41 protein-coding genes and 1 pseudogene (1 of these 42 running past the window's edge) are annotated in these 57,671 nt (G+C 49.1%); 31 read left to right on the top strand and 11 right to left on the bottom strand.

Features of this window, described 5'->3' with window-relative positions; all coding sequences use genetic code 11:
• The 9 genes from HMPREF0860_RS13315 to HMPREF0860_RS08255 all read left to right on the top strand — a co-directional run.
• On the top strand, positions 1-1,019 hold the 3' portion of the coding sequence (locus HMPREF0860_RS13315) for an Ig-like domain-containing protein (protein ID WP_021331517.1). The gene continues 403 nt to the left of window position 1, outside the view; only the last 1,019 of its 1,422 coding nucleotides appear in the window; the start codon falls outside the window, past its left edge; it ends in the stop codon at positions 1,017-1,019.
• On the top strand, positions 995-2,500 hold the full coding sequence (locus HMPREF0860_RS08290; protein ID WP_021331556.1) for an Ig-like domain-containing domain: 1,506 nt from the start codon (positions 995-997) through the stop codon (positions 2,498-2,500). Before HMPREF0860_RS13315 ends, HMPREF0860_RS08290 begins: the two co-directional genes overlap by 25 nt.
• A 13-nt stretch (positions 2,501-2,513) precedes the next feature.
• Entirely contained in the window at positions 2,514-3,893 is a 1,380-nt protein-coding gene (locus HMPREF0860_RS08285) for a TolC family protein (RefSeq protein WP_021331562.1), read from the top strand.
• Complete coding sequence (locus HMPREF0860_RS08280) at positions 3,884-5,242, top strand: efflux RND transporter periplasmic adaptor subunit (RefSeq protein WP_021331554.1); 1,359 nt, start codon at positions 3,884-3,886, stop codon at positions 5,240-5,242. The genes HMPREF0860_RS08285 and HMPREF0860_RS08280 overlap by 10 nt, the downstream gene beginning before the upstream one ends.
• The gene (locus tag HMPREF0860_RS08275) at positions 5,239-8,256 is read left to right on the top strand and encodes an efflux RND transporter permease subunit (protein ID WP_021331594.1); all 3,018 of its coding nucleotides are present in this window, start codon (positions 5,239-5,241) and stop codon (positions 8,254-8,256) included. Before HMPREF0860_RS08280 ends, HMPREF0860_RS08275 begins: the two co-directional genes overlap by 4 nt.
• On the top strand, positions 8,253-11,174 hold the full coding sequence (locus HMPREF0860_RS08270) for an efflux RND transporter permease subunit (RefSeq protein ID WP_021331560.1): 2,922 nt from the start codon (positions 8,253-8,255) through the stop codon (positions 11,172-11,174). Before HMPREF0860_RS08275 ends, HMPREF0860_RS08270 begins: the two co-directional genes overlap by 4 nt.
• Positions 11,171-20,089, top strand: coding sequence for an S-layer family protein (locus tag HMPREF0860_RS08265; protein ID WP_021331574.1), 8,919 nt, complete (start codon positions 11,171-11,173; stop codon positions 20,087-20,089). The genes HMPREF0860_RS08270 and HMPREF0860_RS08265 overlap by 4 nt, the downstream gene beginning before the upstream one ends.
• Before the next feature lie 191 nt (positions 20,090-20,280).
• The gene (locus HMPREF0860_RS13310) at positions 20,281-21,126 is read left to right on the top strand and encodes an NADase-type glycan-binding domain-containing protein (RefSeq protein ID WP_156002225.1); all 846 of its coding nucleotides are present in this window, start codon (positions 20,281-20,283) and stop codon (positions 21,124-21,126) included.
• 184 nt (positions 21,127-21,310) lie between these two features.
• Positions 21,311-22,276: an NADase-type glycan-binding domain-containing protein gene (locus tag HMPREF0860_RS08255; RefSeq protein WP_021495673.1), complete on the top strand. Its 966-nt coding sequence runs from the start codon at positions 21,311-21,313 to the stop codon at positions 22,274-22,276.
• A 96-nt stretch (positions 22,277-22,372) separates the two neighbouring features.
• Here HMPREF0860_RS08255 and HMPREF0860_RS08250 read toward each other — a convergent pair whose 3' ends face one another.
• Genes HMPREF0860_RS08250 through HMPREF0860_RS08240 form a run of 3 tightly spaced genes read right to left on the bottom strand, consistent with a single transcriptional unit; the run spans position 22,373 to position 23,859 of the window.
• Entirely contained in the window at positions 22,373-23,197 is an 825-nt protein-coding gene (locus HMPREF0860_RS08250) for a 4Fe-4S binding protein (RefSeq protein ID WP_021331521.1), read from the bottom strand.
• Positions 23,190-23,372 carry a CD1871A family CXXC motif-containing protein gene (locus HMPREF0860_RS08245; RefSeq protein WP_021331527.1) on the bottom strand — a complete coding sequence of 61 codons (183 nt, stop codon included), beginning with the start codon at positions 23,370-23,372 and terminating at the stop codon, positions 23,190-23,192. Before HMPREF0860_RS08245 ends, HMPREF0860_RS08250 begins: the two co-directional genes overlap by 8 nt.
• Complete coding sequence (locus HMPREF0860_RS08240; protein WP_156002222.1) at positions 23,362-23,859, bottom strand: TlpA family protein disulfide reductase; 498 nt, start codon at positions 23,857-23,859, stop codon at positions 23,362-23,364. The genes HMPREF0860_RS08245 and HMPREF0860_RS08240 overlap by 11 nt, the downstream gene beginning before the upstream one ends.
• A 237-nt stretch (positions 23,860-24,096) precedes the next feature.
• Here HMPREF0860_RS08240 and HMPREF0860_RS08235 point away from each other — a divergent pair, with 237 nt between their 5' ends.
• The 9 genes from HMPREF0860_RS08235 to HMPREF0860_RS08195 all read left to right on the top strand — a co-directional run bounded on the left by HMPREF0860_RS08235 (position 24,097) and on the right by HMPREF0860_RS08195 (position 33,228).
• Entirely contained in the window at positions 24,097-25,020 is a 924-nt protein-coding gene (locus HMPREF0860_RS08235; RefSeq protein WP_162147005.1) for a TIGR02757 family protein, read from the top strand.
• A gap of 188 nt (positions 25,021-25,208) precedes the next feature.
• Positions 25,209-25,994 carry a DeoR/GlpR family DNA-binding transcription regulator gene (locus HMPREF0860_RS08230; RefSeq protein ID WP_021331588.1) on the top strand — a complete coding sequence of 262 codons (786 nt, stop codon included), beginning with the start codon at positions 25,209-25,211 and terminating at the stop codon, positions 25,992-25,994.
• Positions 25,987-26,997 (top strand): dihydroxyacetone kinase subunit DhaK, encoded by a 1,011-nt coding sequence (locus HMPREF0860_RS14010; RefSeq protein WP_021331534.1) that lies wholly within the window; start codon positions 25,987-25,989, stop codon positions 26,995-26,997. The genes HMPREF0860_RS08230 and HMPREF0860_RS14010 overlap by 8 nt, the downstream gene beginning before the upstream one ends.
• A gap of 1 nt (position 26,998) precedes the next feature.
• Positions 26,999-27,646, top strand: a complete 648-nt coding sequence (gene dhaL, locus HMPREF0860_RS14005; RefSeq protein ID WP_021495672.1) for a dihydroxyacetone kinase subunit DhaL — start codon at positions 26,999-27,001, stop codon at positions 27,644-27,646.
• Positions 27,636-28,577 carry a 1-phosphofructokinase gene (gene pfkB, locus HMPREF0860_RS08215; RefSeq protein WP_021331564.1) on the top strand — a complete coding sequence of 314 codons (942 nt, stop codon included), beginning with the start codon at positions 27,636-27,638 and terminating at the stop codon, positions 28,575-28,577. Before dhaL ends, pfkB begins: the two co-directional genes overlap by 11 nt.
• A gap of 84 nt (positions 28,578-28,661) precedes the next feature.
• Positions 28,662-29,591 (top strand): substrate-binding domain-containing protein, encoded by a 930-nt coding sequence (locus HMPREF0860_RS08210; protein WP_021331559.1) that lies wholly within the window; start codon positions 28,662-28,664, stop codon positions 29,589-29,591.
• 103 nt (positions 29,592-29,694) lie between these two features.
• Positions 29,695-31,203, top strand: a complete 1,509-nt coding sequence (locus HMPREF0860_RS08205; RefSeq protein ID WP_021331545.1) for a sugar ABC transporter ATP-binding protein — start codon at positions 29,695-29,697, stop codon at positions 31,201-31,203.
• A gap of 68 nt (positions 31,204-31,271) precedes the next feature.
• Positions 31,272-32,258 (top strand): ABC transporter permease, encoded by a 987-nt coding sequence (locus HMPREF0860_RS08200; protein ID WP_038081902.1) that lies wholly within the window; start codon positions 31,272-31,274, stop codon positions 32,256-32,258.
• A gap of 4 nt (positions 32,259-32,262) precedes the next feature.
• Positions 32,263-33,228, top strand: coding sequence for an ROK family protein (locus HMPREF0860_RS08195; RefSeq protein WP_021331516.1), 966 nt, complete (start codon positions 32,263-32,265; stop codon positions 33,226-33,228).
• A gap of 162 nt (positions 33,229-33,390) precedes the next feature.
• Here the strand turns inward: HMPREF0860_RS08195 and HMPREF0860_RS08190 are convergent, their stop codons facing one another.
• A complete protein-coding gene (locus HMPREF0860_RS08190) occupies positions 33,391-34,269 on the bottom strand; it encodes an Rpn family recombination-promoting nuclease/putative transposase (RefSeq protein WP_021331549.1) in 879 nt (292 codons plus the stop codon).
• 262 nt (positions 34,270-34,531) lie between these two features.
• Here HMPREF0860_RS08190 and HMPREF0860_RS08185 point away from each other — a divergent pair, with 262 nt between their 5' ends.
• The 7 genes from HMPREF0860_RS08185 (at position 34,532) to HMPREF0860_RS13305 (ending at position 41,034) form a co-directional block, all read left to right on the top strand.
• Positions 34,532-35,179: a peroxiredoxin gene (locus tag HMPREF0860_RS08185; protein ID WP_021331552.1), complete on the top strand. Its 648-nt coding sequence runs from the start codon at positions 34,532-34,534 to the stop codon at positions 35,177-35,179.
• 480 nt (positions 35,180-35,659) lie between these two features.
• Positions 35,660-36,391, top strand: a complete 732-nt coding sequence (locus tag HMPREF0860_RS08175) for an aspartate/glutamate racemase family protein (RefSeq protein ID WP_021331656.1) — start codon at positions 35,660-35,662, stop codon at positions 36,389-36,391.
• Between the two features lie 175 nt (positions 36,392-36,566).
• Positions 36,567-37,871 (top strand): bifunctional glutamate N-acetyltransferase/amino-acid acetyltransferase ArgJ, encoded by a 1,305-nt coding sequence (gene argJ, locus HMPREF0860_RS08170; protein WP_021331644.1) that lies wholly within the window; start codon positions 36,567-36,569, stop codon positions 37,869-37,871.
• A 75-nt stretch (positions 37,872-37,946) separates the two neighbouring features.
• Positions 37,947-38,873 carry an acetylglutamate kinase gene (argB, locus tag HMPREF0860_RS08165; protein ID WP_021495669.1) on the top strand — a complete coding sequence of 309 codons (927 nt, stop codon included), beginning with the start codon at positions 37,947-37,949 and terminating at the stop codon, positions 38,871-38,873.
• Between the two features lie 24 nt (positions 38,874-38,897).
• Positions 38,898-40,067: an aspartate aminotransferase family protein gene (locus HMPREF0860_RS08160; RefSeq protein ID WP_021331649.1), complete on the top strand. Its 1,170-nt coding sequence runs from the start codon at positions 38,898-38,900 to the stop codon at positions 40,065-40,067.
• Positions 40,068-40,115: 48 nt separating this feature from the next.
• Positions 40,116-40,415 (top strand): hypothetical protein, encoded by a 300-nt coding sequence (locus tag HMPREF0860_RS08155; RefSeq protein WP_038081983.1) that lies wholly within the window; start codon positions 40,116-40,118, stop codon positions 40,413-40,415.
• A gap of 19 nt (positions 40,416-40,434) precedes the next feature.
• Positions 40,435-41,034 carry a CAP domain-containing protein gene (locus HMPREF0860_RS13305; RefSeq protein ID WP_021331661.1) on the top strand — a complete coding sequence of 200 codons (600 nt, stop codon included), beginning with the start codon at positions 40,435-40,437 and terminating at the stop codon, positions 41,032-41,034.
• A gap of 100 nt (positions 41,035-41,134) precedes the next feature.
• On the opposite strand, the gene HMPREF0860_RS08145 is transcribed toward HMPREF0860_RS13305, so the two are convergent.
• Positions 41,135-42,385, bottom strand: a complete 1,251-nt coding sequence (locus tag HMPREF0860_RS08145; RefSeq protein WP_021331652.1) for an MFS transporter — start codon at positions 42,383-42,385, stop codon at positions 41,135-41,137.
• 105 nt (positions 42,386-42,490) lie between these two features.
• The gene (locus tag HMPREF0860_RS08140; protein WP_081670827.1) at positions 42,491-43,351 is read right to left on the bottom strand and encodes an AraC family transcriptional regulator; all 861 of its coding nucleotides are present in this window, start codon (positions 43,349-43,351) and stop codon (positions 42,491-42,493) included.
• A gap of 134 nt (positions 43,352-43,485) precedes the next feature.
• On the opposite strand from HMPREF0860_RS08140, the gene HMPREF0860_RS13820 reads away from it, so the two are divergent.
• Positions 43,486-43,761: a hypothetical protein gene (locus HMPREF0860_RS13820; protein WP_156002247.1), complete on the top strand. Its 276-nt coding sequence runs from the start codon at positions 43,486-43,488 to the stop codon at positions 43,759-43,761.
• On the opposite strand, the gene HMPREF0860_RS08130 is transcribed toward HMPREF0860_RS13820, so the two are convergent.
• The 5 genes from HMPREF0860_RS08130 to ppdK all read right to left on the bottom strand — a co-directional run bounded on the left by HMPREF0860_RS08130 (position 43,745) and on the right by ppdK (position 51,763).
• Entirely contained in the window at positions 43,745-44,284 is a 540-nt protein-coding gene (locus HMPREF0860_RS08130) for an NUDIX hydrolase (RefSeq protein ID WP_021495667.1), read from the bottom strand. The two genes, HMPREF0860_RS13820 and HMPREF0860_RS08130, sit on opposite strands and share 17 nt — an antisense overlap.
• 69 nt (positions 44,285-44,353) lie before the next feature.
• Entirely contained in the window at positions 44,354-45,526 is a 1,173-nt protein-coding gene (locus tag HMPREF0860_RS08125) for an ABC transporter substrate-binding protein (protein ID WP_021331660.1), read from the bottom strand.
• Positions 45,527-45,568: 42 nt separating this feature from the next.
• Complete coding sequence (locus tag HMPREF0860_RS08120; RefSeq protein ID WP_021331658.1) at positions 45,569-46,693, bottom strand: ABC transporter ATP-binding protein; 1,125 nt, start codon at positions 46,691-46,693, stop codon at positions 45,569-45,571.
• Positions 46,694-46,708: 15 nt separating this feature from the next.
• Positions 46,709-48,562, bottom strand: a complete 1,854-nt coding sequence (locus HMPREF0860_RS08115) for an ABC transporter permease (RefSeq protein ID WP_038081990.1) — start codon at positions 48,560-48,562, stop codon at positions 46,709-46,711.
• A gap of 300 nt (positions 48,563-48,862) precedes the next feature.
• Complete coding sequence (gene ppdK / locus HMPREF0860_RS08110; RefSeq protein WP_021331651.1) at positions 48,863-51,763, bottom strand: pyruvate, phosphate dikinase; 2,901 nt, start codon at positions 51,761-51,763, stop codon at positions 48,863-48,865.
• Positions 51,764-52,016: 253 nt separating this feature from the next.
• On the opposite strand from ppdK, the gene HMPREF0860_RS08105 reads away from it, so the two are divergent.
• The 5 genes and pseudogenes from HMPREF0860_RS08105 to HMPREF0860_RS08080 form a co-directional block, all read left to right on the top strand.
• A complete protein-coding gene (locus HMPREF0860_RS08105; RefSeq protein ID WP_016521270.1) occupies positions 52,017-52,862 on the top strand; it encodes a hypothetical protein in 846 nt (281 codons plus the stop codon).
• 333 nt (positions 52,863-53,195) lie between these two features.
• Positions 53,196-53,960 carry a TetR/AcrR family transcriptional regulator gene (locus tag HMPREF0860_RS08095; RefSeq protein ID WP_038081978.1) on the top strand — a complete coding sequence of 255 codons (765 nt, stop codon included), beginning with the start codon at positions 53,196-53,198 and terminating at the stop codon, positions 53,958-53,960.
• Between the two features lie 38 nt (positions 53,961-53,998).
• Entirely contained in the window at positions 53,999-55,375 is a 1,377-nt protein-coding gene (locus tag HMPREF0860_RS08090) for an MATE family efflux transporter (protein WP_038082357.1), read from the top strand.
• A gap of 192 nt (positions 55,376-55,567) precedes the next feature.
• Positions 55,568-57,331, top strand: a complete 1,764-nt coding sequence (locus HMPREF0860_RS08085) for an ABC transporter ATP-binding protein (protein WP_021331648.1) — start codon at positions 55,568-55,570, stop codon at positions 57,329-57,331.
• Between the two features lie 54 nt (positions 57,332-57,385).
• Positions 57,386-57,671, top strand: a pseudogene (locus HMPREF0860_RS08080) (ABC transporter ATP-binding protein); the annotation flags it as partial.

The following is a 57,671-nucleotide window of genomic DNA, read 5'->3' as shown; positions in this document are numbered from 1 at the left end:
AACGCATCGGCGCGGATCCGCGGCAAAAGCTTGTATTCGCGTTTAATAAAAAAATCGAAGCGGCACGGTTTGAAAAAGCGTTTTCGATTTTTCCGTCGTCGGAGTATTCGATTGCGCTCTCGGAGGATGAGCGGACGATCACCGTTTCGCCGTCTCCGAGGTGGAAGCTGAACACGACCTATGCGTGGACGATAAAACGGCTTTTGTCGTCGGACGGCTGGGAAATGCAGGATGTGCTTTCAAATACGTTTTCGACGAAGGAAGATGCCGAAAGTCCCTCGCTCGTATGCCTCTGTCCCGTAAGCGATACGTCGCCCGATGCGCACTGGTTTACCGATATCGCACTCGATAAAAATATTTCCGGAAAGCAGCCGATCGGTTTTGTGTTTTCAAAGCCGATGGATTTCGATGCGGTAAAAGACGCCGTTTCGATTTCGCCTTCGTTGTCCGGCTATATGGTGCCGTACGGCGACGAGCGTACGCGCTTTTTATTTGTGCCGGAAGAATACTACAAAGTCGCAGCCGAATATACGCTCGCCGTCTCAACGGCGGCTGCGGATGAAAACGGTACGCCGCTTTTCGAAAAGATCGTCAAGCGCTTTTACGCGGCAGATGCATGGCTTTCGGTTGCCGGTTTATCGCTCGATGCCGATGTCGTTCCCGATTTGTCGGCGCCGTGCATAGAACACTCACTGCATAAAGATGCGGACGGCAACTACGAATTGACCGCGCAGATTTTATTTTCGCATGAGATCGCCGACGGCGCTCTTACAACAGCTGTGAACGCGGTAACGGCGTCATTGCTTTTTCCGCTTACGTCGGCGAGCCCCGTAAAGACGGGCGTCTTTTGGAACGAAGAGAAAACGAGGCTTACGGTAACGTGGACGCGCTTTACGGTGAGCACGAACGATGTGCACTCGTACTATCGATTAAAAATTGCCGGCGGGCCTGCGGGAATAAACGACGGGCGGGGAAGCTATATGGAGAAAGACCTATGTATAACCGTTTTGACAAAGTGAAGACGGCAGCTTTAATAATTTTTTGCCTCTTGTATGCCGGCTGCGCTTCCGAGCTGTTTCTGGAGATGAGCGTCGATTCGTGTACGTGGGATAACGACGGCGTTTCGATCGTGTTTTCACTTGAGCCCGATATGATGTCGGTTGAAAAAGCGTTTACGCTGACCGAAGACGATCATCCCGCATCGGGAATTTTTTTGTGCGCCGGGAAACAAGTGCGCTTTTTTCCGACCGGCGGCATCAAAATAAATTACGATTACGTCGTCACCGTCACTTCGTCCGCCGAAAGCAAAAACGGATATTCGCTTGCAGGCGATTACTGCAAAATGTTTTCGACGCGGAACGACAAAGTACGGCCGGAAATAGTTTCCGTCGTACCGCAAAACGGCAGCACCGTCAATGAAGCGTCCGCCATAACGATTCGCTTTTCCGAGCCGGTTACGCGCGAATCTTTCGAAGCCGCCGTTTCCGTCAGTCCGCCTTTTTCGTACGCGCGCGTTTTTTCAGACGGAGACCGAACCGTCCGCATCGTGCCGATGGAAAGCCTCAAAGCGAATACGCTGTATAAAATTACGCTGTCCGAAAGCCTCGAAGATTATGCGCGGAACGCGCTCGCAAAAGAATACCTTTCATCGTTTTATTATCGATACGATACGGAGACGCCGGACTGTACGTTTATTATTAAAAATAAAAACGGCTTTCAAATCGCGGCGAAAAACGGCGGCAGCTATCAAGCCGTTCCGAAAGACTGCGCTGTCGATATCGATTTTTCAAAAGAGATGAATATCGATACGTTGTCGTCATATATCTCCGTCGTGCCGACGGTATCGTATTCGGTAAAGACAAACGCGTTCGATAAAACGCATGCATCGGTCGTCTTCGATGCGCCTGCGTGGGGAAAGACGTACACGTTTCGGATGCGCAAAGGCGTACAATCCGTGGCGGGAAACGGGACTGAACGCGATACGGTATTCGATATCCGCTTCGACGCCGAAAGTGACAGACCGGTCGAATTTGTTAAAGGATTTTTGCAGACGGGCGAGTGGCGCGAAGGAAATCTTTCCGACGGCGTAAACTATAAGACGATAGCGGCGGCAACGAATTTTTCGGCGCTGCTTTTCGACCCGGTGTTTTTCCCGCCTTCATCCGATACCGCTGCCGCGCTCTATCTCGCGTTTGCCGTTTCGCGAGAGGCGGCAGGCCTCGATATTTTTTCGCTCTTCGATTCCCTTGCGTTTTCGGCGACAAACGGATGTTGCTCTATCGTGATAAAAACGCTTTTTGCCGTACCGCCGGAAAGTTCTGCGGCTTTTCCGCTGAACGAATTGATCGTGCTTGAGGAGGGTATGTGCATCGTGCGAGCGGGGCTCGAAATCACGAATAACAGCAATCCGGGCATCGTGACGATGACGGTCGGCGACGGCGTAAAAGATTCGCTCGGAAATGCGATTCGATCGAAAAACATTTTTACGTTTACAAAGTGACGGAGATACGGCGATGAAATCGATCGGCAAAAAAACCGTTATATCGCTTCTTTTTTGCTTAGCCGCGCTTGCGTTTTCGGAAACCGTTTTTCGTTCGCCGGAAGAAGCTGCGGAATTCGCCGTTTCGAATTCGAAAGAATACCGGCTGAAAAAATTGCACGTCGAAGCGTCTTACAAAGTGGCCTGTTTTGCGCTGCAGGAATTTTTACCGTCGTTCAATGCGTCGTGGTCGGAAAACGATGCGGTTAAAATCGGCGGAGCGGATTCGCACAGTAAATCGCTGCAGTTTTCCGCGCGTCAAGTCATCGGCGACGGCGGCAAGCGTATCGTTGCGTACAAGATGAATAAGACGAATGCGTACTATGCGGTAAAAACCTACGAACAGGAATTGCAGGCATTTCAATCGTCCGTCATAAATCAATATTGTCTTTGCCTGCGGCAACAGGAAATTATTAAAATAAAAAACGATTTGGAAAAGAATGCTGCGGTGCAGCTTGAAATTATTAAAGAAGAATATCGTCTCGGCCTTGCGCTTGAAAACGATTATTTGGAATACCTTATTTCGTTTAGGAAAATTCAAAACGATAAAAAGAAAGCCGAACGGGAGCTGCGGACGCAGATGCGCGTACTGAAATCGATCATCGATATGGCCGCCGATGAAGAGCTGCGTCTCGAAAACGCGCTTACGGGCGGTACCGATATTCCGTATCTTGAACCGCACATCGCCGATCTGCAGCGCATGACGGACGAACGCAATCCTGCAATAAAAAAATCGGAAGCGGCGCTGCAGTATGCCGAACAGCGCTATAAGTACACGAAATTGTTTTTTCTCCCGGAAGTCGCCGTCGAGGGCGGCGTATCCTTTTCCGGTACGGCCTACCCGTTGAACAAGCCTTCGTATTCGCTAAAGCTGTCGTTGAATTTTCAGAACGTACCTTTCGTGCCGACGACGATCGGAAACGGTTACGGTTTTAACAAAAAACAGCTCGTCGGCCTCGACAATTCACTTTCGGCGGGCATCGTACCCGATACGAATTATTTTATTAAACGTAACGTCGATAAAATTGCGCTGGAGCGGGAAGGCGAGCAGCTTCGTCTGCAAAAAAACGCAGTGCACGAACAGCTGTTTGAAAGAGCTGCTGCGTATGATGACGGCAAAGATTCGATTGAGCGGATTTCGGAATCGATTTTACTGCGCGAAAAGCGTCTTGCCGTCAGCGCCGAACAAGTCGAAAAAGGCGAGATGAAGCGGATCGACTACCTTGCCGAATTGATGGAGCTCGCGGAAGAAAAGATAAACCGCATCGCTGCGGAAACGGCGGTACGGGCGGCTCTCCGCGATATCGAAATATTGCTGTGCGTTCCGTTCGGAGGTTTACAAAAATGTTTTTAATAAAACCGTTGATGAAATATTCGTGCATCGTATTGCTTGCCGCCCTCTTTTGTGCGTGCGCGCCTTCCGATAGAAAAAACGAAGGGGAGCTTTTGCCGGTCGAAGTAAGCGCAGTACGGGCGGAAAACCGAGCGCTCGACGACGTGCTTAAAAGCTTCGGTTCCATTTCATATAAAACGAAAACCGACGTTACGTGTACGGTCAGCGGAACGGTGACGGCATTTTTCGTAAAAGAAGGGGATGCCGTAACAAAGGGACAAAAGCTCGCGCAGCTGCGCAACGTGCAGCTCGAACTGCAGAGAGAACAATGTATGAACGCGCTCGATTCGGCAAACGCATCGCTCGAGCTTGCCCGCGTAAAGCTCCGCGAAGAAACGCTCGCAGCCGAAGGCCGTCTGCTCGCCGTAGAAAAATCGAAAATACATATCGTGCAAAAAGAGCTCGAATTGGAATTGTTAAAAGATATGTTTTCGAATAAGTCGCGGCTGCACGAACTCGGCGGCGTTACCGATTCGTCGCTCGAACAGCTGAAACTGCAAGTGCGTTCGGCGGAAACGGAAATCGCAATGATGAAAAAAGAACTCGATACGCTGCTGCTCGGTTTTCGCGATGAAGATTTATTAAAAGAAGGAATCACTCCTTCACGCGATCCCGACGTGCGCAAAAAGCAGTTTACAGCGCTCAACACGAAATCGGGAGCTGCCGAGCTTGCTTCCGTACAGGCGCAAGTGCAGGCGGCGGACAGGCAGCTCGCGTCGGTACGTAAGCTCATCGACGAACTTACGATACGGGCTCCTTCCGGCGGCATCGTCGGAGCGCGCTATTACGAAAACGGCGAATATGTAAAAGAAAACGAAAAGATCGCGACGCTCATGGATACGTCGTCGGTGTATGCGGTGCTCCACGTGCAGGAACAGGATGCGGTCGGCTTTGCGCAGGGTACGCGCGTTTCGCTTTTTTTGCCGTCGCTCGGCGCATCGTATCGATCCGTTATCGCCGAAATATCACCGGCAGCGGATCCGCAGAGCGGAAATTTTTCCGTCAAAACGGAAATCGGCAATAAAAACGGCGCAATTAAACCGGGGATGTTCGTGCGCTGCGAAATCGAACGCGCGGCGGCAAAAGACGTTCCGTGCATACCCGACAGCACGCTGCTTTTATCGGACGAAAAAACCGGAAAAGTTTTTTGCATCGTAAACGGATGCGCGGTACAAAAAGCCGTTTTAATAAAAGCGCATCGCGACGGTTTTGTGTGGATCGGAGACGGGCTTTCGGCCGGAGACCTCATCGTCGATAAGCCTTCGCCGTTTTTGCGCGAAGGGCAGGCGGTAAGACTGAGGACGCTATGATAAAGAAAATCGTTTCGTTTTCGGTTTATCATCCCGTCTCCGCATTGATGCTGCACCTTGCGCTGCTGCTCTGTTGCTGTATCGCTCTGTACACGGTTCAGCTCGATTTTATGCCGAAAATGGACGAACGTTTTTTGCTTATTTCAGCCGACTTTACCGGAGTGAGCGCGCAGGATATGCAGAAGCTCGTTACGATCCCAGTCGAAGACGCAGCCGCCTCGCTCAAGGGCATAAAAAATATTTCATCGGTGACGCGCGACGGTCTTTCGCTCGTCGTTGTCGAACTGCACTGGAATGTCGACGCCGACATTGCGATCGTCGAATGCCGGCAGATCATCGATCAGTGTTACGAAGCGCTGCCGAACGGCTGCGCCAAACCGAACGTCGCTTTTTTCAATCCGGTGCACAGAGAAACGCTGACCCTTGTCATTTTTCCGAACGATAACGATTTGGAGTACGGCCGTCATATCGTCGACACGGACATACGGCCGCATCTGCAGCGCGTCAAAGGTGTCGGTTCCGTTTCGGTTACGGGCGGCGAAAAACCTGAAGTGAAAGTCGTACTCGATAAAGCGAAGGTCGAATCGATCCCCGTATCTTTGCAGAGCGTTGCGGAAATTTTATCGCAGGCGAATTTCGAATACCCGTCGGGAAGCGTAAGCGACGGCGGCAAGGAATTGCTTTTTCGCACCTCCGGTTTATTTACGACGCTCGGCGATATCGAAGACGTGCCGTTTTTGTACGGCAGCGGCGGCGTGCTGAAAATCAAAGACATCGGAACGGTGTCGCTCGGCACCGAAAAAAAGGAAAGCTTTTTTACGTACAACGGGCGCGAAGCGATATGCGTGAAAATCTATAAAAAAGCCGATGCGAGTCCGCTCGCCGTATCGAAAAAATTAACAAGAGAGATAGATCGGCTGCACAATTCGTACGGCGGAAATTTTACGTTTAAAATCGTGTTCGATCTGTCGGACGAACTTACGGCATCGATACGAAATCTGTGCGTGTCGGCCGCACTCGGAGCCGTGATAACGGCGATCGTGCTGTTTTTGTTTTTACGCACATTGCGTATATCGCTTTTGGCCGCGAGCGTTATGCCGCTTTCGATACTCTTTTCCGTATTCGCCCTCGCGCTGTGCGGCAAAACGGTCAACATTTTATCGGTGTCGGGCATAACGATCGGCATCGGCATGGTGATCGATCCGGCAGCCGTAGCGATAGAAAACGTATTGGAAAAACTGAAGCGGCAGCCGGATTTTTCCGCTGCCGAATCGATTGTCGACGGCGCAGCGGAAACATCCCTTTCTTCCTCCGGTTCGGCCGTAACGACGATAGCCGCCTTCTTTCCGTTTTTCTTTTTTCCCGGACTCTTCGGCAAACTCTTTTCCGATATGGCGCTCGCCGTCATCGCTTCGATCGCGTTTTCCTTTGTGCTTGCGATGACGTATATTCCCGCAGCGATGTCGCTGCAATCGAAAAAATTGATCGACAACTTCGCCGGAAGTTCGAAGCGAAGCTTTAAACGGCAGCGGGGCATTGAACGCTCCGCACGAATCGAATCATACGCCCGTATACCTGCCATTTCGTGCGGCGAAAAACTCTACGGCGATTGTTTAAAAACGATATTCGAAAAAAAATATGCGGTTCCCGTTTTGTTCACCGCTTGCCTATGCGTCGGAACGCTGTGCGTACTGCTTTTAAAAAAAGAGCTGCTGCCGGTATCTCCGAGCGGCACGGTCGCCGCGACCATACGTTACGGCACTTCGCCTTCGCTCGATGCGCTGTTCTCCGACGCGGATTTTATAAACCGTGCTTTGTCGGTGGAGGATTTTATCGATACGGTGTGCATATCGGGCGGCATAGAAAAAGACGATTACGAACAGCTCGCCGCTCCGGAAGCGAAAAAAGAAACGATGCGCATCACGTGCAGCGGGAAGAGTCCCGAAAAAATCGCGGCCGCACTCGATGCGATTTTGCAAAATACGGATATGCGCTATACGCTTGAAACGAGCCGCAATCTGCTCGAAGAGATGCTCGCATCCGATGCGGCGCCTCTCATCGTGACCGCTTTTTCGCCCGAAGCGGCGGCGGAAACGGCGCTTGCCCTCTGCGATGAGCGGGATATCGCGCCGTACGATATTTTACAGGAAGCGGCGTTTATCCCCGACAGAAGCGCATGTGCGCGGTTTGCCGTTTCCGCATCGCAGACTGCCGCCGCCGCTTACGCTGCTCTCGAAGGTGTCGAGTCGAATGCCTTTTATACGGGCGGGCGAAAGATACCGCTTCGCGTGTCGTTTGCCGACGGAACCTTTACCGCCGTAGAACAGCTTATGCGCACGGGCGTCGTTGCGGGTAAAACCGATATACCGCTGTCCTCTCTCGGTACGGTCGAAGCGGTTGAAAACGAAAAGACGCTGCATCGTTGGAACAGAAAAGACGCAAAAAAAATAAGCGGCGTACCGAAAGAAAAATCAGTAAATTTCGACGGCATCGTTTCGCTTCGCGATATACAGATGAAAGAGTTTTTCAAAAGCGCGGCGGTGCTGCTCGCCGTCGTGTTTTTGCTGCTCTACTGTATTATGGGCGCGCAGTTCGAATCATTCGTTATCCCGCTGCTTATGTTCGTTTCCATACCGCCTGCTTTTGCCGGAGCCTTTGCATTGCTTCTCTTGTGCAATCGCTCGCTCAATATACACAGCGTGATCGCCCTTGTCGTACTGTTCGGAACCGCTGTCAACAACGCGATCATTTTATACGAGAGTATAACAAGGCAAAACGATATCACGGAGCAAAGCGTCATCTCCGCAAGCGTTGCAAAACTCCGTCCGATTTTAATAACGACGTTGACAACCGTGTTCGCCGTCGTTCCCTTTGCCGTCGATCCGCTGCGCAAAAATCAACAGTCGTCGATGGCGATTGCGATCGTCGGCGGGCTTATCGCGTCGTTTGTCGTCGTGCTTGCCCTTATGCCGCCGCTGCTCTTTTCCGTTTTGAAAAGGAGGCGTTTGCCGTGATCTTGCGTTCTTGGTATGAGCGTCCGAAGCTCGCATTTTTCGTATTTGCCTCAATTACGGTTTGCCTCATCGCGTGCGCGCTTCGTATAGAGATCGGAGAATCGTACGACGGACGCTATACGGTGTTCAGCGTCGAGTTCGATTATTACGGAGTCGATGCCGACAAAATCGAACGGCTCGTAACGATCCCGCTCGAAGAAAAAATTTTACCGCTTGCGGGGCTCGTTGAACTCGACTCTTCTGCGGAAAACGGCAAATCAACGACGACGGCATATTTTAATAAAAAGGTCGACGCAAAAAACGTCTACCTTTCGATCGGAAACGTCGTCGATACTCTGTATGAGCTTCTTCCGAGCGATGTGCAAAAACCGCGCATATACGCGTCCGACGCGCATTCCGGCAGCGTCCTGTGCGTCGCCTTTGAAAAAAAGGACGAGCGCACGCGCGAGACGATAGAATCGGCTTTAAAGAAAAAAATCGAAAGCGTGCGCGGCGTTTCCGAAGCGATCGTTACGGGCGGCGCACAAAACGAAGTCTTCGTATCCTTCGATCCGGAAAAAGCATCGAGCGCGATGCAAAATCCGTCCGACTTTTCGGCAGCCGTGCGCGGCGGCAACACGGCGAGTCCCGCGTGTACGATACGGACTTCGCGGTACAACAAATCGATCGTATTCGACACGAAGCTGAAAAATCTCGACGATCTTCGCGCGCTTCCGATAAAGACGGGAGAAAATTATTCGACGCTCGGCTATGTGGCGGACATAGAGATGCGGCCGCGGAAACAGGACGGGATCGTGCGCATCGACGGGAAGGAGTGCATTGCGCTGAACGTTAAGTGTTCATCGGACGGGAACAGCATCGCCGTTTCATCCGCGTGCAAGAAGATTCTTTCAGCCGCCGATCTGCAAGGCATCCCGTATACGATTTTATACGACACCGGCGGCGAACAGCTGAAACTCATCCGTTCGGTCGCCTTTGCGTTCGTACAGAGCTTTATCTGTGTCGCCGTCATCGTGCCGTTTTTTTACGAATCCTTTTCGGCAGCCGTCCTTATTTTACTCCTGTTGATTGCCGACAGCGTATGGACGGTCGGGCTTTTGCAGCTTTTCGGATTTACGCTGAACCGCCGCACGATTGCGGGTATGTCGATCGCGCTCGGTCTCATTGCGGATTCGGCGCTGATTATCGTCGCGTGCGCCGAAACGAGTCCGTCGAACGGCGTATTTTTTGATCGGGTCGGGCGGCTGCACGCGTCTCTTACGGCGGCGGGCTGTACGACGCTGCTTGCGGTGATCCCGCTTTTTTTTCTCGATGCCGTCGTACCCGGTACGAAAAATACGGCCGCCGCTATGAGCACAATGATTTCGGCATCCGTCGTTTTGTCGGCGGTATTCGTTCCGTGCTGTATCCGCTCGGGACTGTCGGCAAAGCGAAAACGGAAGCTGTATAAAAAAATCGAATCGCTGTATGTGCGCTTTTCGTACCGGGCGGCATCTTCGAGCATCGCTAACGGCCGCGTCGTTTTTGCATTGTATGCGTGCTGTACGGCACTTCCGCCGCTGTTGTTTTTGATGAGCGGAAAAAATCTTTTACCCGAAGAAAAAAGCCGCATCATCTTCGCCTCGGTCGATTACGAACCCGAAACGAGTGCGGCGTACATCGACGAAAACGTAGGGCGGTTTGCGCTGCGATTAAAAGAAGACTCAGGCGTTTCGTTTGTACGCACCGAAGCGAAGCGCGGTTCGGCGGATATCGAAATTGGCTGTGTGCGCGAAGCCGACGTCGGACGCGTTCGAAATCGTGCCGCATCTTCGGCGCATATCGTACCCGACGGATTTTTATACGTACCCGGTTTGCAAAAAAAGAGGCGGAAAAAATTCGCGCGTTTTCGGCTCGCCGCCTCGGGCGACGATTCAACACAGTGCAGGGTATATGCGGAACGGGCGGCATCTGTGCTCGCGCCATTAAAGCATATCGATTCGGTCGTACTCAATTTTAAAAAGGCGGAAAAAGAATATGCGTTTGTCCCCGATAAAACGATGCTTATCAAAAACGGATTGACCGTCGAGTCGGTCGCATCGAATCTGCGCTGGCTCATGTTCGGTCCCGTTGCGGACAAATGGCTGCAGAACGGCAGGGAATACGATATCCGTATCGCAGGAAAAAATCTGCAAAACGCCTCCCTTTCGCAGATACAAAACATTCATCTGCCGGTTCCGTCGGGCAGCATTGCGCTGACCGCGCTCGGCGAAATACGGCAGACGGAAAAGATTAATAAAATTTACAGAAAGGACGGAAGGCGGTGTGCGTATTTTACTGCGGAAACGAGCGGCTTGAGTACAAGCGAAGCGGCGGCCTTTGTACGCGACCGGCTCGCGGAGATCCCGCTTGAAAAAGGCTATTGTTTTTCGTTTGAACGGGATATCGCCGAACTGCGTGCCGATTATACGCTTACCGTCTCCGCTCTTGTGCTCTGCGTTGCGGGGATATTTATCCTGCTCGCGGCGCTCAACGAACGGCCGAAACTGTCGGCGCTCATCGTCTCCGTCATTCCGGCGTCTTTTGTGCTGCCGCTTGCGATACGTTTCGCGTCCGGCGTGCCGCTCGAACTCGGCGACCTTACGGGGATGGTCGTGCTGTCGGGGATCACCGTCAACAACGCGATCTATATAACGGAATCGAAAAAAAGCCGCATTGAATTTTGCATACGGGAAAAAGCGCGCAGCATCCTCGTTACCTCTTTCACGACGGCGGCCGGTGCCGTGCCGCTCTACCTGTTCGGCGGGGATTCGTTTTCGAGAGGTCTTTCGTTTTTTATGATTTTCGGAATCATCGATGCGCTCGTCGTATCGTTTGTATTATTTCCGGGCTGTATGGCTCGGATTTTTAAAAAATCGCATTTCGGAGGTATGGTATGAATGAAAAATTAACAAGAGTGATGGCCGCCGTGCTCATGTTCGCGTACGGCGTGAGCATTGTTCCGGCGCAGGAGATCGCATCCGGTCTCGCAGCGGGAAAGATCCGCATCGATTATTATTTGAATCGCGCGGAAAAAGCCCGCGATGAAAGCGAGTGGAAGCGGATCGCCGACGAGGGTATGCTTACGGCGCTTTCCGCGTGGGAGCACGTGATGACAGCGCTGAAAGAGCAGGATGCCGATGCGTGGAACGCTTCGCGTGCGGATGCGAAAGCGTATTATGAAAATACGATCGCAAAAAAATACGCGGATTGGATCTGTACACGCTATACGAGGGCGCACGAAAAAAAAGCGGCGTCGGAACTCGCTCTCAAACTCAAAGAAAAAATGAACGATTTTGACACGTCGCAGTATACGCTTGCCGAAGCGAGTGCGCTTTACGATGCGTGGCTTACGGAAAGCCGGAATGTCATCGACCGGTATCTCGACGAATACGATGCGGGAGCATCACGCGAAGCGATGCGGCGCGAATCGGAAATGCTTTCGCAGATTGAAGGAAAACGCTTTGTCGCCCGTTTTATAAAAGATACGTATTCGCTTAAAGCGGAAAAGGCGAAAGAAGCGGCGAGCGCGATCGCGGACGATTTGACAAAAAAGACGTATGCGGAAACGGAACGGGACATGAACGAACTGTTCGCATCGCTTGAAAAGACGATTGCCTCTCCCGTCGATAACGAAATTAACAAAGATGCGTTTTTGTCGCGCTTTAAAGAAGTGTTTACCAAAGGTCTTGCAAAGTGGGAAGATGCGGAACGTGAATTTTTACGCGACAGGCTTGCATGGGAAAACGAAGCGCAGCGGACGTATGAAGAGAGCGAACGGATTTGGGAAGCGGCAAAAAAAACGCTTTCCGATAAGCGCGCCGAATGGGAAAAGAGTATCGATGCACGTATCAAAAAACTTGAGCGGGAAATCGCGAAAAAAAACAAAGATTATGAAAACGAGATAAACGGCCTGCTCGAAAATTATCGGGCGGTGCTTAATGAAAATGCATCGTACCGTTACGATGCGGCGCGGATGCAGGAGACCGTATACAACGATATACGCGATATGTTTGCTACGTCACGGGAAGGCATCGAAAATTGGATCGCATTATGGGGCTCCAAGTACAAGGGTGTGTATTCGTATTGGAAAACGGAAGATCCGAACAATATTTTATACGATATGGTAAACGGAAAAGGCGATATAAAAATCGATGCGGAAACGTTGAAGATTATTCGTGCGAATATATACGATTGGCAGGATAAGTACATACGGCAGATCGTACGGGAATACGACGCAGTCTTGCAGCAATACGTGTCCGATATTCTGCGATTGCAGAATATAATTAATAAAAATATAATGTCTTTCGGTAAACTCGATTATACAAAATCAAGAGAATATAACAAAGCAGTCCTTACTTGTACATCGTATGAGTCGGGTCGGGAAAAAAGAATTGTCGAACGCAATAGAGACGATTTTTTTTCTTATTACGATAAAATCGCTGTGTTGAAAAAATATGAAGATGTGGGGAAAAAACTATCTGCGCTTGTCGCTGCGGAAAATGTAAAGAATTCGGAACGAGAGCTTCAATCGTATGTTAACGGCGATGAATTTTCTTCCGACAAAGCGATAAAAGCGTATATTGCGGATGTGAAAGAGCAGCTTGCGGCACAAAAGGAAAAAGCTGCCGGCGGCAATTTTACAGGCGACGATTATACGGCGCAGCTGAAAGCGTATCTCACTGCATTGAAAGAAAGCGATGACGTTTTGCTGCAAAACGATAATTTTGTCGTGCTTACCGATGCACTTTCGGCGGGCGAAACGATGCTGGCCTGGCACCGCATTGCTCTACATGATAAAGTCCGCCTCGACAAATCGATTAAAAATCTTTTTCAACTTGCAATAGCAGGAGAATACGGGTACGGTGAAGCGGAGCTTGAACTGTTCAAAGCGAAAGTATTTGCTGCGGCAGCGGATGAAAATTATGAAATTGCAAAAGCGGTCGACGAATATGCATCGGTCACGGACGCTTCTCGTGAAGCAAAGGCGGAAACGGAAAAACGCTTGCAGGATGCGGAGTACGCGTATAAAATCGCATACGATGCATACCGCGTTTTATGCGGCGAACTTACGGATGTCGACATAACGCGTGCAAAAGAAAAACTGCATGCCGCGTATAAAAATCTGCAGCGTGCAAAAGAGGCGTTTGCCGATGCCGATAAGGAAAACGCTACGCTGATATCCATACAGCCGACGGTACAGCGTGAAACGATCGAAAGAACGATTTTGTTGTTTGCCGGCACGCATTCCGAAAAAAACGATGCGGTATCCCGGTCGGCCTACGATTACTATATAGCAAAATTTTCGGAGTTTGAAAAACGGGATTTTGCAAATATAAGCGGAGAAAATACGAATGCGATACTGCAGCAGTATGCGGACGCAAAAGCTGCGATTGCAAAAACGATACGGGAAAACGATACATCGCCGGTACGAGCGGGAAAAAATTCATACGATACTGTTATCGATTATATAAAAAAGTTTACGCCGTTTTCGACGGGACTTTTGGATGGAGCAAGCAAGGCGCTTGCAGCATATATTCAGACGTATTTGGATACGGAAGCCTACCGTTATGCCGCGCTTTCGGATACCGACGGAAAAATAGAGGCGGAAAGACTTGCGCTATGCCGTGAAAAACTTGCGCTGTATGAAAACGAAGCAACACTTGAAACGCTTACCGAAGAGCAGGAAGCGGAATTGAGCGCGTTTGCTCTTGAATATCGGTTTTTGCAAAGCGTCATACAATATGCAAAAAAAACGAACTGTGTTTGGAGTGAAAAATTATTAAAAAACGGCTATTTAAATTCGTCGATATTCGCTTCGTCGGAAGAAAAAGAAAAAATACGGAATGTATTTGCCGGTGTGGACGCCGCCGAAATGCGCACGAGAGAGGGTATGGTAACGGCAGCGGCGCGATTCTTTTTACAAGAGGGTTATACTGCGGGCGAAAAAACGTCGAGCGAATTATACGCCGTGCTGGCGCAGGCGCTTGAAAACAAAAACGAATCGACGAAAAAACTTGATCTGTATGCGGAATTGTTTTTGTTGTCCGATGCCGACGGCATAGCTGCGCGGATTGCAGAAAATAATAAAAAAGCGGCGGCCTTGCAGCGCGATATCGAAGCGGCAACCGTCGCCTATGCGGAATCGATCGGCGAATTGAAAGCCGCCGAAGACGCGTATATGCAAAAAGTCGATACGTGCAATGCCGCGTATACGGAACTTGAGCGGCTCCGTATTGCCAAGCGCTGTGCACAAGCCGTGTTCGATTGGGCGTCGAGCGTATATCTTGAAAATATCGGAATAAATGCGAACGAACACTATGTAACGCCGAAAGAAAAACTTTCGGAAGCGGCATATACAAGAGAGCGGGCACTGCTTTCCGTACGGGTGCTGGAAAATTTGATTGCCGAAAAACAAAATGTAAATGCGACGCTTGCCGAAAACGCGGAACTTGAAGCGTATAAAAAAATCGATCGCGCTTATTATGAAACGCTCGTTATACAGCATGAAATATCGATGATGTATCGAGAAAAAGAAAAAATGCTTGCGGCCGCGGAATCCGCTGAACGGAATGCGCGCATCACGTTGACTATGCCGTTCGATTACACTACAGCGGAACAACTTGTACATATCGAAAAAAACGGAGACGGCAGTTGGAATTACGTGCTGACGCAAAAAGTCGTTGCGGATCATAAAAGCGAAACATATTATGAAACGGATGAACAAGGCAATACGATTGCCAAAACGCGGGAATGGACGGAGTATAACGTATATCCGGGCGAATACACGGGCGTCGACAATACTGCCGAGCAAAAAAATTATTTTACCGATGACGATGCCGCGGTACTGCAGACGATAACGCAGGGGAAGATTAAACGGACTGCGGCGGAAAAAGAGGCGGAAGACTGGCTCGATTCGTTGTGGAAGAAAAAAAACTCATACAGAGAAAACGTCATACTCGCCGCTATGTATTTGCAGTACCGGTGCAGCGACGATAAAATCAAAAGCCTGCAAGCCGATGCCGAAGCTGTTTTTCAGATGCCGAACGTCAACAGCGAACACGGAATCGACGTTTATGCAAAATATAAACAGTACCGCGAAGCCGTTCTGTGGGATGCATACGAGGCGGTTATTAAAGCCGGCGGAGAAAACGATATTGCAAAGTGCATTATCTTCAGGAACGGCGGCAATATACTCGGTGCGGAACTCGAGGGATTTGAAGTCGATATTTTAAAAACCCGTGCCCTCGAACGGCTTGCCGACGAGATGGATCGGATCGAAAGCCGGCATACGTATTTCAAGCGCATTTTTTGGGGCTGGTTTAAACGTACCGACGCGACGGGAAAATATGCCGGAGCGGTTTGCGATAAATGTCATGCGTATCGAAAAAATGCGGCAGCCGCTGCTTTAAATAAAGACGAAAAAATTCGACTCGTGCTCGATACGCTCAGTAAAGCGAAGTCCGCGCGGGAAAACGCGGTACACGATTACACTGCGCTGTTCGGCGATACCGAGCGAAGCGGAACGGAGATTGCGGCAAACCTGCGGACTGCGCTTATTGATAACAGCCTTATATCGAAATCGCTGCTCAATGAAATTATCGGTGCGGCGGACGGCGGCAAAACGTATGTAAATACGCGCAGTTTTATCGATGAAGCGGCGGACGTATATAAAGCAAAACGCGATAAAGCCGCCGATGCGCTCGATGCAAAACGAAAAGCACTTTTTGCCGCACAGCGGAACGCTGCTGCCGCGTATCACGTATATGTTGAAAAGAGCAAAATACTCGATGAAAGTGTACGCGTCGAATTGCGAAAGCTTGCCCTTGAATCGTCCGACGTGACGGCAAGTACGGAAGCCCGGAAAAAAGCGGCTGAAAAATATACGGAATTATACAATGAAAACTTCGGCATTTCCGCCGCCGAAAAACGTTTGTTTGCAGAGTATGCGGAAAGCGCATGGGGAAACGGTACCTACGATACCGTACAATTCATTAAAAGTATGGGAGCGTATTACGGAGATTACTACAACGGAAACAGCTGCAGCGATTTTACCCGTTCGACGGAAACCTATGACGCGTATGTACAGGAACAGCTGCTGAATTTTATCGGAGAAAAGACAAAAGTAAAGAATACGAGTTTGTACGATGCGTATAAAATCGAATTGATAAAAAATATGAATGCGGCAAAGACGGAACATGAAAACGCATTGCGGCAGCTTAACGATATTGCGTTGTTGTCGGCGGTGGAGTGGAGAAAAGCGCAGGAAAAGATGAATGTCCGGCACAACACGTGGCGGCGCGAATTCGTTGAAGAATACGCGCTGCATCAAAGCGAATGGGAATCGAATTACGGCGTATTTTTGACGCAAAAGCAGGAATGGATAAACGGTATGTATCTTGACGCGGCGGCGGAAACCGAATTGCGTCAAGATGCGGGAGAACGCGAAGCGGCCGAAAAACTTATGGAAGCCAGAAGCGTTGCCCGAAAAACGCTTCCGAAAGCGATTATCGACAACGAAAAATATACGGAAGCCTTGCTCGGCGAAACGCTGTTGGGAAAACTCGAAAAGCAAAGCAGCGTTTTGCAAAATCGTATCGAATCCGCCGTATTTGCCGCCGTTCGGCACGATTCGATACGATCGGATATCGAAATCGCACATCGGGCGGCTGAAGTGCTCGCTGTGACGAACAAAGATTTGCAGGATCGGGCTGTGAGGATTGCAGTGCAGCAAGCGGAACAAAGTCTTATTAACAGCCGCGATCGATACTATGCGCTCGTGGGGGAACAAAATCAAAGCATCGAAGATTATGTAAAAGAAACGGTACTCGGTTCCGGATACACGTGGAGTCAAAAAATTATTAAACGGCGCGTTGTCGTCGATTCGAATTTTTGGAAAGTCACACGTAAAACACAAACCGTACACCCGTATGAATGGTATGTAACGACAGCACCTGATATCGGCATAGATGTGAAGGCGCTCGCCGTTGCGAATCAAGATACCGCAGATTATTTGATGGCGACGGCACAGAGAAATTTGTCGCTGTGGTATGAGCGTGTGTTCGGTACGGGCGGTGAATTTGAAAAACACACAGGTGAAGCGCCGGAATTGAAAAGCGGCGGTGATATCAATATAAAACGGGGACGAGAGGGAAATGTAAAAAAACAAGGCAGCGGCGAAATCGGACTTGTCATGCTCGACGTATTGTGGAATGATGTAGAAGAAAGCTACGGATGGGCCGAGCTCGCAAAGCCCGATTGGGATCAAAAGCTGTGGAGCGGTTCTTCGCTTTTCGGCATGGACCCGCCGAGTATACGAACGGTGACAACTGTGGCGGCAGCCGTCGTCGCTACTGTCGTAAGTGCCGTATGTACGTGGGGTTCTGCGGCGCCGGTAGTCGCGGCTCTGTGTTCCGCTGCAGTTGCAAGTACGATAACGATGAGCAACGAATTACTGTTTGCGGCACTCGATTTAAGCGGCGGCTATAAAACGGCCGAAGACATTGGAAAGAGCCTTGCGATGAGCGCACTTACAAGTGCGCTGAGCATGGCGAGCGGAGCAGCGGGAGCGGCCGCCGGATTATTGGGCGGTGCGGCGGGAGCGGTTTTGAAAACGGGCATCGGCGTATCGAGCGGACTCACGGGAAAATTTCTTACCGGCGGAATCGCGTCGGGCTGGAATTGGAGCGAGATGGGAAAACAGTGGGATGATTGGGACGATTGGAAAGGGACGGTAATAGATACGGCCGGAAGTGCGGTGACGAACACTATGGAAACGGCGATGCTCGGAAACACGATGACAAGGGACGGAAGAATAAGCGGCTATACGAAAGTGTCGGGATTCAACAGCGCCCAGATCGGACAGATCAAAACGCTTGCAGGAACGGCAGGCAATATTACCGCAAGCGCGATAGAACTCGGCATAAACGGCGAAACGACGATAAATATATTGAATACGAGCGACTTGTTCAGGAATACGAAATTAGCGGGAGCATCGAGCGGCTTGTTTGCATTGACGTTCGGGAACAACGGTGTTTATACGGAAATAAGTACGGCAGGACGCAATTACAGTATTACGGAAATAGCGAATACGATAGGCGGTACAAAAGCGGCAGGCATTGCGCTGCGAACGAATGCGTATGAACGGAAAAACGGAAACGGTACCGGAACGGCACTTCGCAGTCAATACGGATTCGGAGATAAAAAAGCGCAGCAACAAGCGGATGACATTCTGCACGGCAGAGCCGAATTGATACGAGATAACGCCGATACCGTAACGGCCGGAGGCCGTGCAAAAACCGTGTTTGACGGCAAACGCAAAATATATATAAACGGGAACAATTTTGACGGAACAATAGAAAGTGCGCTTGCGATGGGCATAACCTTGCAGCACGAAGCGTATCGGGACGGGATTACGGGACCGAGTACGGCACAACAAGCGGAAACAGTGCAGTCCGTCTACAAGCACACGGAGATGGCGCTTCGGATGGCAAGTGACGGTATGGCCGGCAGAATGATGAACGGTGTAGTGTCGTATATGCCGGAACTGAAAAGCGATATCGCAAACTACAATCGATATGTGCTTGCGATGGCGCGAGCCGGAGGAGACGAGGCGAAACAGAGGGAAGCGTACGAGCAATATGCGGCATATACGGATGCGGCGTATGATTCGAGCGGGGATTATTGGCTCTTTAAACTGGACGGCTCAATCGTTGATGATGGAACGAATTATTTTTCTCGCCAATATGTAGATGAGAACGGTTTTATAATAGACGAAAACGGTAATTTTACAAACGGTGACGGAAAGATTGCTGGAAAAGCAACGAAAAAACAGATTGAATCGATGAAAATAGAAGGATCGGATTTTACCGGTTCTCGTGTGGAAGCGTTGGTCCGTGCTCTCGGTTTGAAAAATGCGGAAAAAATGCTCGGCAAAAATTATCTGGATGCGGATTTATATACAAGTGCTGTTTTTAAAAAGATAGGATTAACCGAAGCGCAGATAAAAAGAGTACAGCGTTCAGGTTCGTTGAATAGTATTCGTCTTACCAAAACACAAAAAGAAAAACTGCTTGGTCGGCAGCTTATGGCACAGAACGGAGTTTCGTGGGATCAGGAAGAATACAAATTGATAGGAGGAAACTTGAAAATACCGGGCTTGAGAGAAAATGACAGTCTCGGTGTAAGCAGGCGCGAGGATGGAACATATCAGTTTTTTACCGCAGGTATGATATTTACCAGAGATGATGATGCATTTGATATCTATAAGAATGGAAAAGTCGGAGATACAGATACTACTTACGAACAAAGAAATAATACAAGGATGACTGCTTGGAAACGTGATTTATTTACGAATGAATATACATCAATTTCATTTGATAATGCATTTACCAGTGTAGATAAATTATCGCCTCAAATTACGATAGGAAATGATACGTATCCGGGTGGAACCTTAATATCAGAATATTTTAAGATGCATTTAATCGATTCAAATGAATGGCACAAGGAAAATTACGGTGTAAATCAAGTAGGCGTATTTACAGATTCTCTTTTATTAAATGGGCAAATTCTCAACAAAGCCGGTTATGACGGAAAAAGTACCAAACGAACTTTGTATCATCCTTTCGGTACCGGAGCCGGATCCGAAAATTGTTTCGGTCCGATGTCAAATCAAGGTGTATCGGGATGGAATGATCCAAAAAAGGTTGGAACCGGTGCTTATTATTTCAATGAACAGTTGAAATTGTTCAAATCATGGGGCCTCTATAACGGTTATGAATTTAATATCAATTTGCAAGGGAAGGTACATCTATGAAAAAAATGATATGGATATTTTATGCGGTTTGTCTTTTCGTGTATAATTCTTATGCGGATGATTTGATAAATTTTTGCGAGATACCGAATCCCTTATACAGGGATGATGCAGCGTATATTGTAAAAGGCGACGGATATATATGCGAATTTAAAGAGCTGAAAGATAATACATATTGTGAAATTTTTCCTATAATGTTGGAAACCGAACGCGGCTTTGTCAAGGATAAGCACAGCGATTTGTTTATTTTGGAAGCTGAAGGGCTCATCCTGTACCATCATGCGGAATTGGAAAGAGCTGCAAAAATATACGGCACGGCAAAATGGATTGATATGCAGCGCAAACTTTTTTATGAAGGATCATATAAACATGATGCATATACCGTTGAATCTGCCGTCGAATTATTCGGAACTCAGCAAAAAGATTTACAACGCTTAAGGCTGGGAGATACGGTATTTTTCAATACGGGTATTTTGAAAATTGCAAGTTCGTCCTATTTAATTGAAACACATCAGGGCAAAGAAATTGTATACTCTCCGGAATATTTTCTTTCGAAAATATTTTACAATATCGGCGACGATTATATTAATTTTTGGCTTTACGATTCCGTTTCTCCTCCGTGGGTTGAAGGCGTAAAAGGCTACGGCATCGGCGAATATCTTGATATCGATTTTAAATATGTATCGGATGAAATTCAAATCCTCAACGGTTTTGTCGATTTTTCTCGTAAGCATTTATATCGAGCCAACAACCGTGTAAAAAAGATTTTAGTCGAATCGGAGGATCCGAAATTTGCGAAAGAATACGAACTTGAAGACGCGGTAAGATATACTCCCGTTCGATTACCCGAAAAAACGAAGAAAATCAGGATCACAATAAAAGACGTGTATAAAGGGGATAAATACGATGATACGTGCATTTCTTCCATTATTGTTACTGATCCGAATGCATCAAGCTTTGAAGAGCGAAAGAAACAGATATACGAGCTTTTGAAAACGACAGGCGTCATGAAGAAAATTAAAGCGTCTATGGAGAAATAACACGAGCCTCATAATAAGGTGAGAGTATCGGTTTATCAATTTATCTCCGGCTGTTTTGTAACTACGCGTGAAAATCAAAGGAGGCTTTTGGAAAAATTACAAAGATGGGGTCTGGCAGGAGGTTACCAAATAGCCGGTACCATAGTGGAACGAAAATACAGAAGATATAACGGGGTGAAATAACATGAAAAAGATGTTTTTATCGGTAATGTTTGTTTCGGCTTTTCTCTGTTTTGCTAATACAGAAAGTACACAGGTACAAATCGATGTATATAATCGCATCGATAAAGAATTCGATTTGGGTAAACGCTGTCTAAGGTATACGGAGATAGGAGCGGTTTCTAAAAGAGATAATATCGTTATTATTAAAACGTGGTCCGATAATTATTATATCAAAAAAATCGATTTGGATAATATCGATAAGGATATGTACGGCTATTGTTTTTTTGAATATAATAAACGGAAATATCTGGCAATCTACGGATCGAATATGTTTTTTTCATTCGATTATTTATCTCCGAATATATCGAATGCTTATGAGCCGGGCTTATCGATTAAAGAAGCACCCTTTGCCTTTATGCAGTATATAAAACCGAATGATTTCGAATCGTTTTTGAAAAAAGTTACACGATATAAACGGGATGCGCTTGAGTCTTGGAATGCGATACCTCAATTTTCAATAAAAAAAATCGAAGCATCGCCATGGTATAATGAACCGACGAAATCAGGAATCGTTTCTTATAGACCAGATTATCTCAATATGATTTTTCACGAAGAAGCGTTTTTAACTAATTTCCTTCTCCGCAATCCGTGGGTTCCGGGAAAGGAAAAAGATGCTGCCGGTATCGGAGAATCGCTTACGATCGAATTTGCCGAACCGAAAGATAATATCGTCGTTTTGAACGGGTACGTCGATTTGGAAAAGCGCTATCTTTACAAAGCGAACAACCGCGTCAAAACCGCCGTTATCGCATCGCTCGATGAAGGCAATCCGTTCGAATTTGAATATCGATTTGAAGATTTCGTGCATTTTGCGGAGATCGATTTTCCTGCGAAAGTTTCCAAAGTGAGCTTTACGATTAAAGACGTGTATAACGGCGAAAAGTTGAACGACACGTGTGTTACCGCCGTCATTACACGACGCGATTAGCGCGACCGAGCGGCGTATCCGCTTGCCGCTCGGTCGCTTTCTTCGGATTTTGATCGGCATATCCGCCGCATTCGTTTGCCGCGCAATTAGCGCCGCCTATTTCAATGCGCCGTACCTGCACCGTGTGCGGCATTCCCCGCAGCGGATGCACTCGCGGTCGTTTACTGTGCACGTATCCATTTTGCACGAAGCGACGCATGCGTTGCAGTGTACGCATTTCGATTCGTCTACGCGGATTCCGAAAATCGCGAATTTATTAAAAAAAGAATAGACGGCGCCGAGCGGACAAAAAAATCTGCAAAAGGGGCGGAACATAAAAACCGACCACGTGATAAATACGGCGGCGACTGCAGCTTTCCACGTAAAAAGCATGCCGGCCGCGCTTCGAAGCTGTTCGTTCAGCAAAACGAGCGGTGCGCCGGCTCCGACCGTTCCCGCGGGGCACACGAGTTTGCAAAAGAAAGGCGCGCCGAGTCCGTTTTTAAAATAAAACGCGAGCGGCAGCGCAATGCACAAAACGAGCAAAAGCGCGTATTTGAAAAGCGAGAGCTTTCTCGTAAGCGCGAACGTTCGTTTTGTCTTTTTTATTTTTTTTGACGGGATTTTATACAACAGTTCCTGCACCAATCCTGCGGGGCAGATAAAGCCGCACACGACGCGGCCGAAAAGCGTTCCGACGAGCAAAAAAAAGCCGGTAATAAAAAACGGCAGTTGTCCGTTTGCAAGCGTGTTTTGCAGGGAGCCGAGCGGACAGGCTGCGATCGCGCCGGGGCACGAATAGCAGTTTAAACCGGGTACGCATACGGTTTTCAACGGCGAATGCGAAATGCCGCCTGAAAACCAGCGTTTGACATCCGCGTTGTATATGAGCATCGCGATAAATTGAATCGCCTTTCTGCGCCTCGTCTGTTTTTTATCCAATGCCGATACACTCCATGCAGATAAAAACGGCTTTGCGGAAAATCGAATCGTTGTCTCCGCGAAAAACGCCGACGGTAATAAATACGACCGCCGCGGCTATCAGAGCGATGCGCAGCAGCGTATGTTTTTTTTCGGAACGGCCGTCTTTTACGGAAAGCTTTTTTTCAGTTTGCATATTTTTCGACAAAACGCTGCAATTCCGCGGGGGACATCGCACCGACGCGGATTTTTTCGATTTTTCCGTCCGGCGAAATCAGTATGCTCGTCGGAATGCCCTGAATAAAATACGAACCAGCGATGGAACCGTCTTTGTCGAGACCGCCGGGAAACGTATAATTATTCTTTTTCATAAAAGCGCTCTGCGATTTTTCCGTGTCGGAAATGCACACTGCAAGGAATGCGATGCGCGAAGACGAGTCGAGTTTTGAAGCGAATGCGTTCATTTCAGGCAATTCGACGCGGCAGGGTCCGCACCACGTCGCCCAAAAATGAAGCAACACCGCTTTTCCTTTGTAGTCGGAGAGCTTTACCTGTTGTCCCGTCGAGAGCGTGAGCGAAAAATCGGGAGCCGTTTTGCCTTCTTTGACGCTTTGCGCAAAGATCGGAGATGCTGCGGCGATCGCAATCACCGATGCGATTAAAAAAGATTTTAAATGTTTCATGTATGAAAAGATAACAAATATGGAACGAAAAAGCAAGTTTAAAATATCGTTTTTTAAAATTATGCGGCAGTCGGATGTATGCGGCAGGGGCGGCTTTTTTCGATTGCATCGAAAAAACCGGGCTTTTCGGAGTTCCGCCTTTCGGCTCCATTCCTTCGGAACGGCTCCGCCGCTCCTTCAATCCCTGCCGCTTTTACCGGCTTTTGTAAAAGCGGAAAAAAAATTATAATCGCACCGATGGCAAATGTAAAAATCGCTTCCGAAATCAACAAGCTTGCCGCAGACTCGAAGCGAAGCTTCAAGCGGCAGCGAAGTATTGAAGTTTCCGCTCGAATAAAAAAACTTTTGCGCGAGCTTGCGGACACATACGAAACCCGCGAGTTTTCCGCAGGCGATCCGAGTCGCATAGTGCGGCAGTATCGTTCCGCGCGCGATATTGAAGTCGCCGCGTTTATCACGGCAATGCTGTCCTTCGGAAAGCGCGAACAGTTTTTGCAAAAAGTGCAGACGATTTTTGTGCTTGCCGGAAAGCATCCTGCGCAGTGGATACGAAGCGGCTCGTGGCAAAGCGATTTTCCGTGCGGTACTCGGAAATTTTATCGATTCTTTTCATACGACGATATGCACGATCTTTTCGCCGCGCTGCAAAACATATTGGAGGAGCACTCATCGTTCGGTGCTTATGTAAAAAAAGCGTACGAAGCGGAATGTGCCGTTCGGCGGGAAATCTTCCGAGTAAACGGTGCCGGCATAAAAGCCGCAAATCGCAAAACCCGTCAAGCCGAATCCGTTTCCGCTTCTTCCGCACTTTTACACGTTATCGCCGACGGGTTTCCGCAGTGCCGCGCCGTTCCGCAAAAAGGCGCTTCGGCGAACAAGCGTACGAATATGTTTTTGCGCTGGATGGTGCGCACGGGGTCTCCCGTCGATGCCGGACTGTGGACGTGGTTTTCGCCTGCGGATCTGCTCATACCGCTCGACACGCACGTGCTCCGCCAAGCGAAAAAGCTCGGTCTCATCTCCGAACGGAGCGCCGCAACGGAAAAGACTGCGCGCGAACTGACCCGCGCGCTGAAACGGATTTGGCCGGACGATCCCTGCCGCGGCGATTTTGCGCTGTTCGGACTCGGCGTATCGGGGAATAAGACGAATTTCGAATAAACGATATCGCTTCCGTTATCGTCCCGATACAATCGATATTCAGTCTAAATATAATTTTTTGTTATATTTGTGTAATTATTTATAATATAATGAATTGTATATTAAAAAATTTATTTGACAGATCGAAATTCTCGTGTTAGCATTCCATTAACGAAAGAAATCGAAAGCAATCGGAAAAAAATGAAACCATGCTGTACGAAGAAAGACTTACAAAGATTGTCGAGTTTGTAAACAAAAAGAAATCCGCATCCGTTTCCGAAATCAAAGATTTGGTACAGGTATCCGAAGTGACGGTGCGTAAAGAACTCGAAGCCCTCGACAAAAAAGGCGTGATCAGACGGACGCGCGGCGGCGCGGTGAGTCTTTCTTCGCTCGTTCTCGAGTATACGGAAATCGAAAAGGAGCAGCTCAACAGCGCGCAAAAACGCGCGATCGCGGAGCGCGCATACGAGATGATCCAGGATTCGCAGACGGTGTTTTTGGACGCGGGTTCTACGACGTTTGAACTTGCACGCTGCATTTGCCGGGGTACGAGGCGCGGCATCATCGTCGTGACGAATTCATTTAAAATTATCAACGAACTGCTGCGCCGTCCCGATATCGAACTCGTGTTCGCCGGCGGCTGCGTGCGCAACAAAATGATGTCGTGCGTCGGCTCCATTACGGAAGATATCATCACATCGCTGTGCTACGATATTTCGTTTATCGGAGCGAATGCGGTGAGCATCGAAGACGGAATTTCGACACCGAATTTATTCGAAGCGACGATTAAAAAAAAGATGGTCGATTCCGCCAAACGGGCCATTTTGCTGTGCGATTCGTCGAAATTCGATTCCACGTCGATGGCGAAAATTTGTCCGCTCGGCAGATTCGAATTGCTGATCACCGACGACGGAATTTCCTCATCGTTTGCAAAACGATGCAAAGCGATCGGTTTGGACGTCGTCGTTGTCGAAACGGGGAAACATGAATAAGCTTATCAATAAGCCGGAAGATATGATTTCGGAAATGCTCGACGGATATCTCGCCGTGTATCCGGGTTTGTACGAAAAGATACCCGACAATTCCGGCCGCTATTTGGGATTGACCGTAAAAGAACGCAAAGATAAAGTTTCCGTCGTCACGGGCGGCGGCAGCGGCAACGAACCGTGGATCATCGGCTACGTCGGACCGGGTCTTGCGGACGGTGCGGCGCTCGGTCAAGTGTATACGGCTCCTGCGGCAAATGCGGTTTTGGCGGTGTCGCGCTGCGTGCCGAATGCGAAAGGTATCGTGTACGTTGCGACGAATCACGCGGGCGACGTGCTCAATTTCGAACTCGTCCGCGAACTTGCCGGCATGGAGGGCATCGATGCGAAGTGCGTGTTTGTCTGCGACGATGTGACGACCGCGCCGAAAGAAAAGCGGGATGAAAGGCGCGGAGTTGCCGGAGTCGCGTTTGCGGTAAAGATCGCGGGTGCGGCTTCCGAAAGCGGCGCGCCGCTCGACGATGTGTACCGCATCACCGAAAAAGCGGTACGCAATCTGTCGACGTGCAGTTTAACGACGTCTCCGGGCTATATGCCTTCGACCGGCAAAGCGATGTGCGATTTGCCCGACGGAGAAGTCGCATACGGCATGGGATTCAACGGGGAATCTCCCGTGCTGCAGACGCCGCTTCCGACGGCCGACGAAGCCGCTCGTACACTGATGTCGTACCTTACGGGTGAAATCGAAGCAGGCGATGAAGTTGCGGTGATGGTCAACGGTTTCGGTTTTACGTCGCGCCTTGAATTGTGCATTGCGGGGCGGGCGATCAAGCGGCTTTTGGACGAGCACGGCGTGCGCATATACGATATGTTTATCGACGAATTGTTTTGCCCGCAGGGGACGGGCGGTTTTTCGGTGAGTATTTTAAAACTCGACGACGAGTTGAAAGCGCTGTATGCGATGCCTGCCTGTTCGCCGTTTTATAAAGCATTTGCACGGAGCCGGTAATATGAAAAACGATTTGAATGCGGCCGATCTCAAAAAGATGTTCCTCTTTACGGCGCAAAAGATCGTAGACAGCGAACCGTATTTGACGGAAATCGATTCGGTCATCGGCGACGGCGATCACGGCACGGGCATGGCGCTCGGTTTTTCATACGTCATCAAAGAGCTGCCTCAAAAAAAATGCGAGAGCGCGGAAGACGTCGTTTCCTCCGTAGGTTTGATTTTGATCGATACGATGGGCGGCGCGTCGGGCGTGTTGTTCGGCACGATGTTCATCAGCGGGATTGTCGATCGCGAAAAACACGAAACGCTCGATCTCTGCGGTTTTGCAGAAATTTTCAGAAAGTCGCTCGACGCGCTCAAAAAGCGAGGCAAAGCGAAGGTCGGCGACAAAACGATGATCGACGCGTTCGAACCCGCCGTCTGCGGATTGGAAGAAGCGGCGGCAAAACGGCGGAGCCTCGCCGACGGATTTGCGCTTGCGGCACAAAAAGCGGAAGCGGGTGCCGAATACACGAAAACCGTTCGAGCGAAATTCGGCCGCGCAAAATATTACGGCGACAAATCGATAGGCTTACAGGATCCGGGCGCCGTGTCCGTTCGGATAATTTTTCAAGCGATGAGCGAGTGGATACAAAACTATGCAGCGTAAACCGATTATCACAGTTACCTTAAATCCGTGCTACGACAGAACGGTAAACATCGCACGATTCGAATACGGCGGAACGAATGCGGTGCTGTCCGTTCAGCGGGATACGTCGGGCAAGGGGATCAACGTGAGTACCGTCTTAAATCACTTGGGCTACGACACTGTATGCATGGGACTCATGTATTCGAAAGGCAAAGAGGATTTTAATAAATTTTTTGCCGACGAAAAACTCCGAAGCGATTTTGTCGAAGTGCCGGGCAGCGTTCGGGAAAACATAAAGATATTCGACGAAAGCGCAAAAACGATGACCGAGTTCAACGAAAAAGGAAGCGTCGCCGCCGAAGAAACCGTGCGGGCGGTTATGAAAAAAATTGAAAGCGCCGTTGCGTCGTCATCCCTTGTCGTGCTCAGCGGCAGCGTTCCGCCGGGTTTTCCGAAAACGATATACGCGGAGCTTATACGAAAGTGCGGCGATGCGGGAGTGCGCGTTATCCTCGATGCGTCGAAAGAATTTTTGCTCGAAGGGATACGCGAAAAACCCTTTTTAATAAAACCGAATATCGACGAATTGCAGACTATCGCGGCAAAAAAAATCGAAAGCGAAAACGAGGTCATCGCCGAAGCGAAAAAGATAAGCGAAGCGGGGATAGCCTATGTGTGCGTTTCGCTCGGAAAAGAGGGCTGCATCCTCGTGAGCGGAAATCGCGCGTTTAAAGCTCCTGCGATGGATATCGAAGAAGCGGGAATCCAAGGCGCGGGCGACTCCCTTGTAGCGGGGCTGTGCGCGGCGATCACGGACGGAGCCGCCGAAGAGGACTATCTCCGTTACGCGACGGCAGCTGCGAGCGCTTCGATCATGCTGCCGGGTACGCAGTTGTGTTTGAAAAAAGATTTCGACGAGCTGTTTCCGCGTGCAGCCGTGCAGCGGCTTTGATAAACGGTGATAAATCGGCAGCGGTGCCGAATTTATAGGCGGATAACGTATGTTATCCCCAGATTATTTTCAGGAGGAAAGAATATGAAAAACGCAGTAAAAGTTTTTTTTGTTCTTTTAGGATTAACCCTTGCCTCTTCCTCTGTCTTTGCATCAGGCGGCAGCGATAAGCAAAAGGTAGGGTTTATCGTCGGTTCTCGCCAGCACGTTTTTTATACCCTGATCGAAAAAGGTATAAAAGCCGAAGCTCAGGCGCAGGGTATCAATGCGATCGTCCTCGACGGCGAATTGGACGGAAACGTTACGTCGGATCACATCAACAATCTCGTCGCCGAAGGCTGCAAAGCGATCGCGCTTTCGTGCAACGATCCGGGCGGAACGACGCCGGCGATGGAAGCGGCCGATAAAGACGGAGTGCCGGTATTTACGTTCGACTGCACAAGCCGGACGACGAAAGTCATCAAATGTTTTGTCGGTACCGACAACGTCGAAGGCGGACGGCTCGGCGGCAAAGAAACGGTGCGCCTTGCGAACAAGGGCGATAAAGTCGGCCTTATCAATTTCGACGAACCGCAGTCGTGCATCGATCGGCGAAAGGGCTGGGAAGAAATCGTCAAAGCTTCGGATAAAAAACTTAAAATCGTTGAAATCGGAAATTACGCCGGCGATGCGTCGAAAGCGGAACAGCTGATGACGGACGCTTTGACGGCGAATCCCGATTTGGCGGTCGTGTTCTGCGTCGGCGATCCTGCCGCTGCGGGTGCGCTTGCCGCAATCAAAGTCGCCGGTGCTTCGACGAAGATCATCGGATTCGACGGAAATCCCGAAGCGAAAGACGCGATCCGCGATGCGACCAACGGAAAATTCTGGGTGTCCGAAATTGCGCAAAATCCCGAAAAAATCGGTTCCGAAATAACGAAACAGATTACGAAGTATTTGACGACGGGCAAAGTCGATCAGCCGGTTATCATGATCGCTCCGTATATCATTACCAAAGAAAATGTCGGTAAATAAGGGAACGTGTGCGTTCTCGCATATCATAACCGTATAGCGGAATATTGATTTTTTTGCAAAGCCGGACGAATGCGATCCGTCCGGCTTGCAAGGGAGAAAATGTATGGCGCCTTTTTTACAGGTAAAAAACATTTCGAAAGAATTTGCCGGTGTTAAAGCCCTGACCGATATTTCGATCGATTTTAATAAAGGCGAAGTTCACGCGCTGCTCGGCGAAAACGGAGCGGGAAAATCGACACTGATAAAGATAATTTCCGGCGTATACGCGCCGACCTCCGGTTCCGTTTTGCTCGACGGCAAAGCGTGCCGCTTTCACAATCCGCGCCAAGCGCTCGATCGGGGCATCGTCGTCATACATCAGGAACTGAGCATCGCGAACGATTTAACCGTCGCCGAAAATATCTATCTCGGCTGCGAACCGCGGATACAAAACGGTTTTTTTCTCGACAGGAAAAAAATGGAAGCCGATGCGCAAGCCATCCTCGATTTTATGGAAGTCGATATCCGCTCGACGGCAGTCGCCCGGCATTTGACCGCTGCACAGCAGCAGATGGTCGAAATAGCAAAAGTCATTTCAAAAAATGCGCAAGTCGTCATCATGGATGAACCGACTTCATCGCTTTCCGAACACGAAATCAACGCGCTGTTTAAGCAGATACGGATTCTGCAAAAAAACAATATCGCGATCATATATATAACGCACCGGCTGAAAGAGCTGTTTGAAATCGCCGACCGCGTAACCGTCCTGCGCGACGGCTGCAAAGTCAACACGTTTTCGATGAAAGACGTCGATGAAAAAACGCTCGTGACGAGTATGGTCGGGCGCGAGATGAAAGATTACTACAACCGGCAAAAGCATACGCCGGGAAAAGAACTTTTGCGGATCGAACACTTGTCGCGCGACGGAGAGTTTTCCGATATTTCGTTTGCCGTGCACGCCGGAGAAATACTCGGCATTTCGGGGCTTATCGGCGCGGGGCGTACGGAAGTGATGGAAACGATTTTCGGCGCGCGAAAACCTACATCGGGGAAAATATTCGTCGAAGGAAAAGAGCGCGCGTTTACTTCGCCGAAACAGGCGATCGATGCGAAGATCGGCATGGTTACCGAAGACCGCCGCAGGACGGGTTTGATGCTCAACGCGATGATAAAGGACAACACGGTGCTGCCGAGTTTGCCCGCGCACCACAAAAAATTCGGCATCCTCGATTTAAAGTGGGAAACGGAATCGAGCAAAAAATACGTCGACAAACTTGCCGTCAAAACGCCCGGCATTCATACGGTCATATCGACGCTCTCCGGCGGCAATCAGCAAAAAGTCATTTTGGCAAAATGGCTGCTTGCCAATTCGAAAATTCTTATTCTTGACGAACCGACGCGCGGCATCGACGTAAACGCGAAGTCGGAATTCTACGGCTTGATGAACGAATTCGTTGCGCAGGGCGGCGCGATCATCATGGTTTCTTCAGAGCTGCCGGAGATCATCGGCATCAGCGACAGAATCTTGGTGATGTGCGAGGGGCATGTGAGCGGCGAACTCGATTATACGGAAGCGACGGAAGAAAAGATCATGGCTTTTGCGAGCGTAAAAGGCGGTATGCAAACCGCATAAAAAAATTGTGCGGCATGAAAAGTCGTACGGATCGGCTGCAATACAAAGTTTTTAATAAGGGGCAAAAGATGGATAAGGTCAAAGTGCAATCGTGGATAAAAAAGAATATCGTTTTTATATTTTTGATTTTTATGTGTACGGTGTTCGGTCTGTTGAATAAAACGTTTTTGACGTCGAAAAACATATTTAACTTAACGTCGCAGATGTCCATCAACGCGCTGCTTGCGACGGGTTTAACCTATGTCATCATCTTAGGCGGTATCGATATTTCCGTCGGTTCCGTCGCCGCTCTCGCCGGCGTATGCGCTGCGATGATAGGTCTGCGGATTCCGAATTTGAACACCGCTTCGGGCGTCATCGTTCTGCTCGGTTCGGCAATCGTTATCGGCGGTGTTTGCGGCACATTCAACGGCATCATGATAACGAGATTCAAAGTCGTGCCGATGATCGCAACCCTTGCGATGATGACGATTGCGCGCGGTATTACATACATCATCACCGGAGGAGTTGCGGTATTCGGTTTGCCAGCGTCTTTTTCGTGGCTCGGCGCGGGGCGGTTGTTTAAATCGGTCGGCAACCCGAACGGTATCATCCCTATCGTTTCGATTTTTACGATTGTCGTCGTCGTCATCTTTCACTTGCTGTTGTCGAAAACCGTTTTCGGCCGCCACGTCTATGCCGTCGGCTCGAACGTGAACGTCGCGCATTTGAGCGGCATCAATATCGCGCGGGTAACGCTGACAGGCTATATCCTGTGTTCCGTCACGGCGGCGCTCGGCGGTGTACTCGTCGCCTCCAAACTGCAAAACGGTCAGCCGGCCGCGTGCGAAGGCTACGAAATGTATGCGATCGCATCGACCGTGTTGGGCGGTACGAGTCTAACCGGAGGCAGCGGTTCCGTCGGACGCGCCATGTTCGGAGTTGCCATCATCGCCGTCATCAACAACGGCATGAACCTCTTGCACATTTCGTCGTATTGGCAAAAAGTCGTTATCGGCTCGATCATCCTGCTCGCCGTCATCCTCGATATGGCGCAGAAGAAAAAGAACGCGTAAGCTTATGAGCGCGTATTTTCTTGCACTCGATATCGGCGGTACGAAAACGTCGGGCGCACTGTTTACCGAAAACTGCGAACTCGTAGACGACTATGTATACACCGCGCCGTCCCAAACGTTTAAAGGCGAAGAAGCCGTCTATCAAAATACGAAAAACGTTTTGGAAACGGTGCTCGAATATTTTTCGCTGTCCGTAAACGACGTCCGCGGCATCGGCGTCGGAAGTCCCGGCCCGCTCGATTCGAAGCGCGGTATCATTATCCATGCGCCGCTGATGGGTTGGAAAAATTTTCCGATCGTCGCTCGATTAAAAAACGATTTTCATACGGATGTCCTGATCGATAACGACGGCAACTTGGGTGCATTCGCCGAACAGCGCTGCGGCGTCGCAAAGGGACTGCAAAACGTCGCCTATATGACCGTGAGCACCGGCTGCGGCGGCGGGCTTGTTATCGGAGGAAAAATCCATCACGGCAAACACGACGGCGCCGGAGAAGTGGGGCACGTTTCTATCGACAAGAACGGCCTGCCCTGTCCCTGCGGCAGCAGAGGATGCTTTGAACTGTATGCGTCGGGGAGCGCGATGAATCGGATCATGAGAGAAGATATGCGCAAGGGTATACGGAGCCGCGTTTTCGAATTTGCCGAATACGATGAAAATGCAGTCAACGGAAAAATCCTCGACCGGGCTGCAGCCGAAAACGACGAGTATGCGCTGTCACTGTTCGAAAAAGAAGGGGAACTGCTCGGCTTCGGCATCGCTCATATCTTCAACCTTTTCGATCCCGACGTTTTCGTTTTGGGCGGCGGCGTCACAAAATCAAAACGCTATTTTCACGAAGCTCTGATGCGGACTTTGCGCGCGTATTCCATCCAGCCGATAGACGACGAGTCGGTACGCTATTCGATTATGAACGACCGCGTCGTTTTGTTCGGCGCCTGTTATATGATACGGGAAGCGCTCGGTTGACGGCCGCCGGCCGCGGCTGCCGCGCGTATTTGAAAAACGCGCCGCCTTATTTAGAAACATGGATATCAATAATATTGCTTAATCAACAACCCCGACGCAAAGCATCGGGTACAGTGCTCAACATTTCGCACTGTATGTTCTCATAAAGTGGTTGCAGTCGGCTTATAGTTTTTCGACTTCTTCTTTTGAGAGACCGGTAGCTTCCGTGATAATACTTACGGAAACACCGAGCCGCTTGAAGTTCCGTGCATCTTCGAGCGCTTTTTGGTGTGAACCGGCGGAAAATCCTTGTGCTTCGCCTTCTTTCAATGCGATTTCCCGCTCTTCTTCCCGCTGTACGGCGATGTCCACGTCGTAATCGTATTCGGCAATTAACATATTCACCACCTCCCTGCTTTTTCTTTGCAAGTATTCCCGCAGGATGTCGTTTTGTATGCATTCTTTGATCGCGTTCTTAAAACCGTTTTCGCTGTCGAGCTTCGTATGTTTCCGCACGGTTTCTACGAACAGCGTGTACTCTTTCAGCGGTTTACAGGCACTCAGCAATTTACTGCTTTTATTATAATTGATATTTATCACGCTGACAACGAGTTCGAGGCTCGGTTTTGCAGGCTGTACGATAAAAGCATCTGACAGTTTTAATGTCACCCGTTCGGGATACTCTTCTTCGCCGTTGTAGAACACGTAAAACTCAGGTGTCGGAATCTTTTTCAGACGCCTCAGATAGCGGTCGCGCGGGTTTTGGATGCGCTCGTAGAGGCGTACAACGTACTGCAAAAATCTCAGCGGCATATTTGCGTTGATTGTAGACTGGTGCTCCGCAAGTATGATGATTTTACCGTCGACGAGGCAGGCGACATCGTTGCAAAATGCCATGTACATGACCTGTTCGAGGCGAAGCGGTTCGAGTTTTGTAGCCGCATCAAACGTTGTGCCGTGAAGCGCATTGTAGAGCGAAAGGAACTTTTCTTTCGCATTTTTGTCTTCTCCGAAGAGATCGACAAAGACCGAGTCTTTATACCGGCGATTGTGTTTTGGCATGAAATACCTCCGTATATATATCGCGAAAATGTTGCAATTTCGGAGTTTTTATTTTGTGCGGCCGGTACCGCCCTTAGTTATAATGCAATGATAATTATTTTTATGACAAAATCCGACACTGCGCCCATTCAGTGCTGTCGTATTCTCTTCCATTTTTTTTACTTTTCCCTCTTGACAAAGCTCAATTTATAGCCTATATTTCATTTATGTAATTATTACAATTATATAATTACTTTAATTTATCATAATTTTAGGAGATTTTATGGAACAAACGACAATGCACATGCCCCTCTTGGGCGATGATTTTCCCGAATTGAGCGTAACGACGACGCTGGGCAAAATGAATATTCCCGGCGATTTGAAAGGCAGCTGGTTTGTGCTGTTCAGCCACCCCGCCGATTTTACGCCGGTCTGCACGACCGAATTTGCCGCGTTTCAAAAGCTCGTTCCCGAGTTTGAAAAGCTCGGTGTCAAATTGATCGGCCTTTCAATCGATCAGCTGCAAAGCCATTTGAAGTGGATCGAATGGATCAAAGAAAAACTCGGAATCGAAATCACCTTCCCCGTCATCGCGGCGAACGATACGGTTGCGAATAAACTCGGACTTCTGCATCCCGGGAAAGGCACGAACACCGTGCGCGCGGTCTTTATCGGCGATCCCAACGGCAAAGTGCGCCTCGTCCTCTATTATCCGCAGGAAGTCGGCCGCAATATGAAAGAAGTTTTGCGCGCCGTCAAAGTGCTCCAGATTTCCGATGCGAACGGCGTCGCGATGCCCGCCGATTGGCCTGAAAACGGTTTGATCGGCGACAGCGTCATCATTCCGCCGCCGGGAAGCAAAGCCGAAGCCGACAAGCGCCTTTCCGAATACGACGGCTACGACTTTTGGTTTTGCCACAAAAAACTTTAATAAAAAATTGTATGTAAAGAACGCTATGTAAAAATTAAGGCGCCGCTTACCGAAAGGTGTGCCGGCGCTTTTTTTATTCGTGCGGAGGGTTATCTCACATGCCGCGTCGGGGTTGTTGATTATGATAAATACATTCTTTTTTCGGACGGCGCGTATCGGAAGAACCCGCCTTCCGCACTTCGGTAGCCCTCATCCGCGCGCGAGCGCGGACGCTTCGCGGTGCTCCACGCGGGCGTAGGCGGATCGCGTACAATAAACATATTTTTTAATAATTTTTCACAACGCATAATGTGTTTTCCCTTGCCCGCAAGTGCGCTTTCCGGCATTCTTCGCCGGTACTCGTTTTTACGTACTCTGTCGTAAAACTTGTCGATGGACACGTACTCGTTATCGTGATATTTTATTATGCGGTTTCCATAAGAGTGCCGCATTGTTTGGTCGGGCACACATTCTATTAATAAAATCGCTGCGGGAGATACAATGAAAACGATCGGATTATTGGGCGGAATGAGTTGGGAAAGTACGGTAACGTATTACCGCATAATCAACGAAACCGTCAAAGAAAAACTCGGAGGCTTCCATTCGGCAAAAATCGTCATGTATAGTGTCGATTTTGCGGAAATCGAAGCGTGTCAGGCGAACGGGGATTGGGAAAAAAGCGGTCGAATACTTTCCGACGCCGCCGCGGTGCTTGAAAAAGCGGGCGCGGATTTTATTGTCATCTGTACCAATACGATGCACAAAACGGTTCCCGCGATCCAAGCGCGTATTTCCGTTCCGATTTTGCATATCGCCGACGCGACGGCGGAAGAGCTGATTCGAAACGAAATAAAACGTGTCGGCCTTCTCGGCACGAAATACACCCTTACGCAGGATTTTTATAAAGACCGCATCGCTGAAAAAGGCTTGGACGTGCTTGTTCCCGAGCCGGCGCAAATCGAGCGGGTCAATGCGGTCATCTACGATGAACTGTGTCTCGGCATCGTTTCCGAAAAATCGAAAAAAGAGTATCTCCGTATCATAGCCGATTTGAAATCGCGCGGAGCCGAAGCCGTTATCCTCGGCTGCACCGAAATAGGCTTGCTTATTTCGCAGGAAGATTCGGATATTCCCGTTTTCGATACCGCGAAAATTCACGCGCAGCTTGCGGCACAAAAGGCCGTTGAATCAACATACCCCGACGCAGAGCATCGGGGTATGTTGTTCTCATAAGGTGGTTGCAGTCGGCTTTAATACCCTTTATTACGACACAAAGCGCCGGGGTATTAAAGCCTCCGCACGAATAAATTTCGCACATTCATCCAATAAAACGTATAAAAAAACGCTTGCTCTAATCGCTGCGCGGTGCTATACTGATTGTATATTTATGTACTAGGAGTGTATAAATATGCAATCAGACCAACCGAACGATATGCGTTTTGTCGACGGCGGAGTGACCGCTCCGCAGGGCTTTACGGCAAACGGCGTTTTGTGCGGCATAAAAGCGAGCCGCAAAACTCCCGATACGGCGCTTATCTTTTCCGAAACGCGCTGCACTGCCGCCGCCGTTTTTACGCAAAACCGCGTGCAGGCCGAATGTGTAAAATTAACAAAAGAACATATCGCTTCGGGATTTTCGCAGGCGGTGATCGCAAACAGCGGAAACGCGAATGCGTGCACGGGCGATCAGGGTGCGAAAGCCGCGCGGCGCATGGCTTCAGCCGCCGCAAATGCGCTCGGCATAGAGTCTCGCGACGTGATCGTGTGTTCGACCGGCGTTATCGGCAGGCAGCTTCCCGTCGAAAAAATCGAAGCGAAAATCGATGAGCTGAAAAACGGTCTTTCGAAAAAAAATCATGAAAAGGCGCGCGAAGCGATTATGACGACCGACACGCAGTATAAAGAATGCGCCGTACAATTTACGCTCGGCGGAAAAACGGTGACGATCGGCGCCATGTGTAAAGGCAGCGGCATGATTCACATCAATATGGGAACGATGCTCGGCTTTATCACGACCGACTGCGCCGTCTCTCAAGCGATGCTCCGTAAAGCGCTTTTCGAAAGCGCACGCGCGACGTATAATTGCGTGTCCGTCGACGGAGACACGAGTACGAACGACACGCTCGCGATTTTGGCAAACGGCATGGCGGGCAACGTTCCGATCGAGCGGGAGGGCGGCGATTACGATGTATTTTTTTCGGCGCTCACCGCACTGAACACGGTTATGGCAAAAAAGATTGCAGCCGACGGCGAAGGGGCGAGCCGGCTCATCGAATGCACGGTTACGGGCGCAAAAGATGTCGATACGGCGCGCACGCTCGCAAAGAGCGTGATTTCATCGAATCTCGTAAAAGCCGCGATGTTCGGCCGCGATGCGAATTGGGGGCGGGTTTTGTGCGCGCTCGGCTATTCGGGCGCGGAATTTACGGCGGAAAAAACGTCGGTATATTTTTCGAGTGCGCCCGGCGCAAAATCCTCGTCGGATCCGCGCGAATGTGATGCGGCGGGCAGCGAAGCGGGGGGCAGCCGAAAGATCGCCGTATTTGAAAACGGCGTTCCCTTAAACTTCGACGAAGCGCTCGCAAAAAAAATACTCGGCGAAAAAGAAGTCGAAATCCTCGTCAAACTGCAGGACGGAAAAGCCGAAGGCCGCGCGTGGGGATGCGACTTAACTTACGATTATGTTAAAATAAACGGCGATTATCGGACATGAGCGGTACAGTTCAAACGCCGCAAACGAAAGTGCGGTGCACCCGACGGTGCGCACGCGGGCGAAAGAGAGGAAGCTATGACGACCGATACGGCAATCGATTTGACAGATGAACGACAGTACGGTGAAAATCGCGACCGCCCGCTCGACAATGCACACTGGGCGGATGTGCTTGTGCAGGCGATGCCGTATTTTAAAAAGTGGGTCGGCAAAGTCGTCGTCGTAAAGTACGGCGGCAACGCGATGCTCAACGACGAACTGAAATCGGCGGTTATGAAAGACCTTGTGCTGCTCAATACGATCGGCGTACACGTCGTACTCGTACACGGCGGCGGTCCCGAAATCAACAAAATGCTCGACCGTGTCGGAAAAGAAAGCAAATTTGTCGACGGCTTGCGCTGTACCGATGCCGACACGATGGAAATCGTCGAAATGGTTCTGTCCGGAAAACTCAATAAAGAGATCGTCGGTATGCTGCTGCGCGAAGGCGGTAAAGCCGTCGGTTTGAGCGGCGTTGACGGCGGTTTGATCCGCGCAAAAAAAATCAACAATGATAAAATCGATTACGGCTATACGGGCGAAGTGACGGAAGTGCGTCCCGACATCGTCGCTTCCCTTTTGTCTCAAGGATTTATCCCCGTTATTTCGACCGTCGCAGTCGGAGAAGACGGGGACACGAATCGATACAATATCAACGCGGATACCGCCGCCGCCAAAATCGCCGTTGCGCTGCATGCGGAAAAATTCGTACAGCTTACGAACGTGCCCTGCATTTTGCGCGACACCGGCGACTCGTCTTCCCTCATCGCCCGCGTATCGAGGGCGGAAGTCGAGTCTCTCGTAAATGACGGCATCGTCGCCGGCGGCATGATCCCGAAAGTGGAGTGCTGCATAACGGCGCTCGCGGGAGGAGTAAAACGGACGCACATCATCGACGGACGGGTGCCGCATTCGCTCCTCATCGAAATGTTCAGCGACCGCGGCATCGGCACAATGATTTATTGATAATAGTAAATTGAGGAGCGGATTATGGAGAAAAAAATTGTTAATAATTACGGAAGCTTTGACGTCGTTTTTGTAAAAGGCGAAGGGGCGGTTCTCTTCGACGCGGAAGGAAAGCGGTATATCGACTTTATCGCAGGCATCGGCGTAAACTCTCTCGGGCACAACTACGCGCCGCTCGTCGAAGCCGTGCAAAAACAGGCTGCGCGTGAAATTCATATTTCGAATTATTATCTGTCGGATGCGGGTGTCGCATTTGCGGACGAACTGCTTTCGGCGACGGGATTTTCCGGAGGCTTTTTCGGCAACAGCGGCGCGGAAGCGAACGAAGCTGCGATCAAGCTTGCGCGGAAATACGGCTATATGAACGGCGGGGAAAAGCGCCGCACGATCTATACGCTCGAACAATCGTTTCACGGCAGAACGCTTGCGACGCTTACTGCGACGGGACAGAAAAAATTTCATCCGCCGTATTTTGCTCCCTATGTCGCCGATTTTAAAACAATCAAAGCGAACGATCGGAGCGCGGTCGAAACGGCGTTCGACGATACGACAGCCGCGCTGCTCATAGAATGCGTGCAGGGCGAAGGCGGCGTAAACCTCGTCGATGCCGAATGGGTGTGTGCAACATCCGATGCCGCGCGCAAAGCGGGAGCGATCGTTATGGCCGACGAAGTGCAAACCGGCATGGGAAGATGCGGTACGCTTTTGGCAAGCGAACGGCTCGGCTTTTGTCCCGACGTCGTCACGCTTGCAAAGGGAATCGCAGGCGGCATTCCGATGGGAGCCTGTCTTTTCCGCGGTAAAGCCGACAAAGTATTTTCCGCAGGCGACCATCAATCGACCTTTGCGGGAAATCCGCTTGCGTGCAGCGCAGGCCGCGTCGTGCTCAAAACGCTTTCCGCTCCCGGATTTTTGGACGACGTAAATCGGAAAGGCGATTATATCAGAAACAGTATTTCCGGCTGGAAGATTCCGATCGTCACCGACGTGCGCGGGCTCGGCCTCATGATCGGCACGGAAATTGCGGGAACGATAAAACCCTTCGATGTGGAAAAGCGCTGCCTTGAAAAAGGATTGTGCGTATCGACGGCGGGTGCAAACGTGATCCGTTTTTTGCCGCCGCTTACGATCACGGACGAAGAGATGGACGCAGGGCTTGCAATATTCCAAAGCGTGCTCAAAGAGTATGTGTAAATTCCGTCCGATATGGCGTCTCAGCTGAAAATACTATATAGTAACAGTATGATTGTATCACACACGAAACTGCTTGTGTTCTTCGTGCTCTTTATCGGAGCGGGAGCGGCGTTTACCGTAACCGGAGCCTATATGCTTTCGAAAAAATACCTCGCGTCCCTCGGCGACAAAAAGCGGCTCGGAAAAGCTGCGGGAAGCGCATCGCTCGCGCTCGGGGTTCTCACTATCGCAACGGGTATCATGTTCTTTATTGCGCCCGACGCGGCGGCATACATCGTCGTCATCTATCTTGCGCTTTTATTCGTACTCGCATGCGGTGCGATGATCGCCGCGAAAATAAAAAAATAAAACACATGGAGGTATACATATGAAAAATCCGAAAACGAAACATATCGTAAAAATTATTAAAATGTCCGCGGCCGCTTTGCTGCTTGCGGTGATATCGGTATCGTGCGGGAATATGGCAGAAGATCCCAATGCCGCTTATTTTGCCAAACTGGAAAACGATGTGCTTGACGAAATCAACAAAGCACGTACGAATCCGAAAGAATATGCGGAAAAATATTTGGTTCCGTACGTCGAAAACGGAAATGCAAGCGAAGCTATGAAAGAATGCATCATTGAAATGAAAAATACGAAAGCACTAAAAGCGCTGCAACCCAGCAAAAAACTAACGCTTGCGGCAAAAGAATGGGTTAACGTACAAGGACCGGGCGGCGGGGTCGGACACGGGAATACAGGAGAACGAATCCATAAACAGGGCTTGTATCCTCATACTTGGAGTGAAAACATCTCCTACGGTTACAACGATGCAAGAAAAATCGTCATCCAACTTTTGGAAGACGATAAAGTGCCGGGACGCGAACACCGGAAAACTATTTTGAGCCGTGCTTATACGCACGTCGGTATCGGCTGCGGCCCGCACAAAATATATAATTTTATGTGCGTACAGGATTTTGCCGGCTGAACGGACGGCTTTTCGCCGAAAGCACAGCTTTATACGGCCTAGAGCGCCGGGATATTAAACCCTCCGCACGAATAAATTATTAAGCTGATTTTCACACAACCTATTCAGGCCGCCGCTCTGTCAGCCGTATGAGCCGCTCGTGAGAAGCGATCATGAGAGCGCAAAAGAACAGCACGTATACCGGCAAAAGAGAGATGCCGAATCTGTTCGCGATAAAACCGAAGAGCGGCGGCAGCGAGCAAGTGCCGATATACGCGCTTGCCATTTGTACACCGATAACCGCCTGCGATTTATTTGCCCCGAAATGATGCGGCGTTGCATGGATGAGGCTCGGAAAAACGGGCGCACAGCCGAGCCCTATAAGCGCGAAACCCGAAAGTGTAAACGCATTTCCGAACGGCACAAAGAGCAATATCACTCCGGCAAGGATAACGATTTCGCCCGTTCGCACCATCTGCGTGTCGCTCAAATACATCGAAAGAAAACCGCCGAGCGCTCGGCCGACGGTAATGCCGAGGTAGACGAGACTTGCATAGCGCGCCGCGATGTCCGTCGAAACACCGTTGTACAAAACCGCGTAGCTTGCGGCCCAAAGGCCGCTTGTCTGTTCCACCGCGGAATAACAAAAGAATGAAAGCATCACCGCTTTTGCGCCGGGTAAATTAATAATTTCTTTAAGCGAAAGCGGACGGGTATTTGCCGAATCGAATGCGGAAGGATCCGTCGTCTTCGGCACGGATGGGCGTATATCGGATACGGAAGCTTGCGCTGCTCCGGATATCCGTTCGACTGCATCGTTTTTATCGTTTCGCCTCCAAAGCGGTAAACTGAAAACGAGAAGCGCCGTGAGTGCAGTTTGCAGTACCGCAATCGTGCGATAACCCGCATTCCACGTGTTCCCGTGCGCAAGCATAAAACCCATAACGTGGGGACCGGCGGCCGCTCCTACTCCCCACATACAGTGCAGCCAGCTCATATGGCGGCTTTTATAATGAAGCGCGACGTAATTATTCAGCGACGCATCCACGCTGCCCGCACCGAGTCCGTACGGAAGGGCCAAAAAAACGAGCGCATAAAACGAATGCGAGAGCGAAAAGCCGAAAAGCGCGAACGCGGTCAGCGCAACGCTCGCGGCGGTCACTCGTCCGGTTCCGAATTTTTTCGTCAATCGATCGCTCTGCAAACTCGAAACGACGGTTCCCAAAGCTATGATCATCGAAATGATACCGGCATAAGAAACCTTCACTCCGAATTCGCGGTACATAACCGGCCATGCGGATCCGAGCAGCGCATCCGGCAAACCGAGACTGATAAAGGCGGTATAAATGATGGCGAGCAATAATTGAAACATGGAAAAAGTATAGCAAGATTTTAAAGATAATAACAGCGGAAAATTGCTGTGTTTCGATCATGTCGGAAATTTTTGCGTGAAGTGTTTACATAACTGTTAAAAAAATCAATATACCGTTTTCAAAAACACGGTAGGAGAGACAGGCTCTTTCCTATATTGTCGCGGAGTCCGCTGCATCTTTTTTTTAAAAACTTTCGAAAAATATAAACTGTCCTTGAATCCTACTTTTGCTGCTATCTTTTTGATCGGTATATCCGTTCGTGCCAACAGAGCACAAGCTGCACTGATCCGTTGCTCCGCCAAATATTGAATGGGCGAAATTCCGGCAATCTCCATAAATGCCCGATATAATTTACTCCGACTTATATTAACTTGTTGAGCGATGTCTTGTATCGACAAATTCGCTTGCGTGTATTGTTCTTTAATGAGCGATATCGCCGCATGAACATATTGATAATCCATCTGCGAACTCGGAAAATCTTTCTGCGCAATCTCGATAAGATATGCGATAAGCGTATATAACCGTGCAATCATCAATATAAGTTTATAGTTTTGACTGCCGCGACAACGGTATATGTCAAGAATCAATCTTTTTATCTTTATGTCGGAAAAAGTGACGACGGGATTTTCAATCGTGAACATCGTTGAATCAATGAGCATTTGTGCGTCAGGTCCGTTAAATCCGACCCAACAATATTCCCACGGTTGTTCCCGATCGGCTTTATAATCGATTTTCATTCCCGGATAAATTAAAAACGCCTGTCCCTGCGTTACTTGAAATTTTCTATCTTCAATAAAATAGGTGCCTTTGCCTTTGATAACGTAATGGAGTAAATAAAACGGACGCACTTCCCAACCGCGATGAAAATTTTTGGGGCACTGCTGTCGTCCCGTCCTATACACGATCAGCGAACTCATACTTCTGAATTGATTTTTAAAAGAATTTTTATATTCTCTATACATCATGATTTCGGTTACGCATTATAAAAAAATACAATGGCCATGCATACAGATTGCCAAGCAAAGAAAATATTCCTACCGTTGAAAGCAAAAAATGCACAATCGGCAGTTTCGCATCTCCGCTGAACATAGCAGCGACTATGCAAAAAATCGATAGGCCGGCATCCGCTGCAAATGCATACGGAATCAAAATTTTATTTTTAATAAAAAAGAAAAACGGAGTACAGCCGGCAAGGGCAGCAGCCGCAACGATAAAGGCTTCCAATGCATTTTCAAAGAAATTCGGTAAAACGGAAAAAAGACTATGCAGAAAATCGGTAAGCAAATATACCGATAATCCTTCTATGATAAAAAACAATAATCCAAGACAACATGCATATAAAAATTTTACTGAAAATTTCACAATAGGCCTTTGAGGTGCGCAAACATGCAAGCGCAAATCGCTTTGCAATCGTTTATCTCTCCGTCGCCGATTTGTTTGAGCAGCGTATCGACCGGAAGCCATTCGACGTTGAGAAATTCGTCGTCATCCAACTCCTGCCGCGTTTTTTGAAGTCCCTGTGCATAAAAGATATAAAGCGTTTCCGTAATAATTCCCGGCGACGGATACATCATGCCCAGATATTCCATAGAATCCGCAATACAGCCCGTTTCTTCCCGTAATTCGCGGCGCGCCGCATCGACAGGCTTTTCTCCGGGAATTTTATCGAGTTTACCGGCGGGAATTTCCGTCGTAAGGCGATCGATAGCGTATCGGTATTGCCGGACAAGTGCGACTTTACCGTCGTCGATCGCTAAAACCGCAACACCCCCCGGATGTTTTACCACTTCGCGCGTTCCCGTTTTTCCGTTAGGTAAACGAACCGAATCGACGCGAAAGGAATACGATGCGCTTTTGTACAACTCTTCAGAAGAAAGCTCTTTTTCGATAAGTTCCATATTGAGTGCCTTTGTCATTTATAACCGGGAAAACAATTCTCCCGGTTATTCGGTAAAAATTATTATATATTACGGCTGAACGGAAATCCAGTAGTCGCTGACATCTTGAAAATGATCATAATAAAAATCGAAATCGAGCGGAAACTTCGGAATACTGTCGTAGCTCGGCATTTTTGCCGTGATTTTAGCATCCGGAAAGACGGGATATGAGCCGGCAGTGAGAAACGGCTGCAGTCCTTTTCCGTCATGATTTTTTTCACCGCAGATATAACGGATAAATAATTTCGCTGCATTCGGATGCTGCGCTTTATCGGCAACTTGAGCGATCATAAAACTTATGGCCGTCGTAGGAGTTTTAAATTTGTTCGGATTGACGCCAAGTCTAAAACCCTGGATGTCGCGTTCGCGAAGTTTGGACGAAACGCCGTAACCGAGCGGTGCTTCTTTCATATTCGGAGCACCGCCGACATCTTTTACGATATTGCTGTTTGAAGTTTCAAGGATCGGATTATTTTTCGCAATCCGTTTAATCCAAGCATAACCCGCATTCGGTTCGTCGGACGCGAGAACAATTTTCTTTCCGAATACGCGCTGGTAATCGGCCGCCATCTCGTCTGCATGTTGTACCATACATGCAAACAATACCGGCAGATCGGGTTCTCCGCTCGGATCAAGTAAGACGAATTTTCCTTTCCATTCCGGCTTTGTTAAATCCCACCAAGAAGAGATCGGAAGATCCTTATAAATATCCGTATTATAACTCCACCAATCGAGTTCGATGACAAAAGGTGTTACAACCAAATATTCCTGTCTGACGCCTGAAAAAATATCGGTCGGTTGATAATTATGCAAAAGACCGGTATCGATATAATCCCGTTTAATGCTTCCCGTCTGTTCTTTCAGCTGGAGAACATCAGCCGTATAGATTCCTGCTTTATATTCGCGGAAAAATTTCTCGAGCATTTCGTTTATACCCAAATCGTAAAAGTTTACTTTTACGCCGGGATACTCGGCTTCAAATGCTTTTTTCACATTCTCAATGCGGCCGGTACACCCGTATACGTTGACTTCACCCTCTTTTTTCGCTTTTTCGTATAATTCGGCAACGGTTTCCGTTTTATCGAGTCCGACTTCCCGAGCCCAATTCGATGAAGCGCTTACCTGCTCTTTGCTTCCGAGAGCGAAAAATGCCGTCGACGAACAAAGCGCTACGGCAGCAAACATACCGATACATCTTTTCATATCAACCTCCATAAGTATTTAAACGGCTTGTCGGATACCTTTTCAATCTCCGACAACCCTCTTTATCAACCGGCCGCTGTCTTTTGCAAAGACGTTTACTTTTGCAGTATCAAAAGTAATCTGCACATCTTGATCCGTTTTATAATTTTTTATATCCAAATCTTTTACTAAAATATTCGTATCGTTTATTTTCAGATTTACGATGGTTTCCGAACCTGCCGGCTGAACGCTGTACACCGACGCGGTAATGCTGCCGGCTGCCGGTGCTGCAAGGATTTTGATTTTTTCCGGACGAATTCCTAAAAAACAATCGAACGTATCGGCATCCGGCACATCGTCAGTCAATAAATCGGGCGAGGCGACAAAAGTTCCGAGATCGGACGAAATGCGCAATGCATTGTTTTCTTTTGTCGCGTGTGCATGAATGATATTGATCTTAGGATTGCCGATAAAATCCGCAACCCTGAGAGAAATCGGGTTTTGATACAATTCCATAGGAGTCGCCACCTGTTCAAGTTCCCCGGAAAAGAAGATGGCGATACGGGTCGACATCGTAAGCGCTTCCACCTGATCGTGTGTAACGTATAAAATCGTTGTTCCTAAATCATGATGCAGCCGCTTTATTTCCGAACGCATATCGACTCGAAGCTTTGCATCGAGATTGGAAAGCGGTTCATCCAGAAGAAGCACTTTCGAATCGGATACGATTGCGCGCGCAATCGCAACGCGCTGCTGCTGTCCGCCGGAAAGCTCGGATGGATACCGTTTCGCATATTCTTCGATTCGCATCCGTTTTAATGCGGCTTTAACCTTTTCGGCGATTTCCGGCGATGGCAGTTTTTTTACCGACAGACCGAATGCAACATTATTAAAAACATTCATGTGCGGCCACAATGCATACGATTGGAAAACCAAATCCATACCGCGTTTTCCCGGTTCTTCGTAAAACCGCTCCTGCGCATTTACGATCTGCTTTTCGTCAAGATAAATCGTCCCCGTTTCCGGCTTTTCCAAACCGGCGACAACACGAAGCGTTGTCGTTTTTCCGCAGCCGGACGGACCGAGAAGCGTCAAAAAATCACCGTCCCCGGCAACAAGATTAATATTTTTTAAGATATGCTGTTTTCCGTAATACTTATTGATATTCTTTAATTCTATTCTGCTCATACGATAACTCCGCAATCAAAAACTCGACGTTATATCCGCACCGAAAATTTTATTTGCCGCCCAATACGACAAAAATACGATTAAAAACATAAGTACCGCCGACGCATTCGCATGCTGCTCCATTCCTCCCGACATATAGTAATACGTAAGGTACGGCAGGGTTTGCGTTTTCGGCGAAACGAGCAAAACGATTAGATCAAGCTCTTTCATAACCGCTACGAATATTAAAAAAAAGCCGCTTATAAATCCGTTTTTGGAAAGCGGAAAAACGATTCTCATCATACGAGCGGCAAAGCCGGCTCCTTTTATTTTTCCGGCCTCTTCAAGCTCCGTACTGATCTGCATCATATTTGCGGATCCCGCCCGACTCGAAAACGGTAAATTTTTAATAATCGTTACGATGACGAGCAGCGTAAACGTCCCGTACAGCGCGGGAAATAACGTCACTTTGTGCCCGAACAACATAACAGAGCGTTCAACCGAAAACACGGAAAGATACATTGCGCCGAACGCGATAGACGGAATAAGGTAGGGAATAAACGCCAGCTGCTCCGTAAGGCGTCCGCTCCGCGTATGCCGTCCGCGTGAAATCACATATCCGACAAGCTGTCCTAAAAACGTTGCAAGAATCGACGCAACGATAACCAATTTGAGAGAATTCCAAAGCACTGAATAAAATACGGGATTACGGAGAATTCCCGGCGTACCGTAATAAATATTCGGATCGGCCTTTCCAAACCAATAATGCAGCGTCAAATTCGAAAAACCGAAATTACCGAGCTTCAGCATAACGCTTTGAAACAACAAAATCATAATCGGAAGGATAACGCCGGCAATTAAAAACAACATAACGATAACAGTAACGGGTATTTTAGAGCGGTTTAGCGGAATCACGTTGCTTCGATTTCCCTTTCCTCCGATCGTCGCATAAGACTTGCGTTTGCCGATAATAACTTGATTAATATAAATGATGACTGCCGCAATCCCTATCAAAATCAATGAAATGCTGTACGCCGTTGCAGTTTGTTGCTGTTTAATCGCGGAATACAGCATCGTTGAAATCGTATAATAGCTGACTTTTAAACCGAGGTATGCCGGAACGGCAAAGGTTCCCATCGCCTTTGAAAAGATGAGGATAAACGACGACAAAAGAGACGGCATAACTAAAGGAAACGTAATTTTCTTTAGAATAAGGATTTTAGATGCGCCGAGCATTTGTCCCATTTCTTCGAGTTCGGAATTGATCGATTTTAACGAGGCGGCGATAAGCAAATACGCATATGCATAGTAGTGTACTGTCAAAACAAAGATAATCGGAACCGGCCCGTATGCAAGCCAATCCGGAGGAACGATGCCTAAGAAAGAAAAGAATCCGGGACTGCCTCCCAGATTTGGCGTTTTGAAAACGGAAATCCAGGCCATCGATTCGCACCATGAAGGGATCATATACGGAACGATAACGGCGAGCGAAAAAAAACGTTTAAAAGGCAAATCGCTTCTGACAAGAAGCCATGCAAGGATACCTCCGATAACGATACTAAAAAAAGAAACAAAACACGCAATTAAGAGCGAATGGCAGAGCGGCCGGTACAGCATATTTTTTGAAATAACGCTGTTTAACAACCGTTTCCAATAGTATAATGTCCAATCCCCTGCAGCGGATTTTTTTATACGGGATACGTCTTTCACATCGACTTGAAAAGACGTAAACACCATCTCCAAAAGCGGGACGACGACGAAAAACAATAACACGATGATCGATGCGATGACAAGCAAATTATACGGATTCATAAACCAATCGCGAAAAATATTTTTTGCTCGTCGAAGGCGCGAATACGGTTCGTTTTTAAAACTTGCAGTATTTCTCATATACATTCCATATTCAGCATAAATCGCATTTACCGAAAAAAACAGATGTAAATGTTGCAAAAATATGTAATTTTGTTGCCTGAAATATCGTAAGAAAGCAAAAAGTAAATGATTGTCAATATCCGAAAACAGACTGAAACGGTACGATAGAAGAATCGATATTGCCGCGTGTCCTTCCGCATACTTCCGTTCGATTTTAAAATCAGCAATTGCACTGCAACCGCTGCATAAAAAAACCGCCCGGTATTTCGCTCTCACGTTTTACCGGACGGTTTTCGCTGTCAAACAGAACCGCTTACATTATTTTTTTGCTTTTTTCGCGGTTTTTTTTGCAACCGGTTTTTTCGCGGCGGCTTTTTTTGCAACGGGCTTTTTGCCGGCCGCTTTCTTTGCTGAAGCTTTCGCTGTCGTTTTTCCGACGGCTTTTTTCTGCGCGGCTTTTTTTACCGTTTTTGCGGCGATTTTTTTTGCCGGAGCTTTTTTCGCAGCCGTTTTTTTTGCGGCGGTCTTTTTCGCTTTTACCGCACGGATAACCGCTTGCGCCGCCGAAAGACGTGCGATCGGTACGCGATAGGGCGAGCACGAAACGTAATCGAGACCGACGCGGTAGCAGAAGTCGATCGTCGCAGGATCGCCTCCGTGTTCACCGCAGATACCGAGGTGCATTTCAGGTTTGACTTCGCGCGCAGCCGCAACCGCCATATCCATGAGTTTGCCGACACCCTTTTCGTCGAGCGTCTTAAACGGATCGTCGTCGAGGATGTTGCGGTGGTAGTACGCGTCGAGGAATTTGCCCGCATCGTCGCGGCTGAAGCCGAAAGTCAACTGCGTCAAATCGTTCGAACCGAAGCTGTAGAAATCCGCAACCTTCGCAATCTCTCCGGAAAGGAGCGCGGCGCGCGGAACTTCGATCATCGTACCGATTTCGATTGCGACTTTCATGCCGCTCTCTTTTTCGATTTTCGCGATGACTTCTTCACATTCTTTGCGGATCGTCGCAAGCTCTGTCGGTTCGCACACGATCGGAATCATAATCATCGGGCGGACGGGGACGCCGCGCTTTTTGCATTCGATCGCTGCAAGCGTAACCGCTTCCGTCTGCATTTTGTAGATTTCGGGATAGGTGATCGTGAGGCGGCAGCCGCGGTGGCCGAGCATCGGGTTAAACTCTTTCAAGGAGTTGAAGCGCGCGGTGAGCGTTTCAACCGAAACGTCGATACCTTCTTCTTTCAGCACTTGCTGCACTTTGCGCGTTCCCTCTTCGTCTTTCGGAATAAATTCGTGGAGCGGCGGATCGAGGAAGCGGATGATGACAGGTCTGCCCTTCATCGCATCGAAGATGCCGGAAAAATCTTTTTTCTGCAACGGCATAATCTTTGCAAGCGCTTTTTCGCGCGCAGCAGTCGTATCGGACGCGATCATCGCCTGGAAGTATACGAGCTTTGCAGGATCAAAGAACATGTGTTCCGTACGGCACAGTCCGACACCTTCCGCACCGAAGTTGAACGCAGCCTGCGCCTGATCCGGCTGGTCGGCATTTGCGCGCACTCCGAAACCTTTGATCGTCGACTTACCGACTTTGCGGACGGATCCGTTACGGATTTCATCGCACCACTTCATAAAGGTGCCGAAGTCTCCGGTGATCTGCGGTTCTTTTGTCGGAATCTGTCCGGCGTATACGTTGCCCGTCGAACCGTCGATCGTAAGCCAATCGCCCTGCCGGTACGATTTACCGTTAACGGTAATGCCGCCTGCGGAAAACTGAATCGCTTCGACACCCGAAACGCAGGGCTTACCCATCTGGCGTGCAACGACAGCCGCATGCGACGTGCGTCCGCCCGTTGCAGTGAGGATACCCTGAGCGGCCGCCATACCGGCGATATCGTCCGGACTCGTCTCTTTGCGAACGAGGAGCACTTTTTTGCCTTCTTTTGCAAGCTTTTCCGCTTCGTCTGCCGTAAATACGATTTGACCGCAGCCGGCTCCCGGAGAAGCGTTCAAACCGCTCGCGATGACGCCGGAGCGCTTTGCGGCATCTTTATCGATCATCGGGTGGAGCAGCTGGTCGATCTGCTCCGCATCGACGCGGAGAATCGCCTCTTCTTTCGTAATGAGTTTTTCGCCGACCATATCGACGGCCATTTTGACCGCCGCAGGACCGGTACGTTTGCCGTTGCGGCACTGGAGCATATAAAGCTTGCCCTGCTGAACGGTGAATTCCATGTCCTGCATATCGTGATAGTGCTTTTCGAGATTGTTGCGGATTTTGATGAGTTCGTCGTATATTTTCGGATTGTCTTTTTTCAGCTGACTGATTTCCTCAGGCGTACGGATGCCGGCGACGACGTCTTCGCCCTGCGCATTTATCAAATATTCGCCGAAGAATTTATTTTCACCGGTCGAAGGACTGCGGCTGAAGCATACACCCGTACCGGAATCGTTGCCCATATTGCCGAACACCATCGCCATAACGGTGACGGCCGTTCCCTTCAAGCCTTTAATATTGTTGAGTTCGCGGTACTTGATGGCGCGTGCGTTCATCCACGAACCGAAAACCGCGTTGATCGCGTGCCACATCTGTTTTTCGGGATCCTGCGGAAATTCAGTTCCCGTCGTCTTTTGGTACAACGCTTTATACTTTCCGACGATTTCCTGAAGTTCGGACGTATCGAGTTCGTTGTCGAGTTTTTTGCCCGCGCGCGCTTTCGCTTCCGAAAGGATTTTTTCGAATTCATCGTGCGGAACGCCCATCGCGACGTCACCGAACATCTGGATAAAGCGGCGGTACGCATCCCACGCAAAGCGCGGATTGTTCGTTTTTTTTGCAAGGCCGAGCACCGATTTGTCGTTGAGACCGAGGTTCAGGATCGTGTCCATCATACCGGGCATAGAAATTGCAGCGCCCGAGCGGACGGAAACGAGCAGCGGATCGTCCTCTGCGCCGAGTTTTTTGCCGAACGCGCGCTCGAGTTTTACAAGATTTGCCGAAACGTCGGAATACAGCTCTTTCGGATATTTTCTGTCATTATCGTAATACATCTTGCACACATCGGTTGAAATGGTAAATCCCGGCGGAACCGGAACACCAATGTTCGTCATTTCGGCAAGGTTTGCACCTTTGCCTCCGAGTTCGGCACGCATATCGGCGTTGCCCTCGGCTTTTTTGTTACCGAAAAAATAAACGAGTTTTGTCTTTGCCATGTAATAACTCCATATAAGGATTGAGAGATAAGATAATAAAATAATACAAAGAATCGACCGCCCTGTCAATGCGGTTACCGTGCGATAATTATTAACACATCGTTATTGTGCCGCCGCATTTGATCGGAGATACGAACCTGTCCTCTGATGACGTTTTTACGCATTCCGTTTACAATGGAAAGCGCAATACACACAGGAGTAATATAAAAAACGACGTCTGAAATATCACCGTCACTTTTTATAGGAGCAAAACATGAAAATCGAACGATCTCCGAAAGAAATTTCGGTCGATAAAAAAATCATATCCGCGCTTGAAAAGCTGATTGCGCTTACGCCGGAAAAAGACGGTTTACCGCTCACCGTCGCAAAAGCGCTCATGCGCGACCAGGAAATCGAAGCGGTGCAAAATTATGCCAACAACGTTTCGATCGTACGGCTCGGCTACAACGATCACGGGCCGGTACACATGCGCACGGTTACGCACAACGCGATCAAAATGACGGAGATATTGTACAAAGCGGGCGTACAGTTGAGCCTGCAAAAAGAAAAAGCGGGCACTTTTGCCGACAGTTTGACCGCCATTATATTCGCTTCGTTTTTGCACGACTTCGGTATGTCGATCGGCCGGCAGGATCACGAATTGTACAGCGTTTTTCTCGCGCTCCCCGTCATCGAACGGCTGCTCAACAAATTCATTCCCGGCGGCGAAAACATCGTGCGGCGCGTAACCGTCCGCTCGCTCGCGATGGAAGGCATCGTCGGCCACATGGGTACGCACAAAATCCATTCGCTCGAAGCCGGCATCATCCTCATCGCCGACGGCTGCGATATGACAAAGGGCAGAGCGCGTATTCCCCTCGGGCTCGACAACGCTCCGACGATCGGCGATATCCATAAGTATTCGGCGAACTCGATCGAACGCGTCGAAATCGGCGCAGGCAGCGAAAAACCCGTGCGCATTCAAATATATATGTCGGCGGAAGTCGGCTTTTTCCAAATCGAAGAAGTGCTGCTGCAAAAGATAAACGCAAGCCCCGCAAAACCCTACATCGAACTGCTTGCCGGCGTCGAAGGCGAAGCGATGAAACAATACCTCTAAGCGCGCAGGTTTCGGAGACGTCGTTTTCGGACGAAACCTTTTTGCCATCCGCCCTTCCGCCGCTTGCTCACGCGCGGCGTCCTCGCTCCGCTCCGGTCGCTGCCTTCGGCACGGCTCCACGGCGGCGTAGGCGTATCGCAGCGCGGACGCTTATCGGCCGTAGTTTACCGGTACGCTTCACATTACGGCACTGTAATACTCCAGCTTCCGTTTTTATCCGCACCGATCCGTTTGATCATATTTTTATTTTCTGAAAATACAAACGGCATACAAACACAAACTGCAAAACATTGACAAAGCGATAAAAACACATTAGCGTTGCTTACGATCGATATGAAAGCAAACGCAGCAAAATCCGAAAGCGGAAAAACGAAAGCGCATTCGAAATCGCCGGTACAGTCGGAACAAGCATCGGAGCATACAAAGATAAAATCGCCGGTACAATCGAAGCGATCGACAAAACACGCAAAGACAAAAGCGCCGAATTCCAAAGAGCGTATTTTGCACTGCGCCGCTTCCGAATTTTTGCAAAAGGGCTGGGCGAAAAGTTCGATGCGGGAGGTTGCGAAACTTGCCGGCCTTACGACCGGTTCTCTGTACTTTCATTTTAAAAATAAAGAAGCGCTTTTCGACGCGCTTGTAAAAGACGTGTACGATTCTCTTTTGGCGAACCACCGCGCAATGTACGACACTTTTTTTACGATACCGCCCGACATAGAAAAGCGGCGCGCCTTCCGTTTTGAAAGCCGCAAAAAAACGATCGATTTTATATATGAAAATTATCGGGCGGTAAAGCTGCTCGTGTGCGGTTCGGCCGGTACCCGCTATGCCGATTTTTTTTCACTCATGATGGAAGATACGTATAAAGCCGATGTGCGCGCTTTATCGTCGCTCAAAGACTGCGGCGGTGTACTGCGTCCCGGCATAGATTTGCGCCTGTATTCGGCAATCGACAAAAGCTTTTGGAACTGCCTGTTCGAAACCGTCCGTTTGGACATTCCCTACGAAGGCGCGCTCAAGTATGTTGCCCTGCTCGACGAGTTTTACGAAGCCGGCTGGTACAAAATCCTGTGCGATAATTGCCTCATCGGAAAATGAAAACCTGCGTTTTACGCCTTACTGCACAAGGGGTTATTATGAACGATGAAAAACAAAAACAGCGTATTTTAAATGACGGTTTGTGGAAGCTTATCTTCGATTTTTCGTGGCCGGCCGTAGTCGCTATGGCGCTTTTGGGCGCGAACAATGTGCTCGACGGCATCTTTGTAGGCCGCCTTGTAGGGCCGAAAGCGCTCGCCGGTATTTCCGTAGTTCTTCCGCCCCTGCTTGTATTAATCGGCTTTGCCCTTTTGTGCGGAACGGGTGCGGGCTCTCTTTTGAGCATTGCGATCGGGGCCGGCGATAAGGATATTCAAAAAAAACTCTTGGGTAATATGAATACGCTCATGCTTATGAGCGCGCTCTTTTTGATGTGCATCGGTTTTGCATTTTCGCACCGCATCGTTTTTTTGATGGGAGGGCGCGGCGAAGCTTTGGCGCTCGGCGAAACATACTATCGGACTTTGCTGTACGGCGCTCCGTTTTGGATTTACGCAATCGCTTCCAATGCGCTTATCCGTTCGGAAGGTAAGATGAAAACCGGAGCGCTGATTATGGCGTGCGGTCTTTTGTGCAACGCATGCGCGAATTATGTTTTGATGGTGATTTTCGGCATGGGCATCCGCGGGGCTGCATTGGGAACGAATATCGGCATGGCCCTGCAATCGTTTATCAGCATTGCGTACTTTTTGCGCAAACCGCTCGCCGGCGAATTCGGTTTGTTCCGGCAAACCTTTGCATTCCGTTTCGATAGAAATATTATCGCAAAAATTTCCGATATGGGACTGTCCGCTTTTATTATGCAGATTATGATGGGCGTACAAAGTGTGCTTGTTTTAAACGTGCTGAACGCCTACGGCGGCGAAGCCGATATAGCGTTTTACGGCGTCGTTACGCGCCTTTTCAGCTTTGTCGTGCAGCCGCTTTCGGGACTTATGATTGCCCTGCCGCCGATTGTCGGAATCAATTTCGGGGCGGCAAAAACCGATCGGGTTATCGAGGGCTTCAAATGCTTTTTAGCGACGGCGCTTGCGCTCATTATACCGTTTTGGTTGTGCCTGCTTATTTTCCCCGAAGGCGCCGTATCGATTATGATGAAAAATTCTTCGTTGAGCGCATCCGATATGTTGAACTTCAGGCTCTACATGGCCTTGCTGCCCGTTATGCCGCTCAGCTTTTTGACGCTTGCGTTTTTTCCGGTAATCAATAAGGGGCACATCGCGTCAATCATCGGTATTTTGCAGCAAATTGTGTTATACGTCCCGGCCATGCTTGTTTTGCCGATCTTTACCGGAGTTGCAGGCGTGTATTACGGCACCTTTTTGATTGAATTGACGACGGCGCTTCCCATCCTCATATTGCTCAAACGCGAATTCCGCTTGCTGCGCTCGGGCCTTACCAAGTGGGAAGGGTAATTGCTTTTGCGACCCGGTGCGCCGTTTTCGATTTGCCTGTAGGAGTACCCGAGCAGACATCGTACGGTTGATACGATTTTCGGTTTTGTTTTTAAGAACTTTAGCGTTTCGCCGCTTTTTTCCTTGACAAATTTCTTTGCGGTCTGTATTATAACGGTGTTATGTTAGCTAAAGCTAATTTACGGAGAAATTATGCTGCAAAGATTTTTTGCGTTGTCTGACGCGGGGACGCGGAACTTGCGTTCGGCGATTACGTTCGGTACTATTATCAATTTGTTTTTGATGGTTCCATTGGGGCTTTCGCTGTATGTGCTGCGCTATTTTTTGGCGCGCATTATGCAACAAGGTTTTCAAGTGCCGAATGTATGGGCGGTGTCGGCAGCCGCTCTTGCGATTATTGTTGTACTGTTCATCCTCGAAAAGCTGAAGTACGGCAGAATGTACAACGGTGCGTATGAAGAAGCGGCGAACGTACGTATTTCGCTTGCCGAATCGCTTCGGAAACTCCCGCTGTCGTATTTCGGCAGGCGGGATTTGTCGTATTTGACTTCGACGCTTTTGAACGACGTTACTCTGATTGAAGAATCGCTTTCGCACGCCGTACCGGAGCTGTTCGGCGGCGTCATTTCGATTTTGATTGCTGCCGCACTGTTGGCGTTTTTGGATTGGCGGATGACGATTGCGCTTTTTATCTTCGCCTTTGCAGGATTTTTTATCATCGTCGCCGCCCGATCAGTGCTGGATAAAAAAGCAAAGCAGGTGTTTGCGCGAAAAGATTTGATCTACGATTCCTTTCAGCAGATGATCGACAATATCAAAGTGCTGAAATCTTCCGATAAAAAAGCGGTGTATGTGCAAAAACTCAAAGACGATATTACCGAGTCAACGTACGTAACGCTCAAAGCGGAAGCGGTGGGCGGAGCGTTTATTTTCGGTTCGGCGGCGATTGTCCGATTCGGCTTTCCGCTGGTGATTTCATACGGCGCGTACTTGTTGGCACAGGGAAGAATCGAACTGTTGACGTATATCGTCTTTTTGCTCGTTTCCTGCCGTATTTTCGATCCGCTGACGACGGTGTTTATGATGCTCGGCGAATTCTTTTTAATGATGATTGCCGTTGAACGCAAACAGGCGATTGTCAACTATCCCAAACAGACGGGAAGCGAAAGTTTTAAGCCCAACGGTTACGACATCCGCTACGATAATGTTTCATTCTCATATAATGAACCGAACGGCAAAGATGCGGACAGCGATACCGAAGAAAACACGGTAAGCGGGATCGACTTTACCGCAAAGCAGGGCGAAATTACCGCCCTCGTCGGGCACTCGGGCTGCGGCAAGTCCACGATTGCACGCTTGGCCGCTCGCTTTTGGGACGCTTCATCGGGCACGGTGAGCGTCGGCGGCGTTGATGTTTCCACCGTAGATCCGGAAACCCTGCTCGCAGCCTTTTCGATTGTGTTTCAGGACGTCGTGCTTTTTAACGATACGGTATACAACAATATTTTAATCGGCAACCGAAACGCGACAAAAGAACAAGTGCTTGCCGCCGCAAAAGCCGCACAGTGCGATTCGTTTATCGAAAAACTGCCGCAAGGCTATGACACGGAAATCGGCGAAAACGGCTATACCCTTTCGGGCGGAGAACGCCAGCGGCTTTCCATCGCCCGCGCCCTCCTCAAAGACGCGCCGATCATCCTCTTGGACGAAGCAACTGCCGCCCTCGACCCCGAAAACGAAACGCTCATCCAACATGCTATCGGCACACTTATAAAGGGCAAAACCGTTATCGTCATCGCTCACCGCCTCCGCACCGTCGAAAATGCCGACAAGATTATCGTACTCAACAATGGTATGATTGCTGAAATCGGTACCCACGCCGAGCTGATGGAAAAGAACGGCATTTATCGGGAGATGTATCGGCTGCAGCGGGAAAGCGAGCAGTGGTCGGCTTAATAATTGGTAATGAATAATTGGTAATGCGTAATTGATAAGTAGGGGGATTTCTCTATGAATAATAAACAAAACCGGCCGGCGGAAAATCCGGCAAAAGAACAGCCGGCACAGCAAACGGCTGAACGCAATCCCGCAAAGCAGCAGACTATCAAGCGGCTTTTAAGCTATGCGGGAAAGAGCAGAGGGCTTTTGTCGCTGTCGCTTGTGCTTTCCGGCTTGAGCGCCCTCGTCGGTTTTGTGCCGTACATCATGGTGTTCTTTGTAATGCGCGACGTGATTTCCTCAGTTGCGGCAAAAGAGGCGGTAAACGCCGCCGCCCTTGCACGCTACGGACTGTGGG

The organism is Treponema socranskii subsp. socranskii VPI DR56BR1116 = ATCC 35536 (assembly GCF_000468115.1).
GTDB classification, from domain to species: Bacteria; Spirochaetota; Spirochaetia; order Treponematales; family Treponemataceae; genus Treponema_D; species Treponema_D socranskii.
This window is presented reverse-complemented; position numbering and strand designations above follow the sequence as displayed.

Coding starts and splice junctions, on each gene's coding strand:
- HMPREF0860_RS08190 (WP_021331549.1), bottom strand. CDS start 34,269: ATGCCAAAACACAATCGCCGGTATAAAGACTCGGTCTTTGTCGATCTC.
- HMPREF0860_RS14010 (WP_021331534.1), top strand. CDS start 25,987: ATGAATAAGCTTATCAATAAGCCGGAAGATATGATTTCGGAAATGCTC.
- HMPREF0860_RS08115 (WP_038081990.1), bottom strand. CDS start 48,562: ATGAGAAATACTGCAAGTTTTAAAAACGAACCGTATTCGCGCCTTCGA.
- HMPREF0860_RS08290 (WP_021331556.1), top strand. CDS start 995: ATGTATAACCGTTTTGACAAAGTGAAGACGGCAGCTTTAATAATTTTT.
- argJ (WP_021331644.1), top strand. CDS start 36,567: ATGCAATCAGACCAACCGAACGATATGCGTTTTGTCGACGGCGGAGTG.
- HMPREF0860_RS08145 (WP_021331652.1), bottom strand. CDS start 42,385: ATGTTTCAATTATTGCTCGCCATCATTTATACCGCCTTTATCAGTCTC.
- pfkB (WP_021331564.1), top strand. CDS start 27,636: ATGCAGCGTAAACCGATTATCACAGTTACCTTAAATCCGTGCTACGAC.
- ppdK (WP_021331651.1), bottom strand. CDS start 51,763: ATGGCAAAGACAAAACTCGTTTATTTTTTCGGTAACAAAAAAGCCGAG.
- HMPREF0860_RS08200 (WP_038081902.1), top strand. CDS start 31,272: ATGGATAAGGTCAAAGTGCAATCGTGGATAAAAAAGAATATCGTTTTT.
- HMPREF0860_RS08090 (WP_038082357.1), top strand. CDS start 53,999: ATGAACGATGAAAAACAAAAACAGCGTATTTTAAATGACGGTTTGTGG.
- HMPREF0860_RS08245 (WP_021331527.1), bottom strand. CDS start 23,372: ATGCAAACTGAAAAAAAGCTTTCCGTAAAAGACGGCCGTTCCGAAAAA.
- HMPREF0860_RS08185 (WP_021331552.1), top strand. CDS start 34,532: ATGGAACAAACGACAATGCACATGCCCCTCTTGGGCGATGATTTTCCC.
- HMPREF0860_RS13310 (WP_156002225.1), top strand. CDS start 20,281: ATGTTGGAAACCGAACGCGGCTTTGTCAAGGATAAGCACAGCGATTTG.
- HMPREF0860_RS08205 (WP_021331545.1), top strand. CDS start 29,695: ATGGCGCCTTTTTTACAGGTAAAAAACATTTCGAAAGAATTTGCCGGT.
- HMPREF0860_RS08155 (WP_038081983.1), top strand. CDS start 40,116: ATGATTGTATCACACACGAAACTGCTTGTGTTCTTCGTGCTCTTTATC.
- HMPREF0860_RS08240 (WP_156002222.1), bottom strand. CDS start 23,859: ATGAAACATTTAAAATCTTTTTTAATCGCATCGGTGATTGCGATCGCC.
- HMPREF0860_RS08160 (WP_021331649.1), top strand. CDS start 38,898: ATGGAGAAAAAAATTGTTAATAATTACGGAAGCTTTGACGTCGTTTTT.
- HMPREF0860_RS08095 (WP_038081978.1), top strand. CDS start 53,196: ATGAAAGCAAACGCAGCAAAATCCGAAAGCGGAAAAACGAAAGCGCAT.
- HMPREF0860_RS13305 (WP_021331661.1), top strand. CDS start 40,435: ATGAAAAATCCGAAAACGAAACATATCGTAAAAATTATTAAAATGTCC.
- HMPREF0860_RS08085 (WP_021331648.1), top strand. CDS start 55,568: ATGCTGCAAAGATTTTTTGCGTTGTCTGACGCGGGGACGCGGAACTTG.
- HMPREF0860_RS08140 (WP_081670827.1), bottom strand. CDS start 43,351: ATGATGTATAGAGAATATAAAAATTCTTTTAAAAATCAATTCAGAAGT.
- HMPREF0860_RS08130 (WP_021495667.1), bottom strand. CDS start 44,284: ATGGAACTTATCGAAAAAGAGCTTTCTTCTGAAGAGTTGTACAAAAGC.
- HMPREF0860_RS08105 (WP_016521270.1), top strand. CDS start 52,017: ATGAAAATCGAACGATCTCCGAAAGAAATTTCGGTCGATAAAAAAATC.
- HMPREF0860_RS08235 (WP_162147005.1), top strand. CDS start 24,097: ATGGCAAATGTAAAAATCGCTTCCGAAATCAACAAGCTTGCCGCAGAC.
- HMPREF0860_RS13820 (WP_156002247.1), top strand. CDS start 43,486: ATGCAAAAAATCGATAGGCCGGCATCCGCTGCAAATGCATACGGAATC.
- HMPREF0860_RS08280 (WP_021331554.1), top strand. CDS start 3,884: ATGTTTTTAATAAAACCGTTGATGAAATATTCGTGCATCGTATTGCTT.
- HMPREF0860_RS08285 (WP_021331562.1), top strand. CDS start 2,514: ATGAAATCGATCGGCAAAAAAACCGTTATATCGCTTCTTTTTTGCTTA.
- HMPREF0860_RS08195 (WP_021331516.1), top strand. CDS start 32,263: ATGAGCGCGTATTTTCTTGCACTCGATATCGGCGGTACGAAAACGTCG.
- HMPREF0860_RS08265 (WP_021331574.1), top strand. CDS start 11,171: ATGAATGAAAAATTAACAAGAGTGATGGCCGCCGTGCTCATGTTCGCG.
- HMPREF0860_RS08275 (WP_021331594.1), top strand. CDS start 5,239: ATGATAAAGAAAATCGTTTCGTTTTCGGTTTATCATCCCGTCTCCGCA.
- HMPREF0860_RS08125 (WP_021331660.1), bottom strand. CDS start 45,526: ATGAAAAGATGTATCGGTATGTTTGCTGCCGTAGCGCTTTGTTCGTCG.
- argB (WP_021495669.1), top strand. CDS start 37,947: ATGACGACCGATACGGCAATCGATTTGACAGATGAACGACAGTACGGT.
- dhaL (WP_021495672.1), top strand. CDS start 26,999: ATGAAAAACGATTTGAATGCGGCCGATCTCAAAAAGATGTTCCTCTTT.
- HMPREF0860_RS08120 (WP_021331658.1), bottom strand. CDS start 46,693: ATGAGCAGAATAGAATTAAAGAATATCAATAAGTATTACGGAAAACAG.
- HMPREF0860_RS08210 (WP_021331559.1), top strand. CDS start 28,662: ATGAAAAACGCAGTAAAAGTTTTTTTTGTTCTTTTAGGATTAACCCTT.
- HMPREF0860_RS08255 (WP_021495673.1), top strand. CDS start 21,311: ATGAAAAAGATGTTTTTATCGGTAATGTTTGTTTCGGCTTTTCTCTGT.
- HMPREF0860_RS08230 (WP_021331588.1), top strand. CDS start 25,209: ATGCTGTACGAAGAAAGACTTACAAAGATTGTCGAGTTTGTAAACAAA.
- HMPREF0860_RS08175 (WP_021331656.1), top strand. CDS start 35,660: ATGAAAACGATCGGATTATTGGGCGGAATGAGTTGGGAAAGTACGGTA.